Raw genomic sequence first — 57,671 nt, forward strand, 5'->3', positions numbered from 1 at the left:
GTGCTTTTCCGTTATTAATTGATACCAAAAATCCTTTTCATTCGCCTTTTGAATAAATTGCACCTCAGCAGTTGTTAAGCTGCTTAAATCAGATTTCTTATTGATTAACAATATATGTTCCCATTCAGTTATAATTTCCTGCCCTAATTTTTGGTAGGTTTCGGGTTTAAATAAGTCTATTGCGGTATTTATTCCGTATTTTTTAATATTTGCACTCTTTTTACTTTTCACCTCGAAACGAAAGGTATTTGCATCAATTTCGGGAGCATTTAAAACTTCATTGCAGTGCAGACCTTTGGCGTATGCCTTTATTTGTTTGTATTTCGTTGCATCGGTAATTTTAAAATAGGGGATTTCAGAATTGGGAACTATAAATGAGGTTTTCTTACTATATAAAATACAATTGATGAGGTTTTTAATATCTATTTCGGGAATAATATTTAAACCAAATTCGATATTTACTATTTTCAATAAGTCGTACTCATAGGGTTCTATCCCTAAATAGGTTAGAATATCGAATATGGTTTTAATACAGTTTTCAGGCGTGAAATCGTTTCCATTGTGTTGGTAATTATTAAAATGATAGTGAGGGCTTATCGAAATTTCCACATGATGAAAACCTATTAATTTGCCATTTTCAAACACCTTTCTAAAATCTAACCTCATCAATTTACCATATTTACAAAGTCCTATATAATTATTATTTCGGTGTTGGTAATGTTCAAAACTCTGCACATCTAAAAGTCGGCTTATTATCGTTTGGCTTTCGGTGGAAAATTTGATGTGATCCATCATTCTAATCATCTTTTTAAGGTCAATAGATTATCTATTGTCTTCAATCTTTTTTAGAATTTGATAAATACATTTCTGCTTCTGCATCAATTTCTACGGAAGATTTTCTTTTACCAGCTTTTAGATATTGTATAAGTTCGGTTCGGGAAAAATACAGACGTTTGCTTCTCTTCATTACAGGAAGTTCACCTTTTGAAACTTTACTATACATAGTAGGTACAGTAAGATTCAAAAGTTCTCCTGCTTCTTGAATATTTAAAAGTTTTTCGGGTTGTTGGATAGACTGTTGCTCACTTTTATTGATTAAAAGTTGTTTTAGTTCACTAACTTCTTTGGTTAGCTTTGTTACCGCTTCGGGCAACTGTTCAAATGTTAACTTTTCCATTGCTACATATTTTTTGTAAAGCTGTCGCAAAGGAATAAAGCAAAGAATACCCCCATCAATATCCTTTTAGTATATGGGGCATATTGGGGGTATTGTATTTTATGTTTTTTTGGCTTTATGTTTCTCTCTTTCTTTGAGAATAACTTTTAAAAGGTAAAATATCACAAACGCAAATTCTTTCTGATGGTTTTGGTTGACCTTTATCTTTTGTGAGAATATCCCAAACAGAATTTGGATTGAATTTTTCAACAGTTTTCGATACACCTTTCTTTTTTGTATAAATAAAGTTAGAACATATCCAGTTTTTTATTTCGGTTGATGAGCTTAAAATAAAACCGTTATACTTAACTCTTTTGAAAACTTCAACAAACTTATTCTGATTACTTGGAAATAATAATAACCTTTCAATTGGTTGTCCTTCCAAAACTTTTAGTAATTCATTTTCGTAATTTTCGAAATAGCCTTTCAATAAGGAATGTAGGACTTCTATTATTTCGTTATTTGAAAATCGTATTGATTTTTCTAGTATTTCAGGTAATTGCTTTTCAATTTTCGGAGCTGATGGAATATTAAATGAAAATAGATGCCTTAGTTTCATTAGCTTTTTTAAAAAGTAATCATTCGTACTCTTTATATTAATTAAAATTGGGTCTGCTAAATCAACCTCAATACTTGAAATTAAGCCATCAATTACCCATAAAACTTTCTCCCTGCCTCCTTCATCATCTATAATTTGTTGAAATGATTTCGTTAATTCTTCAATCATTAAGTCAAAATAAGTTGTCGCTGTGTAATTAGAAGGTATATCTGCAATCGACATGCTCACTCCTGCTAAACGCTTTTTATCGATTTCTAAAAGCCTTAAGAAAATTATATTTTCACTTATAGAGCTTTCATCTTTTTCATCCGAATTATTAAGTAAAATCATTGTACATTATTTTTTAATAAAAAATAAGAATATAATCATATTAGCTTGTTAGTATTCATCATTAAAATAAACTTAATTGATTTGACTTTGGTGAATAATCAGGGTTTGTTGTAAGATACCAAGCTTCAAAGCCTGTTACTTCACATTTCCTTTTTTCAATTTCCCAAAGCCTTCCAGCTTTTTCCAAATCTCTTTTATATCTACAAATATTTTTTTGAGGAACTCCTGTTGCTTCTGCAATCATTGAAGCCGTTGCAATATAATGTTGCAAATACTGAAATATAGTTTTCAATTGACTTTCAGTGGTTAAAAGCTTTTCAGGTTGTTGCTCATTTTTTTTTGTATTTAAAATGTTTGCAGTAACTTTTTTCGCAATACTATCAGTAAGTATTTTTAGTTCAATAGAACTTAATGTAACATTGTGCATAATCTTTAATTTTTAAATTATGCAGTAAAATTGAGTATGGATTTTGGTGAGGATTCTTAGGGATTTTTCCCTGTTATTCCTCGATTAAATTTTGCTTTTTCAAATACTGTTGTGTTTTTATCCAATTATTAGATAATTTTTCAACTGCATTAAGCCAATCTTTTGATATAGCTTGTAAATCTTTTATTTTGTTTAAATCAAACTTTAAAACACTTATTACTGCTCTATAAAATGTATCAGGACGCGAAAAACCTCTAAGTGAACCTATTCGTTTTAGTTCCATAGCATTATAACCTCCATCTATTACATTTATTGGTATTACTTCTCCTTTAGCATACAAATCAAAAATGTATGCTAAAGCATTTTCTTTTGCAATGTATTTTCGATCAGTTTTTATTACATATAAATTATTTTCTGTTTTGTTATTTTGTTTCGGCTGTTCAAATTTTAAGTTAGTGAGACTTTCATTTGCAATATCTCGTTGTCTGAATCCATCTAAAGTTTTTAAATGTACATCAATATCAATTAAAGATTTTTTATGGAATTCTCTCATTTCTTTGAATTTATTTTCAATAGACAAATTAACTATACCTTCAATTTCACAACCTTTATCTATTTCAGAATCTAATGCAACTGAAAAAATGCTTTTGATTTGATTAAACTGTCGCTCTAATAAATCATAATATGACATTTCTTTGGATTCATTTGTTGCTAAAAGCATTTTTGAAACTAAATCAGATACTCGTTTTTTACCATTTGCTAAATTTTCTTCATAATTACGGTAAATAGATTGGTTATGTATTTCACATTTTCTTTTTTGTGTCGCCCAATCATCATTAACATCAAAATTCTCAGGTATTGAAAAATAACCTATCGTTTCCTTAATTTGCTGAAATGGCAAAGATTTTACGTCTGAAAACAAAGTCTTTTCCTCTTTGTTTAAATCATTTGAACGCCTAAATATATCACTTTTGTTTTTTGCACTATTGTAAAGGTTTTCATATTCAAAATATAATTTGCTAATTGCAATTACAGGGTTTAATCCTCCATTATATTTGGTTTTATAATTTTCATTAGTAAATGATAACATTAGCTTATGCTTAAAATCTTTTACTGCACTTTCAGATAATTCTTTTACCTCATCAATTTCACTTTGAAAAGTGCTGTTTTCTAATTTTAATTTTCGTTGTTCTAATAATCTTTTTGCTTCGCTATGCCTTTCATCTATTTCCACATCATTAAATTTTGTTTTGAAGTAATTCAAAAATTCAGGGAAAGTTTCAAAGTGTAAGTTATTTGAATTGCTTGTTAATTTTGTTACTGCTTTTGATATTCCTTGCTCATCTAAACTTTCAACAGTTACAATATTTGTTTGAAGTTTACTAAATTCATTAAAATCTCCATCTTTAAAAAACTCATAAAATTCATTTAAAGTTCTGTCTAATTCAAAGAAAAAGAATTGCAAATAAAAATCAAAATTCGTTTCATTTCTAAAGTTTAGATATTTTTGTTTCGCTTCAAATATTGAGTGTAAATCATCTTCATTAAAATTTCTTTGAAGTTCAAATAAATCAGATTGTGCGGTCAAATTTATTATCGGTGTACTAATATCCGCAATATTCAATTCCTTTATTTTTCCTTTTAAAGGAAGTATTATTTCTGCATCAACAATATCAAACTGCTCTGCTATTTGTATTTGTAGCTTATCATACTCAATTTTAGACTTATAATTTTCGCTTGGTCTTATAGAACTTCGTTTTTCAAGCAATTCGTTTGTTTTATTAATCAAATTTTGTTTGCTCAATAAATAGTCAATTTTCGAATGCAGGAAGTCAATAAATTTGAATAAATTTCTAACGTTTTCTGTAAGCATTGTGTCTTAATGATTTTAAATTTTACAAATCTAATTTTATTTTATCTGCGGCATTTCGCTTCTTTTCATCAACTATTTTAGCATAAATCTGCGTTGTTTTCAAATTTTTATGTCCTAACATTTTGGAAACTGTGTAAATATCTGTTCCGTTATAAAGTTGTAAAGTTGCAAACGTATGGCGGAAATTATGAAACGATATTTTTTTTGTTATTCCAGCTTCTAAAATCCATTTTGCTAATTGTTTGTTGTGATAAGCTGAATAAGTTAGATTCTCAAAAACGTTTTTGTTTTGCTCCATCTCTTTGGGGTTTTCACTACCTTTCGTTAGATTGTATGCTTGTTCTGAAATTGGATAGACTTCAACACCTTTAGTTTTTTTATGATCGAAATTAATAAAGTAGCCTTGTCCATTTATATACTCCATCTCCCTCCAAACCATTTTTTTCACATCTGAAAATCGTAATCCTGTCAATGCAGAAAATAATACTGCCCGTTTATACAAATCATTTTTAAAAGGCGTTTTTACCAATTCGTTAAGTTCTTCAATAGTAAGATACTCTCTTCGGGTCTCTTCGGGTTTTATGGGGCTAATTTTAGCATTGAGGTCGGTTTGTAAAATCCCATCTTTAAAAGCCTGTTTTAGTGTTGCCTTGATTTTGTTAAAATATGAAACTGCTGAATTCCGAGAAAGAATTGCTTTATCACTTTTTTTGCTTTTGGTGGTTAGTAGAAAATCTTTGAAATCTTCTAAAACAGATTCGTTAAGGTCGACAAATTTTAAATTCCCATTAGTAAACGTTTCGAGATAATAAAGCGCAGAAATCCAGTTATCATAATTACTTGCTTTACGTTTATTTGCCAACTTTTGGAAATATTCAACAAAATTTATTTCTCCTTGTTCTTTAATTTTCAGTTGTTGCTTTTCATACTCGCTGTATATCTCAGGTTTATTCAAAAGGTTTTCTCGTTTTTGTCTTATGCTTTCAGCAATCTTTATCGTTTCAGAATTATGCTGCTTATCTATTACTGCTCTAGCTTTATCAATAACATAAAGCCCTAAAAATTCTCTACGAGTCGGCTTCCCAGTTTTTGGATGTGGTATTGCTGGATAAAAATCTAAATAAAGACTTTTACGCCCCTTAGAAATAAGCTTATCTCTTAGTGTAACTTTGGTTATCATTTTTTTATCTTTTGATTTACTTAAAAATATCATTAATAATTACCTTAGGAACATATACAAACTTTCCTTCTTTCATTTTTTGAATATTATTTCTTTTTATAATATTCTGCAATGCAGATTGAGAAACTTTAAATTTATCCTGTACTTCCGAAATTGTATAACATTCTGAAACTTCCAGCGGTTTTATAATTTCCTGCTCTTGTTTTGGTGTATTAAATAATTTATCAATTTCCGAACGTTTTATAATTGTCTTTTTTATTAAAATATTAGTTGCTTTTAACTTTCCTGTATTGATGAGTTTATAAATATTCTGTTTTGAGCAACCAATTAATTTTGAAACTTGCATAACGGTTAAAAATTCTCTCGTTCTTAAGTCCTCATGTCGCCTTTCTTTAATTTGTTGTGTTTCAGTAATAGAAACATTTATTTTCTCCGCACGTTTACGTGCTTTGTAGGCACGTTTAGCACAATTATCCGAACAACATTTTGTTACAGTAGTTCTTGCAGTAAATTCTTTACTACAATACTCGCAAATACGTTGTATTTTTATTCTGCTACTCATTTCACTTTGTTTTGCATCAAATTGTATTAAAGTTTTTAATATTGTGTAAAAGTGACAACCAAAAAACCTAAAAAAATCGAAATCCATGTAAAATTTCGTTTGAGGTACAACAAAGGTACAAATTTGTACCGATTATAACAAAACAACGCAAAAGAAACGTATATTTGCAAAAAAGAAAAAAGCCCTATAAATAAGGCTTTTCAGTGTTTTAATACAGGTTTTTCGATTGTATATTTTGCAATAGTTACTTTCCGATACAAAACTTAGAAAAAATATTCCCCAGCACCTCATCATTGGTCACCTCTCCGGAGATTTCACCAAGATGTTCCAGTGCATTTCTAAGCTCGTACGCCAGTAATTCTGTAGAGATCTGGAAAGAGATCGCTTCTTTCACTTTATGAACGGCATCCATCGATTTTCTCAAGGCTTCAAAGTGTCGTTGGTTAGTGATGACAACGTTATTTTCTTCAGTTTTTAAATGTTCCACATACGAAGAAAGTTCATTTTTCAGATCCTGAATATTTTGATTTTCAACTGCTGAGATTTTGATAAAATCAAATTCGTGAGAAATAGCACTTCTGAAAATATCTTCTACTGTTTCATATTTGGTAGGAATTACTTCATCAATTTTTGTCGCACAGATAATCAGTTTCAGATCTTCTCTCAAAAGAGACTGGATCATTTCAATATCCTCAGAAAAATCCTCGGTAGCAGCATCTGCCAGATACACTAAAATATTGGCGTTTTCTACTTTTTCTTTAGCTTTTTTTACTCCGATTGCTTCAATTTCATCAACTGTTTCACGCAGTCCTGCAGTATCAATTAATCGGAAAGCATGGCCCTTAATATGAAGAACTTCCTCAATGGTATCTCTCGTTGTTCCGGCAATATTACTCACAATCGCCCTTTCTTCCTTTAAAAGAGAGTTCAGCAGCGTAGACTTTCCAGCGTTCGGTTTTCCAATGATGGCAACCGCAGTTCCGTTTTTAATGGCATTTCCGTATTGGAAACTTTCAATCAACGAATTTAATTTGACTTCAATTTTATCCAGTAATCCGCTTAGGGCACTTCTGTCTGCAAATTCCACATCTTCTTCTGCAAAATCAAGTTCCAGTTCAATTAAGGAAACGAAATTTAAAAGGTCAGTCCTCAATACAGAGATTTCATTGGTGATTCCTCCTTTCAGCTGGTTGATGGCTACTTTTCTCGAAGCTTCATTTTCAGAGGCGATGACATCAGCAATCGCTTCTGCCTGAGAAAGATCAATTCTGCCATTGATAAAAGCACGAAGGGTAAATTCCCCTGCTTTAGCCATTCTCGCCCCGCTTTTGATCAGGGTTTCAAGAATACGTTTTCCGATATGCGGAGAGCCGTGAAAAGCAATCTCCACAGAATTCTCAGTGGTGAAACTTTTCGGAGCCAGGAAAATAGAAAGCATCACCTCATCAATAGCTTCCTCCTCATCCATAAAATAACCGTAATGAATGGTGTGAGATTTCTGTTTTTCCAGATTTTTGGCCGGAAAACTTTTCTGAACCACAGATAAAGCTTCATTTCCTGAAACACGGATGATGCCTAAAGCACCTATTCCATTGGCCGTAGCCAGTGCACATATCGTATCGTTATTCATGCTGCAAATTTACGGTTTTTAATGTGAATTTGAATGGACGTCTGTTATTCAGATTATCTATTGTTGTATTCAGTTAAAAACAGCTAAGGTTAAAAAAAGGCTATGTTTTGAGGATGTGTTTGTATGAAAGATGTATTTGCTATATCAATAAATGCCTAATTATTTCTATTAAACATGGAAAGAAAATACCATTTGAAAAATAAAATCCAGAAAATAATTCTGTTGAATATAGGGGCGATGTGAAGAGTGTAATTTGTTGTGGTGTAACAATTATAAGTGTTTTTTGATAGCCTTGGCAGTCATATATAGTGTTTAAATATCATATAAAAACGAAAAAATTAAACAGTTGTTTGGTATGTTAATTGTTGTTAGTGGGGTCGATAATGTTGAAAATTTAAATATTTTTTATTTAAACAATAATAATTTATTAAAGTATTATAAATGTGTATGAATAACCTATTTTTTTTAAACATTAATAAAAAATTATCTTTTTTATTAATGTTCGTCTTCAGTACAACGGCTTATGCCCAGTGTATTCCTTACACCGGACAGGCGCTCACAAGCGGAAATACCTATTGTCTTAACGGAACCCTCAGTGTGACTACCAATATCAGCATCCCGAACGGAGCAACCCTTATTATTCAATCCGGACAATTGCAATCCAATAGTATCCAGGTCGATGGAGTATTGGAAATTGGTGATGGTGCAAGTGTTAAATCCACAGGAACAGTGAAAGTAGGAACTTTCGGATCTCAGAAGAATTCAAAAATTACATTAGGAGCGAAATCTTTTCTATCCCTTGTAGGATCAGTGATTCAGGAAGATCCGTCATTTGGTGGTTTTTATCCCGGAACAACTTCAGTTATTGAAATGGGAACAAGCAGTGTGGTAGAGATTTGCGGAACATTTACCCAACAGTCTACCACCTATCCTTCTGTTGAATATGTAGGTATTCCTACCGGGAGAGCGTACTGTATTGCAAAAGCAGACGTAAGTGGCGGAGGAGGAGCTTCCATCATCAGTGATGACAGCCAGATCGTAGCTATTGTCATGGGATCCGTAATAGGACTAGGAATGGGGAATTCCAGTTTCTGTGGACCAAATGCAACAAAAGCAATGTGTCCCTCTCTTTGGCCTGAAGGATTGTCTGAAGCTAAAACAAGTTGTGGAAATGCACCCCTGATTATTGATGAGATCGATGGATTTTGTACAAAACCCGGCATTTCAGGAACCCCTGACGGATATACAAAATTCGGAATTACCGTACAGCAGAAAAGCGATTCGTGGCCTGAAAATATTCCTAATGGATTTCTGGCTATGGAATCAAAAAATAAAGGTTTTGTGATTACCAGAGTTCAGCATGTAAGCCAGACGCCACAGCCCGGAGATGCCATCGCAGAACCGAAAGAAGGAATGCTTCTGTATGATATTCAGGATAAATGTGTGAAGCTTTATAACGGAACTGAGTGGAACTGTGTACAAAGAAGCTGTAATGATTAATCTAACCGATAAATAGTATGAAAAATATAAGAAATATAGGTATAGCAGTTGCTTTAATCGTTTTCAATTCAGTTTTTGCGCAAGTAGCGATTGGTAAACAGATTGTAGATGGAAGCAGTACGATATTAGATTTTGATAATACATCAGGAAATACAAAAGGTTTAATTCTTCCCGCTACCTCAGGATTTCCTGCAGGATCTCTGGTGAACGGAACATTCATCTTTGATGTAACAGATAATAAAGTGAAGGTCTACGAAAATGATGCGTGGAAATCCTTGTCAGATACCGGAAGTTCAAGTGCAATTGCTGCTAATAACTCTGCTGAAATAGGGAAGGGAGTGATTATGGGTGAAGCTACAAGTTCTGCTGACGGCGTATTGGTGCTGGAATCTCAGAATAAAGCGATGATTCTTCCTCAGATAGCCACGCCGCATTTTAATGTAAAAAATCCATATCCGGGAATGATGTGCTATGATACAACCAGTAAAACACTGGCGGTATTTGACGGCTCAGTCTGGAATTACTGGAAATAAACAATAAGCTAATCCGGAATATTCCGTTGAAAAGAAAAAAGCAGCCATGTACAATACGCGGCTGCTTTTTAGCTTAAATAATCTGCACACTTTCCTTAATGCTGTTCATGACAAAAATGCTCTTCGTCTGGCCGATTCCTTCAATTTCTGATAATTTGTTCACGAAAAACTCATGAAATTCATCCATATTGGGAGCAAGGATCTTCAGCATAAAGTCAAAATCCCCGCTGATATTGTAAAATTCTACCACTTCCTTCAATCTGCCCACTTCCTCAATGAATTTTCCCGCAGTTTTCTTGTTGTGAACATTTAAAGCGATCATACAGATCACCATCATCCCTTTATTAACCTTTTTACGGTCAACCACAGCAGTATACTCTTTAATGATTCCCTGTTTTTCCATACGTTTGATACGCTCATGCGTAGGTGTAGGACTCAAATTGATCCTGGCCGAAATATCACGGATACTCATCTTCGCATCTTTCTGAAGAAGACGGAGGATAGATAAGTCTTTTTCATCAGGAATATAGTTTTCAGTTGCCATTTTGTTCTGTTTTTATAGGTTTTTTCTGGTAGATCAGGTGTTTTGTTCTTTTAAATATTTGGAATATTCAATATTGTTCCAAATTTAAGGTTAAATTTTCAAATACGTTCTGTTAATTTTAATTTTGCAGGAAATTTGAAACATGGGTACAAGGAAGAATTTAATATTAATTTTAGCATCGGTAGGAACATTTGTAGAGGCGTTGGATATTGCCATTATTAATTTGACCATTCCTTCTATTCAGCAGCAGTTTCAGATTGGAGCAGAGACGGTTCAGTGGCTGCAGACGCTTTATGTACTGTTCTTTGGAGGATTTCTGATTATTGGAGGAAAGCTTTCCGATCAGATTGGAAGAAAGAAAATGTTTCTCCTTGGAGCATTGATCTTTATGCTTACTTCACTAGGAGCAGGATTATCTCAAAACTTTGAAGTGCTGGCTATATTCCGTGCTTTGCAGGGATTGGGAGCAGCGTTAGTGATGCCGTCAGCATTATCCATTGTGACCAATACCTTCAGAGGGGAACAGGAGAGAAACCGTGCTATCGGAATTTTCAGTTCATTTGCTGCCATTGGTTCAGGTAGTGGTCTTTCAGTAGGAGGAATTATCAGTACTTACCTGAGCTGGCATTGGGTTTTCCTGATCAATGTTCCTATTCTTTTAATTACATTGGTGTTGTCGTACTATTATCTGCCGGCAGATGAGAAAAATGAAACCGCTCAGAAAACAGATATGGTTTCAGGAATATTGATGGTCCTTGGGCTTTTAAGTCTGACTTACGGAACGCATGAATTGATTCATATTAAAGAACAGCCTTTCCTGATAACTGGTTCTTTGGTTTTAGCATTAGTACTGCTTGTTATGGTGTACTACCGTTTAAAATCCGTTGCAGAGCCTTTGGTAGATTTAAAACTGTTTAAACATAGATCTTTAGTAGTTTCCAATGCGGTATTTTTTACTCTGGGAGCGTTTTTTATCGGGTTTTTATTCCTGATTTCACTGATGCTTCAGAAAGATATGGGCTACAGCGCTGCTTCTGCAGGGTTAATGCTTGTTCCCTTCAGTATTCTGTCTGCGTTAACGGCCAAATTCATTTTGCCGCACATATCAAAACGTCTGAGTTCCTCTCAAATGGGTGTTTTAGGATGGTCATTTATGCTGGCCGGAGGATTATTGCTGCTGATTTCTGTTTATGCAGGACATCCGCTAACCGTAGTTTTATTGGGAGCTGCATGTATCTCCGGAGTTGGAATGACGTTTTGTTTTACCGCACTTTCAGTGATGGGAATCCAGGATGTGGAACCTGCAAATTACGGATTGGCATCAAGTCTGAGCTCTACAAGTTACTTTCTGGGAGCAGGTATCGGATTGTCATTCATGACGTTAATGAGTCAGATCTTTCCGTCAGAATTATCAGTGGGAAGCTTAAATCTGATTATTTTGATCAGTTACGCTTTACTGGCTCTCGGAATGTTATTTTATTTTATATTGAAAAGCGTAAAAGTGAAGCAGGCAGAAGTAGCCGTTTCATAACAGGCGGCCTTAAAAATATACAAACTATATGAGGAAGGAATCGGTGCTTAGGTGCCGGTTCTTTTTTTTTGATTTTTGCTATTCTGTTTCCCTTTATTACCTTTGCTGTTTACTATATATCATGAAAATACAGGTCATCAGCGATCTTCATCGGGAATTTGGAAGTACGGAATTATGTTTTTGATCACGCAGATGTGGTGGTGCTGGCAGGTGATATCAATCTGGGGACCAAAGGATTTGAATGGATTAAAGAAGCAATACCCAATAAACCTGTAATCTATGTTTTGGGCAATCATGAATACTATAAAGGTTCTTACCCTAAAACACTCCATAAGATCAAAGAGGCGGCGTCGAACTCCAATGTTCATGTGCTTGAAAATTCACATGTTGATATTGAGGGAATTCGTTTTCACGGGGCAACGCTGTGGACTGATTTTTCCATCTTTGGAAATCCTGTTCAGTACGGAATGCTTTGTCAGCCCAAAATGAATGATTATAAGATGATCAAAAGAGATCCTTCTTATTCGAAAATGAGAACTTTGGATACCTTTAAAATTCATCAGCTTTCAAAACAATGGCTAAAAGAAAGTCTTGAAGACTCAAAAGAATTTAAAAATATTGTCGTTACCCATCATGCACCCAGTATACAATCTGTTCCTGAACATTACAAAGAAGATCCGTTAACAGCGGCTTACGCTTCAGATTTGGAAGATGTAATTAAAGAGTACCAACCCTTATACTGGATTCACGGGCACATTCATACTCCCGTAAGATATAAAATCGGAGAAACAGAAATTATCTGCAATCCTCATGGCTATATTGACGAAAAATATAATGGATATGATAAGGACCTGATGATTGTTGTTTAAAAAATAGAAGTAAAATTTCCACAGAATTCTTTTTTTGTCTTAAAAATGATAAAGTAAAATTGAGCCTGCTTCGTCTGTAATGCTAAAGCTGGTTTTTAATCCATTATCATTATGAAGACAAGTATACAAGAGGGGATTATTCTCATTCCGGATTTCAGCGGATTTACCGAATTTGTGTTCAATACAAAATTGTACACAGGCGAGTATATTGTGAGACAATTATTGTCTACACTGATTGATGTGAACGATCAGTATTTTGAAATTTCCGAAATTGAGGGAGATGCCATTTTATTTTACCGTTATGATGAAAATCCATCCTACCAGAGTATTTCAACCATGTTGTGGAAGATGAGAAGTGCGTTCAACAGGAAGATAGAGGAGTTGAGTAAGAGTTTGAGTACGAAAATTGATCTGGCTCTCAAGTTTATTGTTCATTACGGTTCCTTTTCACAGTACAATATTGGAAACTTCAGAAAATTATATGGAAAAACAATTGTGGAAGCCCATCAGCTTTTAAAAAACGGAGTGGCAGAACAGCCTTCTTATGCGCTTTTCAGTAATTCTTTTCTGGAAAGCAGTAAAAATAAAAAGTCAGATTTTAATCAAGACCCGCTTCGTTTGCCGGAAGTAGGCGTTATCCATTATTTTGAAAATGTAAACTAGCATATATTTTTTAATATTATTCCTTGTAAATTTGCTATTGCTAGCGGCCAGGGTGAGATCCTGGCTTTTTTTTATGGGGTTTCTTTTAAATAAAAACTGATTTTAGACATTGGTAGTAAAATATTCCTGTAATTATGGTGGATTTTAAAACATTTTTAAGTTAAATTGAAATTATGTTTAAAATACTTTTTTAAGAATATTATTATAAATGTGATTTATATTACTTGTTTTTATTGAATAATGTGTAGTGTTTTTGAATTTATGTTTAAATTCAGTATTGGTATCTTGTTGGTAATTAAGTGTTTATTTTAATTTTTTTCTTTTTTGATGTAACGAAATTATGGAGTTAGTGGTCTTATAGATAAAACTATAATTTCACATGAAAATACTATTATTTCCAATAGCACTATTAACAGGCTCATTAGCAATAGCTCAGCAAGCTCCAGCTCCGGCAGCCAACGATACTGTAAAGGGAAATGCAAAAGAAATCGAAGCTGTTACTCTGGTAGCCAGAAAACCAACAGTAGAATCGAAAATAGACAGAACTGTATTCAATGTAGCCAATAGTGCAATTCTGGCAGGAAACACAACATGGGATGTTCTTAGAATGACGCCTTTGGTAAGTATTGATAACAATGATGAGGTAAAAGCCGAAGGGCAAATGGTAACGGTATACATCAATGACAGGAAATCGGTTTTTACTGGGAAAGAATTGAAGGAATATCTTAAAACAATTCCAGCTGATAACCTGATGAAAATTGAGGTGATTACCAGCCCGTCTTCCCGTTATGAAACTTCAGGATCCGTGATCAATATTGTCCTTAAAAAAAGAGATGACGAAGGGATAAAAGGAAGCATCTCCCTCAACAACAGACAAAGTACGAAGAACTCACAATACACGAATTTCAACCTGAACTATCATAAGAAAAGGTTTACCCAAACCTTTATAGGAGGCTACAATAGCGGAAATTATGTACAAAAGACTCAAACATGGGATAACCGTTATGCAACAAATAAACTGACTCAGTTTAATTTGGAGAATGTGATGAGAAACGAAAGTCCGTCTATTTCTTCCACTTCAGAATTTGAACTGAATGATAAAAATAATATAGGATTTGTAGCAGAGTATTCACAGAGCAGAAATTTGTCTCTGTCTGAATCTAATGGAATGATCTTCAATAACGGAGAGCCTGGAGATTCTTTTCTTCAGACTCAGAATACATGGGGATTCAACCGTAACCTGGGAACCAATGCTTTCTATAAATATTATGATAAAGAAAAGAACAGAATTTTAGATATTAATTTAGGAACCAATTACTCCAGCAATGACAATGACAATTTAATTGATAAACAAATTCATAATCAAACCGGCAGCTCAAATCAGCAGCTGGGAGTTATCAGTTCAAATCAGATGCGTAATTATTATCTGAAAGTAGATTATACACAGCCTTTAGGGAAATCCGGCGGTACGATGGAAGTAGGAGGGAAAACGGAAATTAACAACCATGTTATTCCTAATAGTCTGTATGGATTCAGTATGAATAATAGTAACTCAGAATTTTACAATCTTGCGAGAAATGATACCTTTCATTATGAGGATAATCTGAGCTCTTTATATGTTAACTATAGTAAGACATTCTTCAAAAAACTGGAAACAAGAATCGGAGTACGTTATGAATACATTGATTATAAAGTAAGGCAGGATGTTGCAGGCACAGAGAGAAAAGATTCATACGGAACCTTTCTTCCCAATTTATTGCTGAAATATAATTTTTCAGAGAAATTTGACTTAAGTCTTACCTATAACCGAAGCATATGGAGACCTTGGTATTCTGAATTTAATCCTTTCCTCGTTCCTGAAATTAACGGAACCTATTCCAGAGGAAATCTTTATCTGAATCCCAATCCTAATGACCGGCTTTATCTGAAATTGGGAATCCTGAAAAAATACTTTATCTCTGCAAGATATATGCATACGAATCAGGATTACTGGACAACTTATGTTACGGAAAACGGAAGAACAGTTTCACTGCCAGGGAACTTCGATGGAAAGGTTGAAAAATATTACCTTTTTGCGAATACCAACCAGAATTTCCTGAAAAATAAACTGAATGTGAATGCCGGATTCGGATGGTATTACATTAATAATAAGGATTTCAACCAAAAGAATGATCTAAGAGGTAAAGACTATATCAGTTATTGGGGAGCTTCTGCCAATGTATCTTATACGAATCTTTTCAATAAAAATATTAATCTGAGTGCATGGGTAGAACTGGCCAACCAGAATAACGGAAACTCTTATGCGAATAATACCAATGTTTTCCATAATATTTCAGTGACCAAAATATTCCCGAAAACGCAGATGGAACTAAGCATGCAGCTGATGAATATCTTTAAAAGACCTTATGGTGATAACACAACTTATAGCCCGGACGGAACGTTCAGAGAGTACTCAAAATGGGACTGGTACGGTGTTTCCCTTACTTTTGTAAAACGTTTTGGAAACCAGAAAGTAAAAGAAAATACAAAAACCGACGTAGAGAAAAACGGTGGCGGTGGAAAATAATTCAGGAATTGTTAGATAAAAATGAAAGCAGGTTTCCAATTGGAATCTGCTTTTTATTTTTTGCTAGAAGCTAGAAGCTAGAAGTAGTAAGGTAAATTCTTGATTGTCTATAAAAATCTGTGAAATCTCTGTGATCTTTGGGTGAAAAATTAAAAAAAACAGACCCCAATCAGGGATCTGTTTGCATTCTATCAAATAATTATAAATAGAGTTTATACTCTTAAATCTCAGTTTTATTTAAGGGTAAACTTTACTTTGGTTTTAATAGCATCGGAAGAATTTCCAATCTGTGCTTCAAAGTCTCCCGGTTCAGCTACCCAATCGTGTTTTTGAGCATCAAAATAACTTAAAGCCGTTTTATCAATAGTGAAACTCACTTCTTTCTGTTCTCCCGGATTCAGATATATTTTTTCAAAACCTTTCAGCTCTTTTGCAGGGCGTGGAACAGAAGATTTTAAATCACTGATATAAAGCTGGGCCACTTCAGCTCCTGCTTTTTTACCTGTGTTTTTAACGGTTACTGTAAATGTAATTTTACCGTCCTGTGAAATAGTAGTCTGGTCTGCTTTTGCCTTTCCGAATTCAAAAGTCGTATAGCTCAATCCATGTCCGAAACTGAAAAGAGGTTTTATATTCTTCATGTCATGCCAACGATATCCTACAAAAATGCCTTCATTGTAAGTAATATTGATGGGATTTTTCTGGTCTTTTCCTTTTCCTGCAGCCAGCTCATCTTTCTGTCCCGGATATTCTCCCAGCTGATGGGCGGAATTGTCTTCAAGTTTTACAGGGAAGGTAAACGGCAGCTTTCCTGATGGGTTGGCATCTCCTGCTAAAATGGCTGCAATAGAATTTCCGGCTTCGGATCCAAGATACCAGGCTTGCACAACCGTCGGAACGTCTTTAATCCAAGGCATTGCCACAGCGTTTCCTGAAACTAAAACCACAGCAAGGTTTTTATTCGCTTTCGCAAGAGCAGAAATCACGTGATCCTGATTATATGGGAGTCCGTAACTTTTTCTGTCGTTTCCTTCACTGTCCTGGAAATCTGCTTTGTTCAGCCCCCCTACAAAAATGACATAATCTGATTTTTTAGCTAGTTCTACTGCTTCATTCAGTAATTCAGCTTCAGAACGGGTGTCTTTTAAGTCCTGTCCGGATTTTACTCCGTTATATTCTCCTCCGATATCGCCCACATACCCTCTTGCATACTGTACATCTACCTGTTTTCCGAATCTGGATTTGATTCCGTCTAAAGGAAGTGTTTCATATTTCACTTTTAAAGATGAAGAACCACCGCCAACAGTCATTATTTTGATGGCATTCTCTCCGATAACCGCTATTTTTTTAGCCTTATTAACATCAATCGGAAGAACATTTCCCTGATTTTTAATAGAACAATTCCTTCTTCTCCGATTTCTTTGGCAACCGCTTTATGCTCTTCGGAAGCAATATTTCCGAAAGGCTTGTTACGGTTCATTGTTGTTTTATAGGCAAGACGAAGTAATCTGGTTACTTTGTCATCCAATTCTTTAGTTCCTACTTTTCCTGCTTTAATCAAATCAAGATAAGGCTTTGCCAGATAATAATTGTCATAGGCATTTTTAGTTCCTGCAGAAAGTCCGTTGGTCCATGAACCGAATTCAAGATCAAGACCATTGTGGATAGCTTGTTCTGTATTGTTTACAGCACCCCAGTCGGATACCACTACGCCTTTATAATTCCATTCTTTCTTTAAAATATCGTTTAAAAGATATTGATTCTGGCTGGCATACTGGCCTTTATACATGTCGTAAGCTCCCATGATCGTCCACGAATCACCTTCTGTTACCGCTGCTTTAAAGGCAGGAAGGTAAATTTCATACAATGCTCTGTCATCCACATTCACATTGCTTGTATGACGGAACATTTCCTGATTGTTTAGGGCAAAATGTTTTACAGAAGTTGCTACGCCATTAGACTGCACACCTTTAATATAAGGAACTACCATTTTGGACGTCAGATAAGGATCTTCACCCATGTATTCAAAATTTCTTCCGTTCAGTGGAGTTCTGTAAATATTAACTCCAGGTCCCAGAAGAATATCTTTTTTTCTGTAGCGGGCTTCTTCACCCAACGCTTTCCCATAGTTCCATGACATTTTTTTGTTCCATGTTGCGGATAAAGCAGTCAGGGCAGGGTAGGCGATAATAGAATCGTTGGTCCATCCAGCCTGATCCCATTCGTCCCACATTACTTCAGGACGAACCCCGTGCGGGCCATCTGTAGTCCAGAATTCAGGAATTCCCAATCTCGGAACACCCGGTGAACTGAATTTCGACTGTGCGTGAAGCATAGCCACTTTTTCTTCCAGTGTCATTCTTGATAATGCATCCTGAATACGCTGTTCTACAGGTTTGGATTCATCTAAATAAACGGGGATGGTAGTATTGGTCTGAGCCATATAAGAAGCAGAAATAAAGGTGAGTAAACTTATAATGACGGTTTTCTTTAACATAATGCCTTTCTATTTGATTAAAAACAAAAATAGACAAAAATTTTATTATCTCAAATTGAGAAAATAAAAAATTCACAAATAAAAAAACTGCCCACCCATTTGCAGACAGCTTATTATTAAATATTGCAGGTGTAAATGCGAAAAAACTGAAGAGAAGTTATCAGGTGAAAAAGAAAAACCCGAATCCACTCTCACAACTCTAATATCCTCAAACCCTCTCACTCATCAATCCCATCCTTTTACCGCACCTCCTTTGAAAATTTCTTTGGCTTTCTTTTCCACTTCGGGAGACTGATAGGCCTTTACAAAGTTTTTTACTTTCTGGCTGTTTTTATTATCTGGTCTCGCAACGACTACATTCACATAAGGTGAGTCTTTATCTTCCACAAGAATACCTTGTTTTTCCTGATCCAGCCCTGCCTGAGCTGCGAAATTATTATTAATTACCCCTACAACAACATCTCTGTCATCCAAAACTCTTGGAATCTGAGCACCTTCGATCTCCATGATCTTCAGTTGTTTCGGGTTTTCTGTAATATCTGTTACTTTGGGAAGAAGTCCCACACCATCTTTCAATTTCAGCAAGCCACTTTTTTGCAGAAGCAGTAAAGAACGTCCTCCGTTGGTAGGATCATTGGGAATAACAATCGTATTACCTGCCTGTAATTCACCAACGTTTTTAATTTTTTTTGAATAGGCTACAATAGGATAAACAAATGTATTGCCTACAGGTACAAGGTTATATCCTCTCTGCTTGGACTGTTCCGTTAAATAAGGAATATGCTGAAAGGCATTGGCATCAATATCTCCGTTAGTCAAAGCTTCATTGGGAACTACATAATCGTTGAAAGGGATCAGTTCCACTTCAAGATTGTACTTATCTTTAGCCACTTTTTTAGCTACTTCAGCAATTTCCTGCTCCGGGCCATAAGTGATCCCGACACGGATAAAGTTCGGATCATCCTTTCTTCCCGAACAGGCACTGAACAGCAATATTCCGGCAGCCACTAAACCAAAAATCTTTATTTTTTTCATTCTATTTTTTTATTTAAATACTATTGAAGCAAAAGAGTAAAAAATGATCTCATTCATCCCCATATCCCGAAACTCGCACCCCGGATCTCAAACACACCCACTCTCAAACTCTCTCACCCAAAAACTACCTGTGATCAAATCTTTTTGACAATCTGTCGCCCATAAACTGAATGATGAAAACCAAAAGAACAAGCAGAATCAAAACGGTATTCATAATAACAATATCATATCCGATATATCCGTACTGGTAACCCACCTGTCCAAGTCCGCCAGCTCCTACAGCACCACCCATTGCAGAGTAACCTACTAAGGTGATCAAAGTGATGGTTGCATTATTGATTAATGAAGGAAGTGCTTCAGGAAGCAAAACTTTTCTGATAATCTGTAATGGAGAAGCACCCAGAGCTCTTGCTGTTTCTATAAGACCATGAGGAACCTCAATAAGGCTGTTCTCTACAAGTCTTGCAATAAAAGGGGCAGCTCCCACACTTAGAGGAACCAAAGCGGCATTTACTCCAATAGAAGTTCCTGCAAGAATTCTTGTGAAAGGAATCATCCATACAATCAGAATAATGAAGGGAATAGCACGGAAAATATTAACCAGAATAGATAATCCTCTATGGTAGGCGGTATTTTCCAGCAGTTGTCCTTTTCTGGTTAAAAATAACATGATTCCTACCGGAAGTCCAAGTACAAATCCAAAGAATCCGGATAAAAATGTCATGTAAACCGTTTCCCAGGTTCCTTTTGCCAAAAGGGCAATTACCGTATCACTAAGCATATCCTTTTACTGTATTTTGAATTTTATTTTGGTTGAAATAATAGATCGCCTGCTGGTTTTCTTCCGCTTCACCCTGAAGCTGTAAAAGTAGTTTACCGAAATTGGAATTTCCAAAATATTCTACATCTGCCTTTAACAATTTATAAGGGATTTTATATTGGCTGTATAGTGTTGAAAGAATCTGTTCAACACTGATGTTTTCGTTAAGTTCTATTTCGACCAGCGGAAATAAACCTTCTTTTGGTTCTTTTTGCAGTCTGCTGCTGAGTTCCTGTGGCAGGGTCATGATGTCTGAATTGATGAACTGGCGGATGATCGGGTGTTCTTTATCCGAAATAATCTCGCTTAAAGTTCCTTTTGTTAATAATTTTCCTTTGTCGATCACAGCAACGTGGTTGCAGACCGATTTGATGACTTCCATTTCGTGGGTAATTAAAAGGATGGTAATTCCCAGTCTCTGATTGATATCTCTTAAAAGCTGCAGAATAGACTGCGTGGTAGCCGGATCCAGTGCGCTGGTTGCTTCATCACAAAGCAGAAGGTGAGGATCATTGGCCAGAGCCCTTGCAATCGCGACTCTTTGTTTCTGTCCTCCGGAAAGGCTTTTTGGATAATCATTGGCTTTATCTTCAAGGCCTACGATCTTCAGGAGTTCGTTTACTTTTCTGTTGATTTCGTCATTGCTGGTATGATCCAGTTCCAGAGGAAGCGCTACATTATCAAAAACAGTTCTTGAAGAAAGAAGATTGAAATGCTGGAAGATCATCCCGATTTTTTTACGCTCCTCAGCCAGTTGTTGGGAACTGAGCTTTGTAAAATCCTTTCCATTAATAATAATTTGTCCTTCATCCGGTCTTTCCAATAGATTTACGGTACGGATCAGCGTACTTTTTCCTGCACCTGAAAAACCGATAATTCCTACGATATCTCCTTTATCTATAGTAAGACTTACCTTATCCAGTGCTTTGAAAGACTGTTTTTTCTGATGAAATGTTTTTGATATGTTTCTGATTTCTATCATTCTGATTTTATATACTTTTTAAATAGGCTGATATCTTCTGCCCGTTCTGTTTAAAAATCTCCTTACTCTTCTGATTTTGACCTTGGCCCGTTTTGAAAGTCTGAAATACTTGGTGACATTGGTTAGAAGTACTCCCAGCAATATGATGAATAAACCATACAGCTGACCTCCATTGATGCTTTGGTGGGCAACAATCCAGCCTGCAATCACGGTTACAATAGGATTGATGTAGGTATGGGTGCTTACCAAAGCAGCGGGTTTTACGGACAGAAGCCAAATGTACGACAAATAAGCGACTATCGATCCAAAGAAGATCAAAAATAGAACCCCAAACCATGCCGATAATGGAACCGCAGAAACTGAAAAATCAGTCCATTCACTTCTGAAAAAGGCGATAATAAAAGAGGCTAATCCCGCTACGATAAGCTGTTGGGCAATATTCATAAACGTAGATTGGGAAGCCGGATTTTTCTTTGAATATAATGAACCCAATACCCAGGCAATGGAGCTTAGTCCTAATACCACAAACGCAGTAATACGCAGGTTTCCATCTGCCAATGCATGGGTATTAGAATTTACACTGCCCTTTAAAAACATAATCAGCCCTACGAAACCGATAATCAATCCTATCGGAATGAATTTATCCGAAAAATAATATTTCCAGTTTTTCTTATCGATAGCAATGAACCAAAATGGTCCTGTTGCAATAGAAATGGCCGCCTCGGAAGCCGTTACATACTGTTCTCCCCAGGCAACAAGCCCGGTTCCTCCGGTAAGAATAAGAATACCGGTTATGGCATTTTTCTTCCAGTTGATCAGAGAATTTGCTTTTTCCCCTTTAGACAGAAGATAACCTATCATCAGAATTCCGGCAACCAGAAATCTTAACCCCGAAAGAATGAATGGCGGAAATCCTTTTAAGCCAAATGAAATAGCTAAAAACGTAATTCCCCATATCACATAGATGTTTGTAAACGCCAATGGAATTAACCATTTGTTTTTAGAATTGCTCATTTTTATGTTTTTAATGTTGTTGTGTTCAATGAAAAAAGGCTCTACCACGTGGTAAAGCCTTTGAAAATATATCTAAATAAAAGTAAGGTCAACCACAGTATTCTTGATGTATAGGCATACACATATCCTTCATCATATTTTTGATGTTATGTTTCTTAATTGAATTATATTTTAATTCTGCCTTCATTTTGTCTTATTTCCTGAATACGTTTGCAAATATATAATATAATTTTTATTAGTCCACTAAAAAGTAGGCTTTTTAAATATTAAATTATTGTTAATGGATTAACTGTATTTAATTCAGTGTTTTATGTGTTTTTATTTTTTGATTATTTTAAAGTGTTTATCGATTTTTTATGCTTTTTAATTCAAATACTATAGAAATTGACCGGTAATTGGGGTTGTGGAAAACATAAAATAAACTGAATTTTTTGAGAATTGTGTAAAGGTTGGTTGTTGGATGTTTAAAAAATAATTTAAATGTGTTTCCAAAAAGAGAGTTTTGCATTTATTAAACTAGTTAAATGCACAGGATTTCTGTTCACTGTAATTTAGCATCAAAATTAAAAGACATGGACAATAGAATTTTAGGTCTGCATCATATTACTGCTATTGCAGACAACGCCAAAAGAAATTTAGATTTTTATACCAAAGTTTTAGGCGTAAGACTGGTAAAGAAAACCGTAAACTTTGATGATCCGGGAACGTATCATTTTTATTTCGGAAATGAAAACGGAACTCCGGGAACCATTCTTACATTCTTTCCGTGGGAAGGAATAGGAAAAGGAACCAATGGAAGCGGAATGGCTACTCATATCGGGTATTCTGTACCCAAAGGAAGTCTTGACTTTTGGAAAAACCATTTACAAAACCTTAATGTAACCACGGAAGAAGGCGAAATATTCGGAGAAAAGATGATTTCTTTTAAAGATCCGGACGGACTTCAGTTACAGTTGATAGAACCATTAGTTGAAGACAACAGAAAAGTATGGACCACGGATGATATCAAAGATGAAAATGCATTAAAAGGTTTTCACAATGTCACTCTAACCTTAAAAAAAGCAGATCCTACCATTAAAGTTCTGACCGATATTTTAGGATATGATTTGCAGAAACAGGAGGGAGAAAGATACAGATTAGCAACTGATGCTATTGATACCGCTAATATTGTTGATATTATTGAAAATGATACCATTCCGGCAGGTAGAAATGCAGCTGGAACCAATCACCATATTGCATTCAGAGTAAAAGATGATAATGTTTTGATGGAATATCGTGAGAAAGCCTTATCCGCAGGACTAAGCATCACACCAAAAATCAACAGAGATTATTTCTACTCACTGTATTTCCGTGAGCCGGGTGGTGTTTTGTTTGAAATAGCAACCGATAATCCTGGATTCACTGTAGATGAGCCTTTGGAAGAGTTGGGAACCAACCTTAAACTTCCTGTTCAATACGAAGGAATGCGTGAGAAAATAGAAGGAGTATTGCCGAACTTATCATAGGTCATCGGTCAGAACTTATAAAGATGCTAATTTTGAATTAACAATTAAAAACAAGAAAAATGGAAAGAACAGAAATAGTTTTAGAAGGAAGAAAAGGAGAGATTCAGCTTTTCTCAGACGATCATAAAGCAGGTAAAATGGACATATCAGTGATTGGAAAAAAACTAACCGTTTACCATACCGAAGTAAATCCGGAATATGAAGGAAAAGGCTTTGCCAAAATTTTACTGGAAAGACTGGTTTCCTACGCAAGAGAAAACGATTTAAAGATTCTGCCGCTATGTCCCTATGTTCACGCACAGTTTAAGCGTCATCCGGAAGAATATAATGATGTATGGTTGAAGGAAGAACTGTAGGGAGTTTGAGAGTCGGGATGCGGGTTTTCGAGATTCGGGTTTTTGAGATTCGAGTTTGAGAGTCTGAGGGGAAGAGGGTTTGAGAATCTTGAGCTAAAAACAGAAGATGAATAAAGTTATTCTCGAACTTATCAACTCGAATCCCGAACCCCGAAATCTCGCCTCCATTATAATAACCAATTAACAATTTTATCACAATGAAACTTATCACAGGATTGCATCACGTTACGGCAATTACGGGCAATGCACAGGAAAATATAGACTTTTATACAGGAGTTTTAGGACTTCGTTTAGTCAAAAAAACGGTTAATTTTGATTATTCGGATGTTTATCATTTTTATTTCGGCGACGAATACGGAACACCGGGAACGATTATGACTACTTTTCCCTATGGTAAAGATCTGATTAATGGCAGACATGGCAAAGGAATGCTTAATACCACTGCTTTTTCAGTTTCTATAGACGCCCTGGATTATTGGATGAACCGTCTGGAGCAGTTTAATATTCCCTTCAAACAGCCGCAGCAAAGATTTTCTGATGAAGTTTTCATTTACCTGGAAGATTTTGACGGACTGGGACTGGAATTGGTTTTTAATGATAAAGACGAAAGAAAAGGATATTACAATGGTTATATTCCAAAAGATTATGCCATCAAAGGAATTCATCATGTGGAAATCTGGCAGGATGCCTATGAAAGAACAGCAGCACTTCTGACGACCCAGATGGATCATAAAGTAATCAAAGAAAGCCCTGACCGATTGAGATTGGGAACCGACAACATGCCGGGAAAATATGTAGATCTGCTTTCTACCCCAAATGCCTTAAAAGGTTTAGCAGGAAGAGGTACCGTTCATCATGTGGCTTTTGCTACTCCCGACGCAGAGTCCCAGCTGGAAATGGTAAAGAGACTCAACGCATACGGATTGGAGCATACCGAAGTGAAAGACAGAAAATATTTTACTTCCGTATATTTTAAAGAACCGGGAGGCGTTTTGTTTGAAATAGCAACTTCAGGCCCAGGGTTCGACGTGGATGAAGAAGCCGCATTTTTAGGTGAAGATCTGCAATTGCCGCTACAGTTTGAAAAAAGAAGAGAACGTTTGAAAGAAGTTCTTCCCAAAATCGATTATCCAACAGAAAAATTCAGATAGAAATAATGAGTCATACTTTAAATATAAAAACAGCAGGAATACCCTTAAATCAGGCGGAAAAAGCTTTGATCATGATTCACGGACGCGGAGGAAGTGCTCAGGATATTCTGAGTTTATCCCAGCATTTGAATGTAAAAGACTATGCGCTGCTAGCCCCACAGGCTTTGAATCACACCTGGTATCCTTTTTCATTTATAGCTCCGGTGGAACAAAACGAGCCGTGGTTATCATCAGCTCTTGAAATGGTTGAAGAGACTGTAAAAGCAGCCGTCAATGCAGGAATAAAACCTGAAAATATATACTTTTTCGGATTTTCCCAGGGAGCCTGTCTTACCCTTGAATTTTTAGCCCGCAATGCTCAGAAGTTCGGTGGAGCGGCAGCTATTATTGGTGGCGTGATTGGAGATAAAATCAACCGTGAAAATTATAAAGGTGATTTTGCAGGGACTCCGGTTTTCCTGGGAACCAGCAATCCTGATTTTCATGTTCCGGTAGAAAGAGTATATGCTACAGCTAATATTTTAAGAGAAATGAATGCGGAGGTAACAGAAAAAGTATATGCCAATTTTGGACATTCTATTAACGAAGAAGAAATTGAATTGGCCAACTCGGTTATCTTTAAATAAGTACTTTTAACTTTGAATATATTCAATAACGGCGGGCTTTAGCCCGCCTTTAAAAAAATAAATTTACCACTGGCTTTAGCCCAAACATAAATGATCAGAACCTGAAATCTAACTTCAAAAAACATGCACGAACAATTACTTTTAATATTAGGCCTTTTATTACTCGTCATGCTGCTGGTGATGCTGGCACAACGGATCAAAATTGCCTATCCTATCTTTCTGGTACTTGCCGGGTTGGGGATCAGCCTTATTCCCGGAGTCCCTGTTTTAAAGCTGGATCCGGAAATTATATTTCTGATTTTCTTACCACCTCTTTTATACGAAGCAGCCTGGTACACTTCATGGAATGATTTCTGGAAATGGAAACGTCCCATCAGCTTGTTGGCATTTGGGTTGGTATTTCTTACATCTTTGGTTGTTGCTTACACTTCACAAATGCTGATTCCGGGATTTACGCTGGCTTTAGGTTTTTTATTGGGAGGAATTGTTTCACCGCCTGATGCTGTGGCGGCCACTACGGTTTTAAAAGGATTAAAAGTACCAAAACGTACCCTCGCTATACTGGAAGGAGAAAGTCTTATCAATGATGCTTCCTCACTGATCGTTTTCAGGTTTGCTCTGGCCGCTGTAATGACGGGTGCTTTCTCAATGCATGAAGCTACAGGACAGTTTTTTCTGGTAGCAGGAATGGGAATTGTCGTAGGAATTGCCGGAGCACATATTTTTTATGCCATTCACCGTTTTTTACCTACAACACCTGCTATTGATGCGGCACTTACCGTAATGACGCCATATATTTTATTTCTTTCTGCAGAACATTTCCATTTTTCGGGAGTGATGGCGGTAGTGAGCGGAGGATTGTTTATGTCATTCCGTGCTCATGAGATTTTCAAAACCGGAACTACCAGAATCAATATGACAGGAGTCTGGAACACGCTTATCTTTGTGATGAATGCTTTGGTTTTTGTATTAATAGGTCTTGAACTTCCTGATATCATCAATGGATTGGGTGAAATTTCAGTAATGGAAGGTATCAAATATGGTTTGGTTATAAGTTTGATTGTCATTGTGGTACGTCTTTTATGGATCTATCCCGTAGCTCACCTTCCAAGGTGGTTCAGTGAAAAAGCCCGCCGTGATCCGAGTCCGGGATGGAAAAACCCCCTGATTATAGGATGGGCAGGAATGAGAGGAGTGGTCTCACTGGCAACAGCACTGTCCATTCCGGTTATGATGAATTCGCAGGCTGAATTTCCTATGAGAAATCTGATCATTTTTATCACATTTGTCGTCATTTTTGTGACATTAGTGTTTCAGGGATTGACATTACCTCTGATTATTAAATTAACAAAAATAGGGGAGATCGATCATATCCTTCCTTCCCATGAACAGCAGGCCGGGATTCAGATGAGACTGGATAAACTTGCCGTTCAGAGGCTTGATAACGAATACAATGAGGTGTTGAACAGCAATAGTCTCCTTGAAAATCTTAAAAATACGCTGGAAAGTGATATCAAACTTCACCAGAATCATCTCAATTCTATCGAAATGTGTACCAACAGGCAAAACGATATGGCCGAATATCATAAAGTAATGATGGATATATTTGCCTTACAGCGAAAAGAACTCTTTAAAATGAAACGCGAAAAACTCTTCAGTGATTACGAGATCCGAAAAGCAGAATCACAACTGGATCTGAATGAATTAAAAATTACAGGAAATAAGCATTTATAGAGATATTACGAGATGGGGTTTCGGGCCTGAGAGTCATAGGGTTTGAGTGTTGTTAGGGTAGAGCAGGTTTCCAGATTCGGGTTATTGATTGGGTGCATTTGGGAGTAAAAGTGTTTAGATTTCTACGAATGGAAAAACTAAGCACTTTATCTATTCACACACTATGTCATTCCGCAGAAATCCAAATCGTCAATTTACCCTTTACATAAACAGTATAAACATTAAACTCTGAACCTTGAACCTTGAATTTTAAACTTTAAACCTTCAACAACATGAAAACATTACATTTTTTAGTCATAGGAAAGAACCAGGAAATTCTGGATACTTTAAAAAGAATTATAGAAAACAATGAAGGCTGGACAGCAGAAATACAAAGTGATGAAAATTTCTGTTATGAATATATAAAAGAAAATGTGGTAGATATTGTCCTTTTAAGCTCTGGATTGGAAGAAGATTTTGAGAAAGATATAAAAATATTCTGTGCCGGTTTGGATAAGGACGTTAAAGTAATCGATCATTACGGAGGAGGAAGTGGACTTTTAAAGAATGAAGTTTACAGTCTTTTTCCTAATTTGCAGGGATAAACCTGACGCCATGTTTGAAAATATCATCAAAAATATTACACGATTTATTTCAATCACTCCTGAAGAAGAAAAAACCTTTACAGATCTGCTTGTTTGCCAGTCGTTTCCAAAGAAAACGGTTTTGCTCAGAGAAGGAGAAATCTGCCAGTTTGAAGGGTATATTCATAAAGGATGTGTGAGAATGTATTGTTTGGATGATAATGGTTCCGAAGTAACGTTACTGTTTGCCATCGAAGATTGGTGGATTAGTGATATTGCATCATTTCATGAACAGAAGCCTTCTAAGGTTTTTATCGAAACACTGGAAGATTCTGAAATTTATATGTTGAATACTACAACAAAAGAAAAACTGCTGCAGGAAGTTCCCAAATTTGAAAGAGTTTTCAGAATGCTGGTTCAGAGGAACCTGGCAACCCTGCAAAGCCGACTGGTGAATACCATTTCCAAAACCGCATCAGACAGATATCTTGAGTTCATCAAAGTATACCCTTCCATCCCGCAAAGAGTAGCACAATACTACATTGCTTCTTACCTTGGGGTTTCAAAAGAATTTGTAAGCACCATTAGGAAGCGTCTTGCTTCAAAGGAGAAATAAATCTTAGTTTTTTATACTTGCAGATTGCAGAGATTTCAAAAAAAGCAATCCAATATACTTCATACTGCCAGATACAAAAGTATCCGGCATTTTTTTTTGCTGAAAAGTCATTTATTAAACTAGTTAAATGTGCAGGGTTTCCGGTCTCTCTAAATTTGTCTCATCAAACAAGAACAAATAACAATCTGATATGGACAGAAAAGATTTTTTAAAGAAAGGATTATTGGGAACAGGAATGTTTGTAGCATCAGCTTCTTTGGCAAGCGCTATGAAAAATGATATCGATGAGATCGAACCACTAGAACCGATCGGATACAATCATCTTCCCAATACAGAATCAAAAATAAAAGAAAACTCTGTGATCCACAGAGCTGATACAAGAGGGAAGGCAGATCACGGATGGCTGTTGAGCCAGCACACTTTCAGTTTTGCCAATTATTATAATCCTGAAAGAATGCACTTTGGAGTATTGAGAGTCCTGAATGATGATAAAGTGGAAGCAGGAAGAGGTTTCGGAACCCACCCTCACGACAATATGGAAATCATCAGTATTCCTTTGGAAGGTGACCTTGAACACAAAGACAGCATGGGAAATACAGCGGTGATCAGAAGCGGAGATATTCAGGTCATGAGTGCAGGAACAGGAATTATGCACAGCGAATTCAACAAAAACAGTGATCAGCTGGTAAAATTCCTTCAAATCTGGATTTATCCGAAAAAAAGAAATGTGACACCAAGATATGATCAGATTACATTAGATAAAACCAAAGGTCATAATCAATTTCAACAGATTCTTTCCCCCAATGCAGATGACGAAGGTGTATGGATCCATCAGGACGCATGGTTTCATCTGGGAACTTTTGAGGAGAATAAAGAAACACAGTATCAAATCAGAAAAAAAGGAAACGGAGTCTATGCTTTTATTTTGAAGGGAAGCGCAGAAATAGGCGGTGAGATTATAGAAGAACGAGATGGATTCGGAGTCTGGGATATTCAGGAAATTACGATCAAAACCCTTCAGGAAGGTACAGAAATCCTTTTAATGGACGTACCGATGACACTATAAAAATTAAACAAAAATAACAACTCTTAAATTTTAAATTATTATGAAAAAATTAATCCTATCATTTGCAGCTGGTTTATTATCATTAACTGCATCAGCTCAAAACCCTGGAAAATCATTATTAAATCCTACCAATCACGCAGTAGTACTCATCGACCACGAAGGTCAAATGGCTTTTGCAACCAAAAGCATCAGCATGGAAGAGTTAAGAAACAATGTGGCACTGGTAGCAGGTGGATCAAAAATATTCAATGTTCCTACAGTAGTAACAACGGTGGCAGAAAAGTCATTCAGCGGGCCTGTTTTTCCAGAAATTTCAGAAGTATATCCGCAAGCAACCAGTGGATATGTAGACAGAACTACCATGAATACATGGGAAGACGTTAATGCCCATAAAGCCATTACAGGAAAAAATAAAAAGAAACTGGTTTTCGCAGGATTATGGACAAGTGTATGTATCGTAGGACCTGTATTATCAGCGATTGACGAAGGTTACGATGTATATGTAGTAACAGATGCTTCTGGGGATATTTCTAAAGAAGCGCACGATCAGTCAATCACCCGTATGGTTCAGGCAGGAGCACATCCTATCACTTCTGTGCAGTATGTATTGGAACTACAGAGAGACTGGGCTAGAAAAGAAACATATAAACCTGTTAATGATCTGATGAAAAAACATGGTGGAGCTTACGGTATTGGAATTCAGTATGCTCAGGAAATGTTAAAACACTAATGGGACTGTTTCGGCAGGCTGAAAGCCTGCCGAAACCTTCAAACTTAAATATTGAAATTATGAAACTACTGAATATACTTACCCTTTCCACAGTTTTGGCAGCAGGAATTCTGAATGCTCAGAAAGCAGACATGATCATTACCAATGGTAAGATTACCACAATGGATGATAAAAATCCGGAAGTACAGGCTGTTGCCATCAAAGACCATAAAATCTTACAGGTAGGAACCAATGCCCAGATTTTAAAATTAAAAAACGGCAATACAAAAGTCATTGATGCTAAAGGAAACAGAGTCATTCCCGGATTATTTGACAGCCATTTACATGTAATCCGAGGAGGAAGATTTTACAATACCGAACTTCGTTGGGATGGTGTGAAATCTTTAAAAAGAGCTTTGGAAATGCTGAAAGAACAGGCTCAGAGAACACCGAAGGGACAATGGGTAAGAGTCATTGGAGGCTGGAATGAATATCAGTTTGAAGAAAAAAGACTTCCCACACTGGCTGAAATTAATGAAGCTACGGGAAATGTGCCTACTTTCATCATGTATCTCTATGGAAAAGCCTGGCTGAACAAAGCCGGATTAAAAGAACTGAATATCAATGGAGATACCCCAAACCCTGCTCAGGGTTTAATTGAAAAAGACAATAACGGAGATCCTACAGGATTATTGGTGGCAGAACCGAATGCATTTATACTTTATTCAACATTAGCGAAACTGCCGGAACTGAAAGAAGAAGAAAAAGTAAATTCTACCCTTCAATACATGACGGAACTGAACAGATTGGGAGTGACTGCAGTAATGGACGCAGGTGGAGGATTCCAGAATTTTCCGGATGACTACGGAACAACAGATCAGCTGAACAAACAAGGGAAAATTACCGTTCGTCTTCCTTACTATTTATTTGCCCAGAAAAAAGGATCTGAGCTTGCCGATTACACCAAATGGATTGGAATGGTAGAAATTGACGACCATGGTCATAATGATTTTAATGAAATCGATTATCATGTCAACGGTGGAGGGGAAAACCTGGTATCAGACGGAGCCGACTTTGAAAACTTTCTTTTCCCAAGACCCGAACTTCCGGCTACGATGGAGAAAAATATGAAAGAGGTGGTAAGTCTTCTGGTAAAAAACAAATGGCCTTTCAGAATTCATGCGACGTATAATGAAAGTATAACCAGATTTTTAAATGTCATTGAAGAAGTAAACAAAGAAACTCCTTTGAACGGATTAGTATGGTTTATCGACCACGCAGAAACCGTTACCGAAGATAATATGAAAAGAATCAAAGCGTTGGGCGGAGGAATTGCAGTACAGCACAGAATGGCGTATCAGGGAGAAAGCTTCATCCACAGATATGGTAAAAAACCAGCTTTGACATCTCCTCCGGTGAAAAAAATGCTGGAAATGGGAATTCCGGTTGGATTAGGAACAGATGGAACAAGAGTCGCAAGTTATAACCCATGGGTAGCTTTATACTGGATCACCACAGGAAAAACAATAGGAGGAACTCAGGTGATGGGTAAAGAAAATACGCTGGACAGAAAAACTGCTTTATCACTTTCTACTTACGGAGGATACGAACTCATTAAAGACTATCAGAAAGGAAAAATACAGAAAGGATACTTTGCAGATCTTACCATTCTGGATAAAGATTATTTCACAGTCAATGATGAAGACATCAAAAACATCACCTCAAAATTGACGATCGTAGACGGAAAAGTCGTGTACGGAGATGAAACCTACAAAACAGCAGCTCCGGCACCACTTCCAGTCATCCCCGACTGGTCACCTGTAAAATATTACGGAGGCTATCAGACAAAATAATTTTTTAGCCACAAAAGTTTTTAATTATTCAAATCAATCAACGTTCCAACTGAAGGGGTGAAAATTCCCCTCCTTTGGAGGGGTGTCAAAAATTCAAAGAATTTTTGACGGGGTGGTCAACCCAGCATTAATACAATCACGACAATCAATTTAATTCATAGCTAAAATTTATTCCAATCATGAAAAAGTTAATCCATATCATCACCAATACCAATCCTGGAAGAAAATTAACAGATGCTGCCCTTCTAGCTTTCAGAATCTTCCTTTCTGTAGAATTAATCGTAGCACACGGATTAAAAAAAATAGGAGTAGGCGTTTCAGAAGCAGAGCAGGTACCCAACCCGCTGCATCTTCCTGAAGCTTTCAACAATCTTTTTGCTGATGCAGCCAATCTGGTATTTCCGGTATTTGTGATCTTTGGTTTTTTCACAAGAATTGCAGTATTACCAATCCTGGCAGTGACCCTTACAGGATATTTTATACTTCATTGGAATGATGCTTTATTGGTGAAAGATACACCTTTTATGTACAGTTTATGTTATCTGTTTTTACTGTTTATGGGAGCTGGAAGATATTCGGTGGATCATTATTTAACAAAGAAATCATCATGAAAAAACTGATCGCCATTGTACTGTTGCTGCAGATTTTTATTCCCGTTCAAATTTCTGCTCAGTTTAAGCTGATGAGGTTTGATGAAGATTATGCTTCCTATAAAGACTCTGCAAAAACTTTTTACAACTCCATCAAATACATACCGATTGCAGAAAAAAGCAACAATTATCTTTCATTGGGAGGAGAAGCAAGACTGGAATTTGTAGACTTTAATAATGAAGATTGGGGAAGAATGGGAATTGGAAGCAATCCTTTTCTGATTCAAAGATACAGTGTACATGCAGATCTGCATCTGGGCTCAAGAGTAAGAATTTTCGGACAGGTGAGAAGTGCATGGGAAAATGGAAGAAAGAATGGTCCGAGACCTATTGACGAAGACCATTTGAATATTCAGAATCTTTTCATTGATGTTGATATTTTGAAAAATGATAAAGAAAAGTTGACCGTACGTGCCGGAAGACAGGAACTTGATTATGGAAGCGGAAGACTGATCTCAGTAAGAGAAGGTCCGAATTTAAGACTTTATTTTGATGGATTAAAATTCATGTACAAAAGAGGGAACTTCAGATCTGATGCCTTTATGATGGCTGCCAGTGAAATAAGCCCGGGAGCATTTGATAACAAATCTTCAAAATCAATCAACCTTTGGGGAAGTTACAACACATGGATTATTCCCAGAAGCGGAAATCTGGAGCTCTATTATCTGGGGATTCACAGAAAGGATGTACGTTTTGAAGATGGACTTTCCGATGAGAACAGACATACTTTTGGCGGAAGATTCTGGAAATATGGAGGAGGTTTTATTTACAATTTCGAAGCAGCCTATCAGTTTGGGAACTTTAATAAAGGAAATATCAGTGCATGGACGGCTTCTGCAGACATCGGATATATGTTTGAAAATGTAAAAGGAAAACCGACCATCAACCTTAGAAACGATTATATTTCAGGAGACAGTAATAAAGGAGATGGAACATTGGGAACATTCAATCCATTGTATCCGAAAGGTGGGTATTTTGGATTTAATCCTCAGATTGGTCCGGTGAATTTAATTGATATCCATCCCTATGCAACTATTGATTTAGGTAAAAAAATAACGGTGCAGGCAGACGTAGTTTTCAACTGGAGATATTCTATCCAGGACGGGATTTACAGACCCAGCGGAACACTAAACCTGGCGTCTTCCAACTCAAAAAAGAGATACATCGGAACCGCATTTTTAGGAAGTTTCAATTATAAGATCAATCCATTTTTAACCTTTAATACAGGAATACAGTATTTCAATACCGGAGCTTTCATTAACGATGTAATCGACAACCACAAAGACGGACTCTTCATCAATTCCAGAATTGTATTTAAATTTTAAACACACACAAGGAATTTGAAATTTGAAAATGAGATCATTTGAAAATAAATTGAACAATTATCCCACATCAATGCACCTCTCCATCACAGAAACTACCTTTGAAAAGAAATAAAATTAGCCGGAGCGAAGCGACTCGCGCCTTAACAACATAAACCTTAAAAAAACTTTGCGCCCTTGCGTTATTCCAACAAACAAAAATTAAAACCCGCAACAAAAATAACCCGCAACTCGCATCCCGAACCCCACAACAAACAACAAAAAATAAATCACATGAAAAATACACTAAAACAATCACTGGTAATTGCAGCTTTAGCATTATCTACCTTAAACTTTGCACAAACTACAGCCACAGCTCCTGCAAAAACAACAGCCATCGGAACTTCCAAAACCTGGGGAACCGTAGACGGAATCTCCATGATAGGATTGGTACAGGGCCCATCGTCTGCTGACGCCCAGCTTCAGGTAGCCTGTGTTTTCGAATATACAGAAGGTGACATCTTCAGTGCTCAGGCATTGCCGGCAAAACTGAACGGATTGGTTCACCTGGATGAGGCCTTAAAAGGAGAACTGACCAACCTTAGAAAAACAGGACAGTTTCAGGGACATTCCTTGGAGACGATTTTAATTACGCCTCCTGCAGGATCGATGTCTGCAAAGAAATTATTGCTGATCGGTTTAGGTGACCGTAATAAATTCACCCCTGATTTAATGACTTCCGTAGGCGAAGTGGCAGCCCGTGAAGCTATGAGATTAGGCGTTACCAATTTTGCATTCGCCAGCGATCTGAAAGATGCCGGAATAGATTCACCCACCGCTTTGGTAGCCGGAAATGTAGTAAGAGGAATCGTACATGCCAACCGTTCTGAAAATTACCTGAAAGAACACAAATTATCCACCACCAAAAAATTAGAAAAAGTATATCTTCTGGCTGGTCCTGCCTTCTTTGAAACCGCAGGCGGAGGAATTTCCGATGCCATTTCAGAAGTAAAAAAGAAATAATGAACTAGTTTCATTACATTGTTGATCCGGCCCTCTTTTTATAAGGGGGCTTTTTTATTGTGGAAACCCGTAATTTTTATGTATTGAATTTTATTATATTAGTTAATTAAACTAAAAAAATAATCAACTGAAAATTTATAAATATATGGAACATATAACTGATACTGAGCGAGAATCTGATTTGACTACATCTTTGGAAATTCATTTAAATGAAGAATATAAAGTAAAAATAGAAACTGGAAATCAATTTAAAAATTCTATTTTTAAAGACGTTTATAAAAATGCTCTTAAGAATGTAATCGAAATAATTAAACAATCTGAAAAAGAATCTCAGTATGATGATTTTAATAATATTATTGCATTTACGGGAGAACGAGGAAAAGGGAAATCTTCTTCAATGATTTCATTTAGAGAATCATTAATTGACAAATCAAAATCTGATCATACTGATTTTTTTAAAAAAGATGAAAATGATTCTAAAATTGATTATGATTTTATTCAAAATAAATCTTTTGCTGCAATTGATATTATTGATCCTTCGCTTTTTAGAGGGGGAGAAAGTCTCTTTGAAATTATTTTAGCTAAAATGTTTCAAAAATTTCAGGATGCATTAAAAATAAAAGTTTTGCTAGATGAAGATCGCCGTAATTTAATAAATCATTTTCAAGAAGTTTTCAAAAACTTACAAATTATCAATTCAGATAGACAAGATATCTATAAAAAAGAATCTATTGAAGCATTAAGCAAACTTGCTACAAGTAGTAATTTAAAGGATAAATTTAAAGATCTTGTTAAAAATTATCTAGAAAAATTTGAAAAAGGTAAAGAATACTTAGTCATAGCAATAGATGATTTTGATTTAAATACTGAAGGAGCTTATTTAATGCTGGAGGATATTAGGCAGTTTCTAATACAAAAAAATATAATTTTATTAATTGCTTGTAAAATCGAACAACTCAGGGATGCTATCGAAATTTATTATAAGGAAAAGAATAATGTTAACGAGATAGATAATAAAATAAATAAATATTTAGAAAAGTTATTACCTTTTAAACGAAGATTAATATTGCCCGATGTACAAAAGATAAAAAATTTAGATTTGAAAATATTAGATAATAGAAAAGAATTGTTTGATATAAAATCATCGGATTTATCTAATGTTTTATCTAGTGTTTTGTTTGAGAATTTTGAAGTTTATCTACCAATATCGTTTCATTATAACAATTTTTATCCACATACAATTAGAGAAAGTCAGAATTTTTTTAATGTTTTGCAAGAAGAAAAAAACTATAACTTACTAAAAAATTACTTGCTTTTAGAAGTCAATAATAAAAAAATTTATAATGAAGTTTTTCTTGAAATAGAGGATTCAGATAATGTTTATTTGAATTTATTAACTATTCGAATTTTAAATAAAACTTTTGGTGTGCAAGAACTCAAGGGTTACTCTTCAAGTAAACTTCCAGAAAAAATATCTATTGGGGATGTAATATTTGCTCTTCTAACATATGAAAAGAGGTTATTCTTTGATAATTACAAAGAAGTTGCTTTTCTAGATTATTTAAAGCTTTATTATTTTATAAGGATAAGGGATATGAAAGATAAGGCAGTGCAAAATAATATGTTGAAATATGGATTTGTGAATGTAGATTCTAAAATAATGTCAGAGGAAGAAGGTACAAAATCAAGAGATTTCGTTGAATTTAAGGGAACTATTGATTTAAAAAAAATGAATACTGAAGAAAAATTTATTTTAAGCCAATTTATGTTTATTTTAGGGGATAATAAAAAAACATATAGAAATGAGTTTGAAAAAGATCATTTAGTAAGTTCTTATAAAAAAGGTATTCTATCTCCTTTTTCAATATTTCATAATATGATTAATATTGATGTCTTACATCATATATTTAAGTTTGATAAAAGTGATAATTTTGTTAAATTAAACATCGAATGGTTTTTAAAGTCAAAATTTATAACCCAATTATTCAATCCCAACTTTACCATTGCTTTTTTGTTTGAGCTAAATAAATTTAGAAAATTAGAGGTTAAAGAAAAACTTCCTAATAATTATTTTGATACAATTTGTTTACTATTTGTTTATGGTTCTGTCAAAAGTCTAGAAAATATAAAATGTAATAAATCAATTATCAATGATTTTCTAGAATATCCTATAATTAAAACTTTGATACTAGCCTTTTTATCTAGAAATAAAATAAATTACAAAGTTGTTAACGATATAAATAATAATCATAGCTTATCAATTGATAAATTGGGTGAATTAAAAATTACGGATCATTTGATTGATATTATAAATAACCTTTATGACAGTTTTGAACCTGAAGAAATGGAAAACCAAGATTTAGATTTAATTAAAGAAAAACTAAAACTTTTACATTCGAGAATAAAGAAGAATCCAAACTATAAGATCATAACACTATCAACAATTATCAATGAAATAAAAGCTATTGATGAATTTCATGAAGTGGTTGATGAGTTATCATCATATCAAGATGGTATTAAAAGCGGAGAAGAAGATATTGTTAATAGAACTAAAAAAGAATTAATTGACTATCTAAAAAATAAAATAAATGGATAATCTTCGTAAATCAATCCGTTTATTATTTACAGATTATTGTTCAGATTTTATTTTATCAAAAAAGGATTCAGAAAAATATATTAATGTAAATAGTTTTATTGAAAAAGGCTTTAGAACTTTTTCAAACTATTCCGTAGATGAAATTCAAAATGTATATCAAAAACTTGATTCAGATTGGTTTCATGATGTCCATCAGGAAAAGAATAAGAACTATTTTCATATTTTAAATCATTTTACTTCTAAAGTTTTAATAGAGCAAGATTTAGAACCATTTGTAATATATGAACATCTGTTAAAGTGGAGAGATTTATCTTATTATATTGGAGAAGATATACTTACCACTTCTTTTTATGCTTGTTTAGATAATAGATCTAGAAGGCAGAGAGATTTTTTTGCTTGGCGACCTACTGCATTTTCGGATAATAAAAGACTACATCAACTTTTAAAAAAGGGATTGGCAGAAAATCACTTTCATCTAAAAGGCTCAGGACCTGTTTTTGATTTAAGTTGGATTAATATAATGAACCATCCAATCTCTTTTGAAAAGGCATTTGTAGATCTGAAGAAAGAAATAAGCCTATTAACAAAAACTTCCAATGCATCGGAAAGCTCAAAAAAGGAATTAAAAATACTTGTTTATAAAGCTGCTTATATAAGATATAAGTTGTTTAGGTTAGTAAATAAAATAGATGAAAGTAAAGAATTTACTATTGATATAGCTAAAGAGAGCAATTCATCAGCTTCTTTTGATCTGTTGATGAATATGCATGAGCTTTCAAAAAATATTGAAGTGTTAAGATATGATTTGGGGCATCAATTTGAATATAAGGGTAATGTAGAAATAATAGATTACACCATTCCTAAAAACATTCATATTCAAAATCTTGAGAAATCTTATGTGTTTTATGGAGAACGAAAACTATTATATAATTGCTTTAAGTTAATTTATTCTGGAGATAAAAAGTTTCAATCATCTATTTATCTATTCCATGCCTATTTGTTAATTAAAGCCCAGTTTAGAGCAGAGCTTATTCAGGTGAATGATAAAGTTGGTTTTGGTAATTTCTCGATGTATCAGGACAGAAAAGAATTTTTTTTACCTGATGATTCTATATATCATACAGCATTTATGAATTTGGCTGTGCATGATACTAAATCTCATAGTCAAATCAAATCTTTTGAATTAAGAGTTGCTCCAAAGGATAGCGTGTTAAAATTAAAATCAAGCTTAGAAGGTTATAATAAAGCTTTAGATAGGCAGGCAATATTATCAAAACAATTAAACCGTTCATTATCTGATGATAATACATTTGATTTAAAAAAGCATAATATATTTTATACAATACATTATATTAAAACAAGAGATAGTAGAAAATACTCTGATTTATCAGAAGAAGTATTGTGCAGACATCAAGATTTAAGGATAGAAATAAAGAAACAATCTATAGCCATAAGCCAGTTGAGAGAAGGCTATTCTGAAATTTCAGATTTGATCAGAGGAATTGATGCAGCATCTAGTGAATTCAATGCAAATCCAGAAGTTTTTGCACAAGGATTCCGCTATTTGAAGAATCATAAAATAAAAGGGTATTTTAACCATTTAAAAGATAAACTGGAAGAACCTAAAATATATGCAACTTATCATGCAGGAGAAGACTTTTATGATTTGGTAGATGGTTTGCGTGCCATAGATGAAAGTATCAGATTTCTAAATCTTACACAAGGAGATAGGATTGGGCATGCATTAGCATTAGGAATTGATGTTAAAGAATATTATGCTTTCAAGCAGTTTAAATTAATGCTTCCTAAACAGATGGTATTGGATAATATTGTTTGGTTATTAGCCAAAATTAGAAAATTTGGTATTGGAATTCATCGAAATGAAGTGAATCGGCTTGAGAAGCTGTATGAGAATTTATTTTATGAATTATACACAGCTAATTTTGATAAAGGAAGCTTGCTAGAACAAAAATATATTCATCATACTACCTATTTTGATGCCTGGAAACTTCGAGGTGATGATCCTTATTTATATTTATCAGATTTAAATGATGATATTTATATAAAACCTAATTTGACTTATTGGGAAAGATGCCGAATCAATGAAGAATATCCTAAAAATAAAAATATCCGAAACAATATAGATATAAAATGTCTTTATCAACAGTATCATTTTAATGTGAAAATTAAAAAAGCTGGCGCTCTGATTAAGCAATTTGAAATATCTCATGCTTATATGGAATTGGTAGAAGCTGTTCAGTTTAAAATGATGCATGAGTTGAAGAATAAGAATATTGCCATTGAAACTAATCCTACATCAAACTATCTTATTGGAACTTTTAGAAGATACGCAAAACATCCAATTACTAAATTTTTTAATTTGGGACTAGAGCTAGATCACGAAAAGATAAGGAATTGTCCGCAACTTTCAGTATCTATAAATACTGATGACCAAGGAATTTTTTCTACCTCTTTAGAAAATGAGTTTGCATTGATGGCAATTGCTTTAGAAAAAGAAAAAGATGAGAATGGAGATTTGAAATATAACTCTTCTATGATTTATGAATGGCTGGAAAGAGTGAGATTAATGGGTATAGGGCAGAGTTTCAATACTTAGAGCTAAATTAGCAAAAGTCAAAAAAAATCCCGATTTTTGCACTCCTTCAATAAACCCGAGTTCATGAAATTATGTATTGCCGAGAAACCCAGTGTTGCCAGAGATATCGCCAAAGTATTGGGCGCTACCACGCCTAAACAAGGCTATATGGAAGGAAACGGCTATTGCGTAACATGGACGTTCGGACACCTTTGTACTTTAAAAGAACCACACGACTACGGTCCACAGTTCAAATCCTGGAACCTTTTTTCACTGCCGATTATTCCCAGCAGCTTTGGAATCAAGCTGATCCCTAATAAAGGTGTTGAAAATCAGTTTAAAGTCATTGAAAAATTAGTTGAAGAATGTGATGAGGTCATTAACTGCGGGGATGCCGGGCAGGAAGGAGAACTGATTCAGCGTTGGGTATTGCAGAAAGCAAAATGCAACAAACCGGTTCAGCGTTTATGGATTTCTTCACTAACGGAAGATGCTATTAAAGAAGGATTTGCAAGTTTAAAACCTGCAGAGGATTATAAAAATCTGTATCTGGCCGGAAATGCCAGAGCCATAGGAGATTGGTTATTGGGAATCAATGCTACGAGACTTTTTACGAAAAAATTTGGGGGAAATAAAGCAGTTCTTTCCATTGGAAGAGTACAAACTCCTACATTGGCGATGCTTGTGCAGCGTCAGAAAGAAATTGATGCTTTTACCACAGAAGAATATTGGGAACTGAAAACCAAATACCGTGACGTTATTTTCAACGCAGCGATTGATCGTTTAAAAACGTTGGAACGTGCAGAAAAAGGGCTGGAATACCTTAAAGTAAATCCATTTGAAATCGTTTCTTTCGAAATTAAAGAAGGAAAAGAAAAAAATCCACGACTTTTCGATTTGACCGGACTTCAGGTAGAAGCCAATAAAAATATGGATATTCAGCAGAAAATACCTTGAATTATGTGCAAAGTCTTTACGAAAAAAAGCACGTAACTTATCCCCGTGTTGATACCACCTACTTATCAGACAGTTTATATCCGAAAATTGCAGGAATTCTTCAGAAAATGTATCCTTATCAGGATCTGATTGCTCCGTTGCTGGAAGCTCCGATTCCAAAATCAAAAGCGGTTTTCGACGATACCAAAGTAACCGATCACCATGCGATCATTCCTACGGAAATTCCGCCTTCTCAGAATTTGAGCAGAGAAGAAAAACTGATTTATGATCTGATTGCAAAACGTTTTATAGCAGTATTCTATCCGGAATGTAAAATTTCCAATACTTTGGTAGAAGGAAAAGTAGGAACCATTCCTTTCAAAACCAGTGGAAGACAGGTTCTTGAAGCAGGATGGAGAGCCGTTTACGCCAAAGAGCCTAAAGAAGAAACCACCGATAAGGAAAAAGAAAAAGAGGAAGAACAAACCATCCCTGAATTTACTGTAGGAGAAACCGGACCCCACGATCCGATGATTCACCAGGGAAAAACAACGCCTCCAAAACCTTATACCGAAGCAACACTGCTGAGAGCGATGGAAACTGCCGGAAAACAGGTTGAAGATGAAGAATTGCGTGAAATGCTGAAAAACAACGGGATCGGAAGACCATCTACCCGTGCCAACATCATCGAAACCCTTTTCAAAAGAAAATACATCGAGAAAAAAAGAAAAAATCTGATCGCTACCCAAACCGGAATCCAGCTGATCGATACCATCGAAGACGAACTGTTAAAAAGCCCGGAACTGACCGGAGAATGGGAATCCAAACTTCGTAAAATTGAAAAAGGAGAGTATGAAGCTAATCTTTTCAAAGAAGAACTGATTCAGATGGTGACAGAACTCACTGAAAAAGTGGTGTACGGAAAAGGAAAAGTAATTACCCTCCAGGAAGAAGAAAAAGAAGAAGTCAAGGAGAAGAAAAAAAGAGAACCTGCGCAGAAAAAAGAACTTCAGTCCTGGGAAGAAACGAAATGCCCGAAATGTAAAGAACATAATCTGATCAAAGGAAAAACCGCTGTAGGCTGCTCCGATTTCAAAAACTGCGGTTTTAAAATTACGTTCGAAATCTTCGGCAAGAAACTATCCGATAAACAACTTTTAGATTTGGTATTAAAAGGAAAAACTTCAAAATTAAAAGGCTTCTCTACTCACCCGGAAGCAATCACAGAAGGTGTTTTGACTTTAAGTGATGATTTCCAGGTGCAATTGAGCTAATCAATAGTATACTTGGTCCAAATTATCAACTACCATTTGGAAAAAATAAACTAAGTAGAATTATCAAGTGGAGAATACGGGATTCGAACCCGTGGCCTTTTGACTGCCAGTCAAACGCAATAGTTTTTTGTATACGCTATACATAATGGAATGAGATAAACATTCTCTCAAAGATAATAAAATAATTGCATGAACTTGGCTCAGATAGGTGATTCAGCTTTTGATGTTATCACATTTTATCGGAGATAAAATCCTTGTGTCTTACAATATAAAACTTAGGAGCAAAACTTGCGCCTTTGCGTTTTCCAACCCATCTATACATAGATTCTATGGAATGACAAAGTGTACGGATAAGCAAAACGTTGTATTTGTCATTCAGCGGAAGCCAACCATACACTTATCTTTAGAATTAGAATAGTTATCCTATTTACAAATACCCCAACTAAAGACGTAAAAATTCCCCTCCAGTGGAGGGGTGGCAAAAATTCAAAGAATTTTTGACGGGGTGGTTTTACAGTTTCTTAAATACCGTGTCATCATGAAACTTCAACATTCTCTCTTTTCTGTTTGATAAACTGAAAAACAGATCCAACAATAAAAAGCAGTAAAATAACAAGAAGAGTCTGCCCAATGATCGGATCTTTGATGTCTTTGGCCAAAGGATGTCCAATCGGAACCCGTGTGAATGTCTCATTAACAGTTGGGACAAGCGACAGAAAAAAGCTGAATGACAATAGAAAATTCTCAAAATACCGGACTTTCTTACTTCCTTTTTTATTGGCAAAAAGAAAATAGGCCGCAGCGATCAAAACGATGATAAATAATGAAAACACATGTCCTGCATTAAAACCTCCGTTTTTGGAGATACCCAATGCTGTAAGTGAAGTGATGGCCGTCGCATAAAAATAGACTTTTCCTGACGGCTTAGCCAGATTGATTTTACCATATCTGATAAATCCTATCACTGCGCCAACAAGAGCTGTTACGCCAATAATAGTGTGAAAAATTCCTAAACCTGATAGATTCATATTGATTGTATTTTAAAATTGATACTTATGAGCTGCAGGTATATTACTGTTCCCTGTAACTGACGGTACAAATTTGCGATAGAAATACAGAAATGATTTTGTGATTTAGTTCAAGAATTTGGGATTTTGGTTCAGAAAAGAACTCCTTATCAAAACAGGAAATACATTTATAATCTTTAAAAAGGTACGATTATCATCCTTTCCGTTCCTGGCGGTAATTGGAGGGCGTTATATGAAATTTATCGCTGAAGTTTTTGGTAAAAGTGGTCAGATCGTTGAATCCGCATTCGAACGCGATATCGGTAATGCGTTCATCGGATATTAAAAGTAATTCGGCGGCTTTTTCCAGTTTTTTGTTTCTTATATAATTGGCGGGGGTATCGTTGTAAAGTTTTGAAAATTCTCTTTTGAAAGATGATACACTTAAATTGCTTTGCTCAGCAAGCTGTTCGATTGTTAGCTGTGAAAATAAATTCGCTTCAATGATTTGCTTAAAAGAATAAGTGGTGGGAGAGAAAAGCTGTGACAGGATCAGCTGAACGGCCTTAGCATTCTGTGACTGAGCCAACAGCAAAATGATTTCCTTGAGTTTTAGAACCAATATATCTTCATTAACGAGGGAAGGGTTTTCAAAATAAAAAAGCAGCCCTTCTACATACTTCTGAATCAGAAAGTCATTGTTTATTTTCTCATTGGATTTATTCGAAACGATATCGGAAGGTTTTTGCAGTAATAAAGGCAATTCTCTGTCATAGATTTTTTTCAGGATGTCAGGATAGAACGTAACGATCACAATCTCACAATGATCTTCTGACACTGAGTTCTGAATATGTTTTCCGGAGCTGATACAGTTCAGAAAAAGAGAATAATTTGCAGAAACATCAAACTCCTGTTCCTCTGTTTTGTACTGAAACTCACCTTTAAGCACATACAGAAAGCAGGCTTGCTCCGAAACCGGAAAATCATACCTGAAGGACCCTGATATATCAATTTTCTGTATCAGGGTTTTCCCAAACAATTCGTGTTTTTTGTAATCATTCAGCATAATGGAGTACGTGAGTTTTTGAATTCAATAATAGGAAAGTTAAATAAATTTTTTTGTAAATGTAAAGCAATATTATATTTTATCGGAGATCAAATCTTAACGCCTCAAAAACAAATAGTTTGGCGACAATTGGCGACTTTGCGTTTTCCAACCTATCTAGCCAGAGATTCTTACGAAACGACATTATGTACGAATAAACTAAACGTCGTAAATTTCATTCCGAAAAAATCCGGCCTTACACTTTTTTTGACAGGTAGTTTTACCGGAATAACTTCTCATACCAGCCATCAACATCGCTTTTAATCTCCTCATGATGCTTACATAAAATCATAGCCAGCTCCAGTTCAAATCTCTCAGATTGATAAGGATTCTTTCTGAAGAATCCGATCTGGAAGCACTTTATCAATGTGTTGAAATATGCCGTGAAATGGGAAAAACAAAAGAGGAAGTGATAGATCATATCAAAAAATCATGTTCCACCTATCATCATATGACCGGAACCTGTAAAATGGGAGTCGACAGCCTTTCTGTAGTAGATCCGAGACTGAGAGTATATGGAATAAAAGGATTAAGGATAGCTGACGTATCGATCATGCCGGATGTGGTTTCCGGAAATACCAACGCACCTACCATTATGATTGGTGAAAAAGAAGCCGATATGATCAGAGAAGATCATCATCTGAAAGCGTCAGGTTTATCTGAAAAGTTATCGTTTGTTGTGTAAGCAGGGTTTAAAACCTTGGAAAGAAGCCGTTTCCTGTTCATGGAGCGGTTTTTTAATGAAAAATTGAAAGATCATTGAGATCAAAAACTTTATAGCGCTTACCTTTGTTTAAAATAAAATTCATGACACCAGAAAAAAAGAAACTCATTACAGACAGCTTCAGCCGCTCGGAAACCTTGAAATTCTATAAAGCAGAACTGCTGGAAGTAGAAACTGATTTTATATCGATGAAGATCCCTAAGATGGAAATGATGACCCGAAAAGCAGGCATGTTCAATGGCGCAATGATCGCCTCTCTGGTGGATGTTTCTTCAGGATATGCCGCTGTGAGCCATTATCCGGAAGACTGTTATGTAGTGACCGTTGAGCTGAAAGTGAACTACCTTCGTCCGGCAATGGGTGATGCTTTGATTTCAAAATCCTATGTTATCAAAGGGGGAGGGAAAATTGTTGTAGTGAGAACGGAAATCTATGTCCAGACCGAAGGTTCTGATTCTGAAAGTCATGTAGCCACCTCATTAGTAACCATGATGAAAATAAAATAAGAAATTAAGAGAAAATAAAAGACAAGATATTCCTTCAATAAAGGGTTTCAAAGCATTTTTTTTCCGGAATGGAATAGCTTTTGCTCAACAAACCCCATAAACATTAAAAAATATCACAATGAACTTAATTATCCGACTTTTTATTACAGCAATTGTTGCTTATCTTTTAACTAAAATTTTACCGGGAGTACAGTTTGAAGGATTTTCTTCAGCCATCATCTTTGCGATTGTGCTTGGGGTTCTTAACATATTTGTAAAGCCAATTTTAAGTCTGTTTGGCCTTCCGCTGACTATTCTTACCTTAGGATTCTTTGCGCTGGTAATTAATGCCGCAATTGTCCTTATTGCAGACTATTTCATAGACAGTATGGTTGTAGATGGCTTCTGGTGGGCATTTATCTTCAGTATATTATTATCAATTGTAACTTCTCTGGCGAATTCAATGTTCTCAGATGGAGATTAATTAAAATCATAAAGATCAAAATAGAAATCCGCTCAACGAGCGGATTTCTTTATTTTTTAATGAACTTCAGTAACACGAGGTCTCCTTTCGAATCTTTAAGCTTTAAAAAGTAATTTCCTGAGATAAGCTGACTAATTAAAATTTCTTTCATAAACTGATCTTTTAAAATCACCCTTCCATTCACATCTGTAATCTCATATTCGTTGAAGTTCCGGTCAGTATTTACTTTTAAAATATCTGAAACAGGGTTCGGATAAACTTTGATAAAAACGCTTTTATTTTTAGAGACTGATTCATTAGATATTAAAAATAAACATGAAGGCGGAGTGGTTATTACTCCATCTGTAAAATCATAATACAAAGTACTTCCCATCGGAATCAGATTGGTACTGATGGTAGCAGGAATATTCTCAAATAGAGTACAGTTATTAAAACGGACATTGGCACTTTCAAAATCTCTCGTAGTCTTATACCATGATTCACATCCGGCAGGTTGCATTACAACTCCGGGCCAGAATGTATCGATTGCAAATCCGTCTATAGAATTGGGACTGACCATATCAACCATTACACAGCTTCCTGATGCCCATGTGGAAGGTGCTTTAAAATAAATAGCAGCAGTAGGAATACTTCCTGTATAATACTTTTTACTGATTACAGGAGAAGAACTTCCTTGTCCGTTAACAAGAAATGCCTTGATCTCTTTATTCTGATCAATAGAAATCTGAACATTATTTACGGCAGAGGAAGAACTAATCGTCGGAGTGCTTCCGTCAGTGGTGTAATAAATAGTCCCGTTTCCATTAATTGTGACCTGATAAGGATTATAATAATGATTGGGAAAAGGGCTCATCGTAAGCTGTGAAAAAAAGAATGAAGATACACAAAGTGAAGAAAAAAGTATAAATTTTTTCATAGAAAAATGGGTATTAGTTTAGTCTTTTGTAAAACTAGTAAACTTTTGCCGTACATAAATCAATTATTTATCAACTTTAAAAACTTAATGTTAATTCTTTCGTCCGTTTTTATTTTAAATATTAACTTTGGCAATCTTTGAATTTAATAAAAGGATGTAGGAAATCAACTGATTTTGTACATCCGTTAAAAATGAATATCAACATATGAAACTTAAGTACAGCCTGCTGGCTTTGGCAGCTCCGCTTTTAATGAATGCACAACAAGTAATGACGCCTGAAATTCTTTGGACTTTGAAAAAAGTTGGGGTACAGGCAGTTTCACCAGATCAGGGTTCTCTTATCTATAAAGTAGGGCAGGTAGACCTGAAAACAGAGAAAACAAAAAATGAAAACTATTTTCTGAATGTTCTTAATAACCAGTCTTCCAAAATTGATTTCGGTAAAAAAGCACTTATTCAGTGGGATAAAAACGGAATTTATGCTCAGGAAGGAGATAAAATTTATCTTTCCAAAGATGCCGGAAAAACCTGGACAGAATTTTATACCATCGGGGAAGCTGATAATATTGTCATTTCTCCTGACGGGAAGAAGATTGCTTTCAGCAAGCAGGTATTGGTTGAAAAAGTAATGGGGAAAGATAAATTCAGTGATACTCCTAAAACAACGGCTCAGGTATACACAGACCTGAACCACAGACACTGGGATTATTTCAATGAAGGAAAATATAACCATGTATTTGTAGTGAATACAGCCGATAAAGTAGAAGGAGCGAAAGATCTTCTGGAAGGAAAAACCTGGGATTCTCCGCAAAGACCTTTCGGTGGTGCTGAAGATTTTATCTGGAGCCCGGATTCTGCACAGCTTTTATATGTTACAAAACCTAAAAGTGGTAAAGAATATACTACAAGTACCAATACCGATATCTTTGCTTATGATCTGGCATCAGGTACTACCAAAAACCTTACGGAATCCAACAAAGGATATGATGTAAACCCAAAATTCAGCCCGGACGGAAAATCTTTAATCTGGCAGAGTATGGCCAGAGACGGATATGAAGCTGATAAAAATGATGTGAAAATTTTAGACTGGAAGTCAGGGAAGACGACTAACCTTACTTCAGGTTGGGACGAAAGTGTTTCAGGAGATGTACTTTGGGGAGCAGATTCAAAAACAATCTACTTCACAGCGGCATTCAGAGGTACAAAACAGCTTTTCTCGCTGGATTCAAAATCAGCAAAAGTACAGCAGATCACCAAAGGAGATTTTGACGTTAACGAAATCTTTACAGATAATAAAACTTCACTTCTGGTAGGAAGAACAGACGTAAACCATGCCACAGAATTATTCTCTGTAAACGTTAAAAATGGAGAAATGAAGCAGGTTACTGAAGCCAACAAGGAAACTTATGCTAAGCTGGCTCAGGGGAAATCTGAACTTAAAATGGTGAAAACTTCAGACGGTAAAGAAATGGGAGTTTGGTTCCACTATCCACCGAACTTTGACCCGAACAAAAAATATCCTACTTTGGTATACTGCCAGGGTGGACCACAGTCTGCACTTACTCAATATTTCAGTGTAAGATGGAACTTTGCTCTTATGACAGCTAACGATTATATCGTAGTAGCTCCAAACAGAAGAGGAATGCCAGGCTGGGGAACAAAATGGAACGAAGAAATTTCAAAAGACTGGGGCGGACAGCCAATGAGAGATTATCTGGCGGCAACAGACTTTGCGAAAACTTTACCATACGTGGACGGTGACAGGGTAGCAGCTGTAGGAGCTAGTTACGGAGGATACAGTGTATTTATGCTGGCCGGAATCCATGAGAACAGATTCAAAACATTTATAGCTCATGATGGGTTATTTGATATGAAATCCTGGTATCTGACTACGGAAGAATTGTGGTTTGCAAATTGGGATCTTGGTTCTCCATGGGAAAAACCACTTCCAAAAGCATACACAGAATTCAATCCAAGCAACTTCGTAGAAAAGTGGAACAAGCCGATCATGATTGTTCAGGGAGGAATTGATTTCCGTGTTCCTTACGAGCAGGGTCAGGAAGCTTTCCAGGCTGCAAAATTAAGAGGATTAAAATCTAAACTGGTGTACTTCCCGAACGAAAACCACTGGGTACTTCATCCACAAAACGGATTGGTATGGCAGAGAGAATTCTTCGACTGGTTGAAGGAAACTTTGTAGACAAACAATATAAAATATCAATAGAAACGGGCTTTAGCCCGTTTTTTTTAATTAAAAAAATAATGACTTTAGCCAAAACCTCAATAACTTCTTTCTTCAGGCTCCCGGCTTCCAACCTAATTAAAATAAATTAAATCTTTATATTTGAATATGCAAAGCCGTATTTCTTCATTTCCACCCATTATTGATGCTCAGTCTGAAATTCTGATTTTAGGATCAATTCCCGGAGTGAAATCACTGGAAAAACAGCAGTATTATGCCCATCCGCAAAATAAATTCTGGAAAATCATTTTTGAATTGCTGAACGAAGAATTTACTGATGATTACACACAAAGAATTGAAACGATAAAGAAACATCATATTGCCCTGTGGGATGTTATTGATTCGTGCGAGAGAAAAGGAAGCCTGGATTCTGAAATCAGGAATGAAGAAGCCAATCAGATTGCTGAACTGTTGGAAAAACATCCGAATGTAAAAGCTATTTTCTGCAATGGCGGAAAGTCTTACAAAAACTTACAAAAGTTGTTGGGGAAAAATTATAAACTTCCCGTTTTTTTATTGCCTTCTACAAGTCCGCTTCATACCGTTTCCTTTGAAAAAAAGCTGGAAGAGTGGAGGAAAATACTGGATTTTTTGGTTTGAGTGTGGGAGAATTTGAGAGTTTTGGAATGACAGGGTTTGAGAGTGAGAAGATAAAGCTAGATTTCTGAGAAATGACGAACAGAGCGCTTTATTTATATGCACCCTTTGTCATTTTTTAGAAATCTATGGTCTTACAAAACTAACCCTCAAACTTTCCCACTCTGAAACCCATTAGCTTCCAGATATTCTCTCAATCCCTTCAACAGTTCCAGCTGGTTTTTTGTCCTGTCCAGATTATGTTCAGGATGCATGATAGAATAGTAGGTACTTCCGTTAAGGTAATCTGTTAAAAAGCGAAGTTCCTGAATATAAATAGCGACTTGTGCTGCATAATCAAGATTCTCATATTCTTCAGGCGTCAGCTTTTCCTTTAAATGAAATAAGAATCCCTCTTTTACTACCTTATACATTTCAGGGTTGAAATTGTTTTGGGCTGTCCCGTCATCTTCGTGTGTTGTATTGGTGTAGGACTGAATCATGGTTCCAAAATCATACAAAATAGTAGAAATCATCATGGTATCAAGATCAATCACAGCTAATGGATTACGGTTCTGATCAAAGAGAATATTACTGATTTTTACATCGGCATGAATAATCCTTTTAGGGATCTGGTTGTTTTTCTCCATTTCAATCCATCGGTCAGGTAAGGACAAAAGCTGGTTGGTGATTTCTATTTCAGTCTTAGCATTTTCTATAAAATAAGGCTCTGCATTTTTAAAGAGTCTTTATAATCTGCAACCCTCTTCTCAAAATTGAGGAAATTGGGAAGAGAATCTTCAATGGCAGGTAATTGTTCAGTATTTACCGTATTGAGAAAATAACTGAAGGTTTTAGCCGCATCAAAAGCCGTCTGTAAGGAGGGAGCAGTAAGGAATGTAGTGCTGTTTTCTACAAAACTTAACATACGCCATGGCTGACCATTTTTATCTTTTACCAGAATTTTACCGGTAAGAGAAGGAATAGGTTCTATAATTTCAAATTGATAATTATTTGACCTGAGCACTTCATTGATCATTAAATGGTTATTAACGACCACTTCCGGCTGTTTAAAAACATGATTGTTGATTTTCTGCAGAATAAACTTTTTTCCCTGATCTTTATTCTCCAAAAGATAAGTGGTATTGATCAATCCATCAGTAATAGAAGTGAGTTCGTAATTATTCGTAGTTATAAAAGCAGCAATAATATCATTTAGCTCCATAAATCTTCCGGGTATCTGTTATTTTTAATCTCTGAAGTCAGAAAATCTATAATTTCCTTTTTATCGTCAGCATAGGTAACTCCCATCCATCGGGATGGAGATGTTTTCACTTTTACTTTGACTCTGTTTTCGTTCATCATTTTTTGTACTGCGGAAGGAATGTAAAATTCCTGATTGGGCAGTGGATCAGATTCTATGAAATCATAGAAATAGGCTTCCAGATAACAAAAAATATGAGGATGGAAAATAAAAAAGTTCATGGATACCAATGTTTCGGGATCTAATTTTATATTTTCTCCGTTTTCAACATAAATGATTGAATGATTGATCTTTTGAATAGAAGTTTGTTCCTCTACTTTAATCAGATAATTTTCAGCATCCAACGTACATATTCCTCTTGCTACAGCACCGTTGCCACTCAATGTTGTACCCACAGGATAAGCAATCATCCCTAATTGTGTATCTGAAATATAATGATGGTTAATTTCATCAGCAGCCAGTCGATAGGCTTCTTTTCCGTAGAAATCATCTGCATTGATCATCACAAAAGGTTCCTGTATTGAATATTTGGCACAAAGTACAGCATGAGCAGTTCCCCATGGTTTCTCACGATCCGGATAATCAAAGCCTTCCAGTGAAATAGGAATGGTATCTATCTCCTGATATACCCAAAGCAATTCAAAATTTTTAGCTTTTGAAATGCCGTTGAGCCTTTCAATATAACTTTCAGGAATCAGTTTGTTGACAATAATAACTACTTTTTGGAAACCGGCTTCCAGAGCATCAAAGATAGAATACTCAAGAATCGGGGAACCGTTATCAAGTATTCCGTCTATTTGTTTAAGTCCTTTGTACCTACTGCCTAACCCGCCTGCTAATATGAGTAATGTCTTCTTAGAACTCATCAGTCATTCCAAATACAGGTTTACGGGTTTTCCATTTTCCATTGGTAAAATCAGGGATATCAACTACCTGACCACCTTTGGCAATAGACTCTTCACTCAATGGGGTTATAGAATACCATAGGGCAAGATCATATACATCCATCGGGAATTCTATATTTCGTTTGATACATTCAATAAAAGTATTCATTACAAAGAAATCCATCCCGCCATGTCCGGCGCCTGCAGCGGTAGTTTCAAACTTCTTCCACATTGGATGATCATATTCTTTCATCCATTTTTCAGTATTATCCCAACGGTGGGTATGGTTCATTGTTTTTTCAAAATAGATATGTCCCTGGTTGAAATCTCCCCATCCGAAATCCTGCCACAATCCCTCAGTTCCTTGAACTCTGAAGCCAAGATCATATGGTCTCTGCAAACTTGTATCATGAGTAAGAAGGATAGTCTCTCCATTGGCACAGGCAATCTGTGTGGTTACAATATCTCCCTGGTTGAATTTTACTTTGGCACTAGGATGGTTTTCTCCTCCTTTTGGATGTTCAACAATATATTTATGAAGGCCTACAGATTTTGATGAGAATGAAGAAAGCCTCGTTAAACGATTTCCTCTGTTGATATCCATCATCATCGCAACCGGACCTAATCCATGGGTAGGATAAAGCTCTCCATTACGCTTTACATAATGTTCGGTTCTCCATTTTGCTTCACTGAATCCTTTTTCTCCAAATTCAGCCCCGGAATTGTACGGATTAACTCCATCATTGAAAAGAACGCCTCTCAGATCATGCTGATAACCACCTCTTCCATGCACCAGCTCTCCGAACATTCCTTTACGGACCATATTCAGGATGGCCATAATATCTCTGCGGTAACACACGTTTTCCATCATGAAGATAGGAACTTTCGTTTCCTCATATACCTTTACAAATTCCCAGCAGTCCTGAAGCTTTATAGCCCCGGAAACTTCCATGCCCACAATTTTTTAGCACGCATAGCTTCTACGCCCTGGGTAAGATGCCATTCCCATGGAGTAGCAATCACAACAGCGTCTATAGTTTTTAATTTTAAAAGATTTCGATAGTCATATTCCCCGTTGGAAAACTCCTGAGCAGCCGGTTTATTGTTGTCTTTTAAGATTTTTGAGAAGCAGCAAGCATTCTTTTTTCCGGATCTGCAAACGCAACAATCTCTACATCATTACGTTTTGCCAGTAATTTTACATGCTCCTGGCCACGAAGGCCTACACCGATAAAACCGACGCGGACTTTTTTATCCGTTTTAAAATCATTGGAATAAGCAAATAAAGAATTGGGTAAAACCAATGCCCCAAAGCTTGCTAAAGCTGCGGTCTTAAGAAAGTTTCTGCGGGAGTTACTATTGTTCATCTATTTTTTTCTTAAATATATTAAAACTTTTGTAAATCCCGATAAAGTGATAGATAATAGGAGAATGAAGAAACAGAAGTAGTTGGTGAGAATTTGTAGCTTGTTGGATTTTAAAGTTGAATGATTTTGGAATTATTGACGTATGGATTATTAATTTTCGCTTTTTTCTCTATTTTGATCATTTATATTTTTTTACATATTTTGTTATATGTGTGAAAATTTATTGATTGATCCAGGCTTTTCTTAATGCAATCTGTTTTGAATCGGGGTTGGAAACAGGAGTTACCTTTCCGGTAGCTTCATCATAATTGAATCCTGCTTTTTCCAGATACTCTTTTAAAGGAATGGGTTGAGTGCCTTGTACGAAATCTCTAAAAAAAGTCTGTATTTCGGGATAAGTCATTTTGGTAATCTCATCAAAAAGTTCATCATCATTAAAATATTGACCTGCTCCATACTTTTTCATAAGCTTCTGCATCAGATCCTGAGTTCCCATTTTCCCGTTAGAAAGTTCTCTTAGTCTTATATCCAGACATAACCCGAGTAATGCTCCTTTCATATAAAAGTTCATATACTGATCCTGTCTTTCCATAGATTTTTTACTCATTTCCGTTAAAGATAGAGTGTTGTCAAATGCTTTCATGCCTTTGATCTTTTCTTCCAGACTTTTTTCAAAATCTTCCAGACTGATCATTTTTTGTTTAATAGGCATATGAACGGTAGCATACTCCGTCATTCCTTCGTATAGCCACAAATGTTTAGACATAACAGGATTCAGGAAATCATAATGCTGAATTTCCCCTGAATGAATGTTGAGTGGAGTAACAACATGGAAAAACTCATGGGAAGCCACTCTGTTCAGAGCATTTGGAAGAAACTTCATACTTCCGGAACGGTACAGGCAGACCGTAGAGTGGGAATGTTCAAGTCCGTCTCCTAAAAATCCATTCTCATTGGAAGATTCATAATAAATCAGAAAAGCATATTTGTTGACAGGTAATGTCCCGCCAAGATAAGCCTGCTGATTTTTCAGAATATTTTCTATTTCGTGAGCAATCGTTTTGGAGTAATGCCTTTCCTTTTTATTGTAGAATGAGACAAGTACTTTGGTATGACCTATTTTCAGCCAGGTGGTATCAGGAACTGAATATAAAACGGGAGAATCTACCAGTTCACGGTAATCCTTTGCCCAAACCATATCCGTATTCCTATTTTTCTGTTGATAATTTAAAGCAGAAGATGCGTAGAAATCCTTATTCTTTGTAATGGTAATCTTATAAGGAATATCTTTTAGTTCTTCAAAATATCCCACTAAAGAATTATAATTGATGACAAAAACACTGTCTTTTATAAACATGCTGCCGGCAGATCTGGCTTCGTTAGATTCTTTTTCCAGAGAGTCCCACCCGTCAGCTACCAGATAAGATATTTTCTTTACACGATTGAGATCATGTACCATCCAGCTGTTTTTATCCAGACGTTCGGTTACTACTTTTTTACCGTTTTTATCGGTGGCGGTGAAATCAGAAACATATTGTCCGAAATTCATAGCCTGATAAAACCCGGGTACCAGTTTGGGAATGATAAATTTGCCCTGTTTAAGATTATTCTTTGGAGGCAAAAAAGATACCCGGACTTCATCATTGGACATATGAAGAAGATCTATAGAATATTCGTAATTTTTCTTTGAAGTCTGGGCAATCATCAGGCTAGGTAGTATGATGACCACAAAAAATAGCTTTATAAGGGTATTCATGGGCTGCAAATCTTAATTATTACGAAAATTCTAAATCACTTCTAAGTTTTGTTGGTCTTATTTTTCCATATAGTATACCTCCTCATAAGGCTGAATCAGTACCCATCCATGTCCTGAAAATTTCATCTGAAACTCTTCGCCGCTTCCTCTGCCGATAAGACTTTTGAAAGAAACATTCGTTTTCAGTTCCGGGCTTAGGTTTCCGGACCATGCCACAGTAGCATTCGGATCTGTAAACACAGGAGTATCTGGAGTAACCAACAATGTAAGAGGATCTCCGTGAGTTGTAATGGCAATATGTCCCGTTCCTGAAAGTTTTGCCTGAAAAAGTCCTCCGGACATCATTCCTGCAATACTTTTCAGCATGGTGATATCGCTTTTGACGCTTTGTTCGTGGGCAAGGATATCATTTCCGTTTACACAAACAGATTCATTATTCAGATACAGAATACGGACTTTCTTCCCGGAATCTGCAACATATAGTTTTCCGGTTCCTTCTGCTTTCATCAGCCTGGCTCCTTCACCGCTGATAGCTTTCTTTAAAAGATTTCCAATTCCTCCGGACAGCATTCCCTGTCTTTCAAAATTGATATTTCCCACATAGCTTACCATGCTTCCTCTTTTCGTCCATACTGCCTGATTGTTAAGGTTGATTTCCAGAAGATGTTTCGTTTCCAGTTCAAAATAATCTCTTTGCTGCGGATTTTCTTTCGTTTCGTTGATAAATGCTTCAATTGAATATTTACTCATAATGATATTTTTTAATTGGCTGTTTTTATAGTGTTATTACTTTAGTTTGTCGAGTTTATACTCCCTTTTGTTACTTTTAGGATTCAGATCTACAAATTCATACGCTTCAAAATTGGCAAGTCTGGTTTTGAACATTTCAGTTGCTTTTTCTAATGACCATGTTTTAGGATAATGAAAACCTTCAAATTCAGTATTGAAAATTTCTGCTTTGAAATCATGCGAAAACTCATAATCGCCTGCGTAGGTCAGTGCTATTTTGCCCGTCCATGTAATATCATACCGGTTATTCTCTTTTTTTGAAAACCGGATCTGATGTCCTGCACAGCTATCATGTCCCAGCAGGTAGATGTTGAAAGCAAGATCATCATCATCAGAATGTTGTTCAGACGGAAGATCATTACTGAAAAGATCATTTTGAACAACAGCATCGAAATCTAATTTTTCATCAAGGTTATTAATTCTGATTCCTCTCTGTTCACCCCAATAGTTGGACGAGAGTGTACAGGCATGATAGTTTCTCCATACGATTTTGGAGTCCCAGTCGGACAGATCTTCGTCGTCTTCTTTCCCGTTTTCATCGTCATTGGCGTAATAATTTTCAGTTTTTAAATGAAAATCAAACCAGATAAATCCATATTCATCAATCTGCCCGCTCCAGCGAAAGGTTTCAATTTTGTGGCCATTAGGATACGGATTATCAATGAAGTATATTTTACTTACAGATTCCATGTTGAATTTTAATTTTTCCAAAAATACTCTTTTTATGCCTTGGAAATCCCCGTAAAATCACGGTTTTATATTTGATTGTAAATAATACTTGACAAAGGGGTGTTCAATGTCGTATATTTGCACTCCGAAAATTACACCTTGTAATTTCAGTAATTTTTAAACCGTAATTTAAAAAATGAAAACATCAGATTTTAATTTTGATCTTCCTGCGGAATTATTAGCAGAACACCCATCAGAGCACAGAGACGAAGCGAGATTAATGGTACTTGATAGAAAAACACAAACTATCGAGCACAAATTATTCAAGGATGTTGTGGATTATTTTGATGAAGAAGATTTGTTCATCTTCAACAATACAAAAGTTTTCCCTGCACGTCTTTACGGAAATAAAGAAAAAACAGGTGCTAAAATTGAGGTTTTCTTATTAAGAGAGCTTGATAAAGAAACCAGAGTTTGGGACGTTTTGGTAGATCCTGCAAGAAAAATCAGAATTGGT

The 57,671-nt window shown here is 35.6% G+C and carries 49 protein-coding genes, 1 tRNA gene and 3 pseudogenes (2 of these 53 only partly in view); 28 read left to right on the forward strand and 25 right to left on the reverse strand.

Features of this window, described 5'->3' with window-relative positions:
- From KBP46_RS22270 to mnmE, 8 genes are all read right to left on the reverse strand, one after another.
- Window positions 1-795, reverse strand: the 5' portion of a protein-coding gene (locus KBP46_RS22270; RefSeq protein ID WP_216444212.1) for a hypothetical protein. It extends 198 nt beyond the left edge of the window; only the first 795 of its 993 coding nucleotides appear in the window; its start codon is at window positions 793-795; its stop codon lies off the left edge, out of view.
- Window positions 796-835: 40 nt separating this feature from the next.
- On the reverse strand, window positions 836-1,177 hold the full coding sequence (locus KBP46_RS22275; RefSeq protein ID WP_216444213.1) for a helix-turn-helix domain-containing protein: 342 nt from the start codon (window positions 1,175-1,177) through the stop codon (window positions 836-838).
- A gap of 115 nt (window positions 1,178-1,292) precedes the next feature.
- Window positions 1,293-2,105 carry a hypothetical protein gene (locus KBP46_RS22280; protein ID WP_216444214.1) on the reverse strand — a complete coding sequence of 271 codons (813 nt, stop codon included), beginning with the start codon at window positions 2,103-2,105 and terminating at the stop codon, window positions 1,293-1,295.
- Window positions 2,106-2,166: 61 nt separating this feature from the next.
- Window positions 2,167-2,532 carry a hypothetical protein gene (locus KBP46_RS22285; RefSeq protein WP_216444215.1) on the reverse strand — a complete coding sequence of 122 codons (366 nt, stop codon included), beginning with the start codon at window positions 2,530-2,532 and terminating at the stop codon, window positions 2,167-2,169.
- 73 nt (window positions 2,533-2,605) lie between these two features.
- Window positions 2,606-4,405, reverse strand: a complete 1,800-nt coding sequence (locus KBP46_RS22290; protein WP_216444216.1) for a hypothetical protein — start codon at window positions 4,403-4,405, stop codon at window positions 2,606-2,608.
- A gap of 22 nt (window positions 4,406-4,427) precedes the next feature.
- A complete protein-coding gene (locus KBP46_RS22295; protein WP_216444217.1) occupies window positions 4,428-5,585 on the reverse strand; it encodes a site-specific integrase in 1,158 nt (385 codons plus the stop codon).
- A gap of 16 nt (window positions 5,586-5,601) precedes the next feature.
- Window positions 5,602-6,234: a helix-turn-helix domain-containing protein gene (locus KBP46_RS22300; protein ID WP_253297110.1), complete on the reverse strand. Its 633-nt coding sequence runs from the start codon at window positions 6,232-6,234 to the stop codon at window positions 5,602-5,604.
- Between the two features lie 157 nt (window positions 6,235-6,391).
- Complete coding sequence (mnmE, locus tag KBP46_RS22305; RefSeq protein WP_216444218.1) at window positions 6,392-7,777, reverse strand: tRNA uridine-5-carboxymethylaminomethyl(34) synthesis GTPase MnmE; 1,386 nt, start codon at window positions 7,775-7,777, stop codon at window positions 6,392-6,394.
- Window positions 7,778-8,275: 498 nt separating this feature from the next.
- Here mnmE and KBP46_RS22310 point away from each other — a divergent pair, with 498 nt between their 5' ends.
- Window positions 8,276-9,277, forward strand: coding sequence for a hypothetical protein (locus KBP46_RS22310; RefSeq protein WP_148045412.1), 1,002 nt, complete (start codon window positions 8,276-8,278; stop codon window positions 9,275-9,277).
- 17 nt (window positions 9,278-9,294) lie between these two features.
- Window positions 9,295-9,810 carry a hypothetical protein gene (locus tag KBP46_RS22315; RefSeq protein WP_216444219.1) on the forward strand — a complete coding sequence of 172 codons (516 nt, stop codon included), beginning with the start codon at window positions 9,295-9,297 and terminating at the stop codon, window positions 9,808-9,810.
- Window positions 9,811-9,883: 73 nt separating this feature from the next.
- Here KBP46_RS22315 and KBP46_RS22320 read toward each other — a convergent pair whose 3' ends face one another.
- Window positions 9,884-10,354: an Lrp/AsnC family transcriptional regulator gene (locus tag KBP46_RS22320; RefSeq protein ID WP_062672121.1), complete on the reverse strand. Its 471-nt coding sequence runs from the start codon at window positions 10,352-10,354 to the stop codon at window positions 9,884-9,886.
- Window positions 10,355-10,496: 142 nt separating this feature from the next.
- Between KBP46_RS22320 and KBP46_RS22325 the strand changes: the two genes are divergently transcribed.
- The 4 genes from KBP46_RS22325 to KBP46_RS22340 all read left to right on the forward strand — a co-directional run bounded on the left by KBP46_RS22325 (window position 10,497) and on the right by KBP46_RS22340 (window position 15,983).
- Window positions 10,497-11,885, forward strand: coding sequence for an MFS transporter (locus KBP46_RS22325; RefSeq protein ID WP_216444220.1), 1,389 nt, complete (start codon window positions 10,497-10,499; stop codon window positions 11,883-11,885).
- Between the two features lie 158 nt (window positions 11,886-12,043).
- The gene (locus KBP46_RS22330; RefSeq protein WP_253297111.1) at window positions 12,044-12,754 is read left to right on the forward strand and encodes a metallophosphoesterase; all 711 of its coding nucleotides are present in this window, start codon (window positions 12,044-12,046) and stop codon (window positions 12,752-12,754) included.
- A 111-nt stretch (window positions 12,755-12,865) separates the two neighbouring features.
- Window positions 12,866-13,417, forward strand: a complete 552-nt coding sequence (locus KBP46_RS22335; RefSeq protein WP_216444221.1) for a DUF2652 domain-containing protein — start codon at window positions 12,866-12,868, stop codon at window positions 13,415-13,417.
- Window positions 13,418-13,796: 379 nt separating this feature from the next.
- Entirely contained in the window at window positions 13,797-15,983 is a 2,187-nt protein-coding gene (locus KBP46_RS22340) for an outer membrane beta-barrel protein (protein ID WP_216444222.1), read from the forward strand.
- A gap of 233 nt (window positions 15,984-16,216) precedes the next feature.
- Here KBP46_RS22340 and KBP46_RS22345 read toward each other — a convergent pair.
- The 5 genes and pseudogenes from KBP46_RS22345 to KBP46_RS22365 all read right to left on the reverse strand — a co-directional run bounded on the left by KBP46_RS22345 (window position 16,217) and on the right by KBP46_RS22365 (window position 22,331).
- A pseudogene (locus KBP46_RS22345) lies at window positions 16,217-18,426 on the reverse strand (glycoside hydrolase family 3 C-terminal domain-containing protein).
- Window positions 18,427-18,705: 279 nt separating this feature from the next.
- A complete protein-coding gene (gene metQ, locus KBP46_RS22350) occupies window positions 18,706-19,515 on the reverse strand; it encodes a methionine ABC transporter substrate-binding lipoprotein MetQ (protein WP_123279673.1) in 810 nt (269 codons plus the stop codon).
- 124 nt (window positions 19,516-19,639) lie between these two features.
- Window positions 19,640-20,296 carry a methionine ABC transporter permease MetI gene (gene metI / locus KBP46_RS22355; protein ID WP_120231802.1) on the reverse strand — a complete coding sequence of 219 codons (657 nt, stop codon included), beginning with the start codon at window positions 20,294-20,296 and terminating at the stop codon, window positions 19,640-19,642.
- A complete protein-coding gene (locus KBP46_RS22360; protein WP_216444223.1) occupies window positions 20,289-21,317 on the reverse strand; it encodes a methionine ABC transporter ATP-binding protein in 1,029 nt (342 codons plus the stop codon). The genes metI and KBP46_RS22360 overlap by 8 nt, the downstream gene beginning before the upstream one ends.
- An 18-nt stretch (window positions 21,318-21,335) precedes the next feature.
- Window positions 21,336-22,331 (reverse strand): EamA family transporter, encoded by a 996-nt coding sequence (locus KBP46_RS22365; protein ID WP_123279670.1) that lies wholly within the window; start codon window positions 22,329-22,331, stop codon window positions 21,336-21,338.
- A 572-nt stretch (window positions 22,332-22,903) separates the two neighbouring features.
- Here KBP46_RS22365 and KBP46_RS22370 point away from each other — a divergent pair.
- From KBP46_RS22370 to KBP46_RS22445, 16 genes and pseudogenes are all read left to right on the forward strand, one after another.
- Window positions 22,904-23,836, forward strand: coding sequence for a ring-cleaving dioxygenase (locus KBP46_RS22370; RefSeq protein WP_120232232.1), 933 nt, complete (start codon window positions 22,904-22,906; stop codon window positions 23,834-23,836).
- Window positions 23,837-23,895: 59 nt separating this feature from the next.
- Window positions 23,896-24,192 carry a GNAT family N-acetyltransferase gene (locus KBP46_RS22375; protein WP_047433770.1) on the forward strand — a complete coding sequence of 99 codons (297 nt, stop codon included), beginning with the start codon at window positions 23,896-23,898 and terminating at the stop codon, window positions 24,190-24,192.
- 197 nt (window positions 24,193-24,389) lie between these two features.
- Window positions 24,390-25,343 carry a VOC family protein gene (locus KBP46_RS22380; protein WP_216444224.1) on the forward strand — a complete coding sequence of 318 codons (954 nt, stop codon included), beginning with the start codon at window positions 24,390-24,392 and terminating at the stop codon, window positions 25,341-25,343.
- Window positions 25,344-25,348: 5 nt separating this feature from the next.
- Window positions 25,349-25,969: an alpha/beta hydrolase gene (locus KBP46_RS22385; protein WP_123279667.1), complete on the forward strand. Its 621-nt coding sequence runs from the start codon at window positions 25,349-25,351 to the stop codon at window positions 25,967-25,969.
- Window positions 25,970-26,092: 123 nt separating this feature from the next.
- Window positions 26,093-27,703, forward strand: a complete 1,611-nt coding sequence (locus KBP46_RS22390) for a Na+/H+ antiporter (RefSeq protein WP_216444225.1) — start codon at window positions 26,093-26,095, stop codon at window positions 27,701-27,703.
- Between the two features lie 272 nt (window positions 27,704-27,975).
- The gene (locus KBP46_RS22395; protein ID WP_110010608.1) at window positions 27,976-28,287 is read left to right on the forward strand and encodes a hypothetical protein; all 312 of its coding nucleotides are present in this window, start codon (window positions 27,976-27,978) and stop codon (window positions 28,285-28,287) included.
- Window positions 28,288-28,297: 10 nt separating this feature from the next.
- Window positions 28,298-28,882 carry a Crp/Fnr family transcriptional regulator gene (locus KBP46_RS22400; protein ID WP_202839206.1) on the forward strand — a complete coding sequence of 195 codons (585 nt, stop codon included), beginning with the start codon at window positions 28,298-28,300 and terminating at the stop codon, window positions 28,880-28,882.
- 190 nt (window positions 28,883-29,072) lie between these two features.
- Window positions 29,073-29,948, forward strand: a complete 876-nt coding sequence (locus KBP46_RS22405; protein WP_216444226.1) for a pirin family protein — start codon at window positions 29,073-29,075, stop codon at window positions 29,946-29,948.
- Between the two features lie 40 nt (window positions 29,949-29,988).
- Complete coding sequence (locus KBP46_RS22410) at window positions 29,989-30,678, forward strand: hydrolase (RefSeq protein WP_110010611.1); 690 nt, start codon at window positions 29,989-29,991, stop codon at window positions 30,676-30,678.
- 59 nt (window positions 30,679-30,737) lie between these two features.
- Window positions 30,738-32,510, forward strand: a complete 1,773-nt coding sequence (locus tag KBP46_RS22415; RefSeq protein WP_216444227.1) for an amidohydrolase — start codon at window positions 30,738-30,740, stop codon at window positions 32,508-32,510.
- Between the two features lie 179 nt (window positions 32,511-32,689).
- A complete protein-coding gene (locus tag KBP46_RS22420; protein WP_216444228.1) occupies window positions 32,690-33,121 on the forward strand; it encodes a DoxX family protein in 432 nt (143 codons plus the stop codon).
- The gene (locus KBP46_RS22425) at window positions 33,118-34,485 is read left to right on the forward strand and encodes an alginate export family protein (RefSeq protein WP_123279663.1); all 1,368 of its coding nucleotides are present in this window, start codon (window positions 33,118-33,120) and stop codon (window positions 34,483-34,485) included. The genes KBP46_RS22420 and KBP46_RS22425 overlap by 4 nt, the downstream gene beginning before the upstream one ends.
- Window positions 34,486-34,755: 270 nt before the next feature.
- Window positions 34,756-35,484, forward strand: coding sequence for a M17 family peptidase N-terminal domain-containing protein (locus tag KBP46_RS22430; RefSeq protein ID WP_216444229.1), 729 nt, complete (start codon window positions 34,756-34,758; stop codon window positions 35,482-35,484).
- A gap of 145 nt (window positions 35,485-35,629) precedes the next feature.
- Complete coding sequence (locus KBP46_RS22435; RefSeq protein WP_216444230.1) at window positions 35,630-38,080, forward strand: hypothetical protein; 2,451 nt, start codon at window positions 35,630-35,632, stop codon at window positions 38,078-38,080.
- Window positions 38,073-40,697, forward strand: a complete 2,625-nt coding sequence (locus KBP46_RS22440; protein ID WP_216444231.1) for a hypothetical protein — start codon at window positions 38,073-38,075, stop codon at window positions 40,695-40,697. Before KBP46_RS22435 ends, KBP46_RS22440 begins: the two co-directional genes overlap by 8 nt.
- A 63-nt stretch (window positions 40,698-40,760) precedes the next feature.
- Window positions 40,761-42,886 (forward strand): annotated as a pseudogene (locus KBP46_RS22445) (DNA topoisomerase 3).
- Window positions 42,887-42,954: 68 nt separating this feature from the next.
- Here KBP46_RS22445 and KBP46_RS22450 read toward each other — a convergent pair.
- The 3 genes from KBP46_RS22450 to KBP46_RS22460 all read right to left on the reverse strand — a co-directional run bounded on the left by KBP46_RS22450 (window position 42,955) and on the right by KBP46_RS22460 (window position 44,959).
- Window positions 42,955-43,024 (reverse strand) — tRNA-Ala (locus KBP46_RS22450).
- Window positions 43,025-43,422: 398 nt separating this feature from the next.
- A complete protein-coding gene (locus KBP46_RS22455) occupies window positions 43,423-43,914 on the reverse strand; it encodes a hypothetical protein (protein ID WP_216444232.1) in 492 nt (163 codons plus the stop codon).
- Between the two features lie 193 nt (window positions 43,915-44,107).
- The gene (locus KBP46_RS22460; RefSeq protein ID WP_216444233.1) at window positions 44,108-44,959 is read right to left on the reverse strand and encodes an AraC family transcriptional regulator; all 852 of its coding nucleotides are present in this window, start codon (window positions 44,957-44,959) and stop codon (window positions 44,108-44,110) included.
- Between the two features lie 358 nt (window positions 44,960-45,317).
- Between KBP46_RS22460 and KBP46_RS22465 the strand changes: the two genes are divergently transcribed.
- The 3 genes from KBP46_RS22465 (at window position 45,318) to KBP46_RS22475 (ending at window position 46,691) form a co-directional block, all read left to right on the forward strand.
- A complete protein-coding gene (locus tag KBP46_RS22465; protein ID WP_253297112.1) occupies window positions 45,318-45,683 on the forward strand; it encodes a GMC oxidoreductase in 366 nt (121 codons plus the stop codon).
- Window positions 45,684-45,805: 122 nt separating this feature from the next.
- Complete coding sequence (locus KBP46_RS22470; protein WP_062672074.1) at window positions 45,806-46,228, forward strand: PaaI family thioesterase; 423 nt, start codon at window positions 45,806-45,808, stop codon at window positions 46,226-46,228.
- Between the two features lie 118 nt (window positions 46,229-46,346).
- Entirely contained in the window at window positions 46,347-46,691 is a 345-nt protein-coding gene (locus KBP46_RS22475; protein WP_114821738.1) for a phage holin family protein, read from the forward strand.
- Window positions 46,692-46,740: 49 nt separating this feature from the next.
- On the opposite strand, the gene KBP46_RS22480 is transcribed toward KBP46_RS22475, so the two are convergent.
- On the reverse strand, window positions 46,741-47,607 hold the full coding sequence (locus KBP46_RS22480) for a chitobiase/beta-hexosaminidase C-terminal domain-containing protein (RefSeq protein ID WP_216444234.1): 867 nt from the start codon (window positions 47,605-47,607) through the stop codon (window positions 46,741-46,743).
- A 205-nt stretch (window positions 47,608-47,812) separates the two neighbouring features.
- On the opposite strand from KBP46_RS22480, the gene KBP46_RS22485 reads away from it, so the two are divergent.
- Both KBP46_RS22485 and KBP46_RS22490 read left to right on the forward strand, forming a co-directional pair.
- The gene (locus tag KBP46_RS22485) at window positions 47,813-49,807 is read left to right on the forward strand and encodes a S9 family peptidase (protein ID WP_216444235.1); all 1,995 of its coding nucleotides are present in this window, start codon (window positions 47,813-47,815) and stop codon (window positions 49,805-49,807) included.
- 150 nt (window positions 49,808-49,957) lie between these two features.
- Complete coding sequence (locus KBP46_RS22490; protein ID WP_216444236.1) at window positions 49,958-50,449, forward strand: DNA-deoxyinosine glycosylase; 492 nt, start codon at window positions 49,958-49,960, stop codon at window positions 50,447-50,449.
- 146 nt (window positions 50,450-50,595) lie between these two features.
- On the opposite strand, the gene KBP46_RS23945 is transcribed toward KBP46_RS22490, so the two are convergent.
- The 7 genes and pseudogenes from KBP46_RS23945 to KBP46_RS22520 form a co-directional block, all read right to left on the reverse strand.
- Window positions 50,596-51,075 carry an aminoglycoside phosphotransferase family protein gene (locus KBP46_RS23945; RefSeq protein WP_253297113.1) on the reverse strand — a complete coding sequence of 160 codons (480 nt, stop codon included), beginning with the start codon at window positions 51,073-51,075 and terminating at the stop codon, window positions 50,596-50,598.
- Between the two features lie 65 nt (window positions 51,076-51,140).
- Entirely contained in the window at window positions 51,141-51,650 is a 510-nt protein-coding gene (locus KBP46_RS23950; RefSeq protein WP_253297114.1) for a hypothetical protein, read from the reverse strand.
- Window positions 51,641-52,555, reverse strand: a complete 915-nt coding sequence (locus KBP46_RS22500) for a sugar phosphate nucleotidyltransferase (protein WP_216444237.1) — start codon at window positions 52,553-52,555, stop codon at window positions 51,641-51,643. Before KBP46_RS22500 ends, KBP46_RS23950 begins: the two co-directional genes overlap by 10 nt.
- Window positions 52,545-53,940: pseudogene (locus KBP46_RS22505) on the reverse strand (Gfo/Idh/MocA family oxidoreductase). The gene KBP46_RS22500 and the pseudogene KBP46_RS22505 overlap by 11 nt, the downstream one beginning before the upstream one ends.
- Before the next feature lie 220 nt (window positions 53,941-54,160).
- Window positions 54,161-55,696: a peptidase M61 gene (locus KBP46_RS22510; protein ID WP_216444238.1), complete on the reverse strand. Its 1,536-nt coding sequence runs from the start codon at window positions 55,694-55,696 to the stop codon at window positions 54,161-54,163.
- Window positions 55,697-55,753: 57 nt separating this feature from the next.
- Window positions 55,754-56,446, reverse strand: a complete 693-nt coding sequence (locus KBP46_RS22515) for an AIM24 family protein (RefSeq protein WP_062672057.1) — start codon at window positions 56,444-56,446, stop codon at window positions 55,754-55,756.
- 36 nt (window positions 56,447-56,482) lie between these two features.
- Window positions 56,483-57,196, reverse strand: coding sequence for a hypothetical protein (locus KBP46_RS22520; protein WP_216444239.1), 714 nt, complete (start codon window positions 57,194-57,196; stop codon window positions 56,483-56,485).
- Between the two features lie 154 nt (window positions 57,197-57,350).
- On the opposite strand from KBP46_RS22520, the gene queA reads away from it, so the two are divergent.
- Window positions 57,351-57,671, forward strand: the 5' portion of a protein-coding gene (gene queA, locus KBP46_RS22525; protein ID WP_034696367.1) for a tRNA preQ1(34) S-adenosylmethionine ribosyltransferase-isomerase QueA. It continues 729 nt past the right edge of the window; 321 of the gene's 1,050 nt are visible here — the first part of the coding sequence; the start codon lies at window positions 57,351-57,353; its stop codon lies off the right edge, out of view.

The sequence above is a fragment of the Chryseobacterium sp. PCH239 genome, assembly GCF_018924625.1.
In the GTDB taxonomy this organism is placed as follows: Bacteria; Bacteroidota; Bacteroidia; order Flavobacteriales; family Weeksellaceae; genus Chryseobacterium; species Chryseobacterium cucumeris.

What these genes read in the sequence shown, in the direction of transcription:
- KBP46_RS23950 (WP_253297114.1), bottom strand. Translation starts at nt 51,650, where the DNA reads ATGGAGCTAAATGATATTATTGCTGCTTTTATAACTACGAATAATTAC.
- KBP46_RS22405 (WP_216444226.1), top strand. Translation starts at nt 29,073, where the DNA reads ATGGACAGAAAAGATTTTTTAAAGAAAGGATTATTGGGAACAGGAATG.
- KBP46_RS22315 (WP_216444219.1), top strand. Translation starts at nt 9,295, where the DNA reads ATGAAAAATATAAGAAATATAGGTATAGCAGTTGCTTTAATCGTTTTC.
- KBP46_RS22420 (WP_216444228.1), top strand. Translation starts at nt 32,690, where the DNA reads ATGAAAAAGTTAATCCATATCATCACCAATACCAATCCTGGAAGAAAA.
- KBP46_RS22400 (WP_202839206.1), top strand. Translation starts at nt 28,298, where the DNA reads ATGTTTGAAAATATCATCAAAAATATTACACGATTTATTTCAATCACT.
- mnmE (WP_216444218.1), bottom strand. Translation starts at nt 7,777, where the DNA reads ATGAATAACGATACGATATGTGCACTGGCTACGGCCAATGGAATAGGT.
- KBP46_RS22360 (WP_216444223.1), bottom strand. Translation starts at nt 21,317, where the DNA reads ATGATAGAAATCAGAAACATATCAAAAACATTTCATCAGAAAAAACAG.
- KBP46_RS22285 (WP_216444215.1), bottom strand. Translation starts at nt 2,532, where the DNA reads ATGCACAATGTTACATTAAGTTCTATTGAACTAAAAATACTTACTGAT.
- KBP46_RS22325 (WP_216444220.1), top strand. Translation starts at nt 10,497, where the DNA reads ATGGGTACAAGGAAGAATTTAATATTAATTTTAGCATCGGTAGGAACA.
- KBP46_RS22500 (WP_216444237.1), bottom strand. Translation starts at nt 52,555, where the DNA reads ATGAGTTCTAAGAAGACATTACTCATATTAGCAGGCGGGTTAGGCAGT.
- KBP46_RS22335 (WP_216444221.1), top strand. Translation starts at nt 12,866, where the DNA reads ATGAAGACAAGTATACAAGAGGGGATTATTCTCATTCCGGATTTCAGC.
- KBP46_RS22290 (WP_216444216.1), bottom strand. Translation starts at nt 4,405, where the DNA reads ATGCTTACAGAAAACGTTAGAAATTTATTCAAATTTATTGACTTCCTG.
- KBP46_RS22370 (WP_120232232.1), top strand. Translation starts at nt 22,904, where the DNA reads ATGGACAATAGAATTTTAGGTCTGCATCATATTACTGCTATTGCAGAC.
- KBP46_RS22295 (WP_216444217.1), bottom strand. Translation starts at nt 5,585, where the DNA reads ATGATAACCAAAGTTACACTAAGAGATAAGCTTATTTCTAAGGGGCGT.
- KBP46_RS22515 (WP_062672057.1), bottom strand. Translation starts at nt 56,446, where the DNA reads ATGAGTAAATATTCAATTGAAGCATTTATCAACGAAACGAAAGAAAAT.
- KBP46_RS22490 (WP_216444236.1), top strand. Translation starts at nt 49,958, where the DNA reads ATGCAAAGCCGTATTTCTTCATTTCCACCCATTATTGATGCTCAGTCT.
- KBP46_RS22435 (WP_216444230.1), top strand. Translation starts at nt 35,630, where the DNA reads ATGGAACATATAACTGATACTGAGCGAGAATCTGATTTGACTACATCT.
- KBP46_RS22510 (WP_216444238.1), bottom strand. Translation starts at nt 55,696, where the DNA reads ATGAATACCCTTATAAAGCTATTTTTTGTGGTCATCATACTACCTAGC.
- KBP46_RS22340 (WP_216444222.1), top strand. Translation starts at nt 13,797, where the DNA reads ATGAAAATACTATTATTTCCAATAGCACTATTAACAGGCTCATTAGCA.
- KBP46_RS22485 (WP_216444235.1), top strand. Translation starts at nt 47,813, where the DNA reads ATGAAACTTAAGTACAGCCTGCTGGCTTTGGCAGCTCCGCTTTTAATG.
- KBP46_RS22460 (WP_216444233.1), bottom strand. Translation starts at nt 44,959, where the DNA reads ATGCTGAATGATTACAAAAAACACGAATTGTTTGGGAAAACCCTGATA.
- KBP46_RS22480 (WP_216444234.1), bottom strand. Translation starts at nt 47,607, where the DNA reads ATGAAAAAATTTATACTTTTTTCTTCACTTTGTGTATCTTCATTCTTT.
- KBP46_RS22310 (WP_148045412.1), top strand. Translation starts at nt 8,276, where the DNA reads ATGTTCGTCTTCAGTACAACGGCTTATGCCCAGTGTATTCCTTACACC.
- KBP46_RS22275 (WP_216444213.1), bottom strand. Translation starts at nt 1,177, where the DNA reads ATGGAAAAGTTAACATTTGAACAGTTGCCCGAAGCGGTAACAAAGCTA.
- KBP46_RS22455 (WP_216444232.1), bottom strand. Translation starts at nt 43,914, where the DNA reads ATGAATCTATCAGGTTTAGGAATTTTTCACACTATTATTGGCGTAACA.
- KBP46_RS22365 (WP_123279670.1), bottom strand. Translation starts at nt 22,331, where the DNA reads ATGAGCAATTCTAAAAACAAATGGTTAATTCCATTGGCGTTTACAAAC.
- KBP46_RS22425 (WP_123279663.1), top strand. Translation starts at nt 33,118, where the DNA reads ATGAAAAAACTGATCGCCATTGTACTGTTGCTGCAGATTTTTATTCCC.
- KBP46_RS22385 (WP_123279667.1), top strand. Translation starts at nt 25,349, where the DNA reads ATGAGTCATACTTTAAATATAAAAACAGCAGGAATACCCTTAAATCAG.
- KBP46_RS22395 (WP_110010608.1), top strand. Translation starts at nt 27,976, where the DNA reads ATGAAAACATTACATTTTTTAGTCATAGGAAAGAACCAGGAAATTCTG.
- KBP46_RS22470 (WP_062672074.1), top strand. Translation starts at nt 45,806, where the DNA reads ATGACACCAGAAAAAAAGAAACTCATTACAGACAGCTTCAGCCGCTCG.
- KBP46_RS22475 (WP_114821738.1), top strand. Translation starts at nt 46,347, where the DNA reads ATGAACTTAATTATCCGACTTTTTATTACAGCAATTGTTGCTTATCTT.
- KBP46_RS23945 (WP_253297113.1), bottom strand. Translation starts at nt 51,075, where the DNA reads ATGGAGAAAAACAACCAGATCCCTAAAAGGATTATTCATGCCGATGTA.
- KBP46_RS22375 (WP_047433770.1), top strand. Translation starts at nt 23,896, where the DNA reads ATGGAAAGAACAGAAATAGTTTTAGAAGGAAGAAAAGGAGAGATTCAG.
- KBP46_RS22320 (WP_062672121.1), bottom strand. Translation starts at nt 10,354, where the DNA reads ATGGCAACTGAAAACTATATTCCTGATGAAAAAGACTTATCTATCCTC.
- metI (WP_120231802.1), bottom strand. Translation starts at nt 20,296, where the DNA reads ATGCTTAGTGATACGGTAATTGCCCTTTTGGCAAAAGGAACCTGGGAA.
- KBP46_RS22410 (WP_110010611.1), top strand. Translation starts at nt 29,989, where the DNA reads ATGAAAAAATTAATCCTATCATTTGCAGCTGGTTTATTATCATTAACT.
- KBP46_RS22390 (WP_216444225.1), top strand. Translation starts at nt 26,093, where the DNA reads ATGCACGAACAATTACTTTTAATATTAGGCCTTTTATTACTCGTCATG.
- KBP46_RS22380 (WP_216444224.1), top strand. Translation starts at nt 24,390, where the DNA reads ATGAAACTTATCACAGGATTGCATCACGTTACGGCAATTACGGGCAAT.
- KBP46_RS22415 (WP_216444227.1), top strand. Translation starts at nt 30,738, where the DNA reads ATGAAACTACTGAATATACTTACCCTTTCCACAGTTTTGGCAGCAGGA.
- metQ (WP_123279673.1), bottom strand. Translation starts at nt 19,515, where the DNA reads ATGAAAAAAATAAAGATTTTTGGTTTAGTGGCTGCCGGAATATTGCTG.
- KBP46_RS22280 (WP_216444214.1), bottom strand. Translation starts at nt 2,105, where the DNA reads ATGATTTTACTTAATAATTCGGATGAAAAAGATGAAAGCTCTATAAGT.
- KBP46_RS22300 (WP_253297110.1), bottom strand. Translation starts at nt 6,234, where the DNA reads ATGGATTTCGATTTTTTTAGGTTTTTTGGTTGTCACTTTTACACAATA.
- KBP46_RS22430 (WP_216444229.1), top strand. Translation starts at nt 34,756, where the DNA reads ATGAAAAATACACTAAAACAATCACTGGTAATTGCAGCTTTAGCATTA.
- KBP46_RS22440 (WP_216444231.1), top strand. Translation starts at nt 38,073, where the DNA reads ATGGATAATCTTCGTAAATCAATCCGTTTATTATTTACAGATTATTGT.